This is a genomic window from Rhodococcoides fascians A44A, assembly GCF_000760735.1.
GTDB classification, from domain to species: domain Bacteria; phylum Actinomycetota; class Actinomycetes; order Mycobacteriales; family Mycobacteriaceae; genus Rhodococcoides; species Rhodococcoides fascians_E.
In genome coordinates this window covers 2,378,498-2,435,693 of record NZ_JMEX01000008.1, presented here as the reverse complement: position 1 = coordinate 2,435,693, position 57,196 = coordinate 2,378,498, and the positions used below count along the sequence as shown (strand labels likewise).

53 protein-coding genes, 1 pseudogene and 1 riboswitch (2 of these 55 cut by a window edge) are annotated in these 57,196 nt (G+C 64.7%); of the genes and pseudogenes, 10 read left to right on the top strand and 44 right to left on the bottom strand.

Annotation, left to right across the window (positions count from 1 at the left end; genetic code table 11):
* The 3 genes in view from BH95_RS23705 to BH95_RS23695 are tightly spaced (each overlapping or abutting the next) and all read right to left on the bottom strand, a layout consistent with a single transcriptional unit that may run on beyond the window.
* On the bottom strand, positions 1–721 hold the 5' portion of the coding sequence (locus BH95_RS23705) for an ABC transporter permease (protein ID WP_026347574.1). 17 nt of this gene lie to the left of the window's left edge; 721 of the gene's 738 nt are visible here — the first part of the coding sequence; the start codon lies at positions 719–721; the stop codon falls past the left edge of the window.
* Positions 718–1,917: an ATP-binding cassette domain-containing protein gene (locus tag BH95_RS23700; protein WP_019663895.1), complete on the bottom strand. Its 1,200-nt coding sequence runs from the start codon at positions 1,915–1,917 to the stop codon at positions 718–720. The genes BH95_RS23705 and BH95_RS23700 overlap by 4 nt, the downstream gene beginning before the upstream one ends.
* Positions 1,914–2,558 carry an ABC transporter permease gene (locus BH95_RS23695; protein WP_019663896.1) on the bottom strand — a complete coding sequence of 215 codons (645 nt, stop codon included), beginning with the start codon at positions 2,556–2,558 and terminating at the stop codon, positions 1,914–1,916. The genes BH95_RS23700 and BH95_RS23695 overlap by 4 nt, the downstream gene beginning before the upstream one ends.
* Before the next feature lie 458 nt (positions 2,559–3,016).
* On the opposite strand from BH95_RS23695, the gene BH95_RS28840 reads away from it, so the two are divergent.
* From BH95_RS28840 to BH95_RS23675, 4 genes are all read left to right on the top strand, one after another.
* Complete coding sequence (locus BH95_RS28840) at positions 3,017–3,628, top strand: hypothetical protein (RefSeq protein WP_157773151.1); 612 nt, start codon at positions 3,017–3,019, stop codon at positions 3,626–3,628.
* A gap of 22 nt (positions 3,629–3,650) precedes the next feature.
* Positions 3,651–4,343: an SGNH/GDSL hydrolase family protein gene (locus BH95_RS23685; RefSeq protein WP_037184554.1), complete on the top strand. Its 693-nt coding sequence runs from the start codon at positions 3,651–3,653 to the stop codon at positions 4,341–4,343.
* Positions 4,344–4,380: 37 nt separating this feature from the next.
* The gene (locus tag BH95_RS23680) at positions 4,381–4,821 is read left to right on the top strand and encodes a hypothetical protein (RefSeq protein ID WP_019663900.1); all 441 of its coding nucleotides are present in this window, start codon (positions 4,381–4,383) and stop codon (positions 4,819–4,821) included.
* Positions 4,822–4,892: 71 nt separating this feature from the next.
* Entirely contained in the window at positions 4,893–6,107 is a 1,215-nt protein-coding gene (locus BH95_RS23675; RefSeq protein WP_037184552.1) for an acyl-CoA dehydrogenase, read from the top strand.
* 54 nt (positions 6,108–6,161) lie between these two features.
* On the opposite strand, the gene BH95_RS27900 is transcribed toward BH95_RS23675, so the two are convergent.
* From BH95_RS27900 to BH95_RS23605, 14 genes are all read right to left on the bottom strand, one after another.
* The gene (locus BH95_RS27900) at positions 6,162–7,244 is read right to left on the bottom strand and encodes a peptidase C39 family protein (RefSeq protein ID WP_052060144.1); all 1,083 of its coding nucleotides are present in this window, start codon (positions 7,242–7,244) and stop codon (positions 6,162–6,164) included.
* Entirely contained in the window at positions 7,241–7,861 is a 621-nt protein-coding gene (locus BH95_RS23665; protein ID WP_020110707.1) for an RraA family protein, read from the bottom strand. The genes BH95_RS27900 and BH95_RS23665 overlap by 4 nt, the downstream gene beginning before the upstream one ends.
* Positions 7,858–9,201 (bottom strand): M20/M25/M40 family metallo-hydrolase, encoded by a 1,344-nt coding sequence (locus tag BH95_RS23660; RefSeq protein ID WP_037184549.1) that lies wholly within the window; start codon positions 9,199–9,201, stop codon positions 7,858–7,860. Before BH95_RS23660 ends, BH95_RS23665 begins: the two co-directional genes overlap by 4 nt.
* Complete coding sequence (locus BH95_RS23655) at positions 9,198–10,160, bottom strand: PhnD/SsuA/transferrin family substrate-binding protein (RefSeq protein WP_020110705.1); 963 nt, start codon at positions 10,158–10,160, stop codon at positions 9,198–9,200. Before BH95_RS23655 ends, BH95_RS23660 begins: the two co-directional genes overlap by 4 nt.
* Complete coding sequence (locus tag BH95_RS23650) at positions 10,157–11,044, bottom strand: ABC transporter permease (RefSeq protein ID WP_020110704.1); 888 nt, start codon at positions 11,042–11,044, stop codon at positions 10,157–10,159. Before BH95_RS23650 ends, BH95_RS23655 begins: the two co-directional genes overlap by 4 nt.
* Positions 11,045–12,052, bottom strand: coding sequence for an ABC transporter permease (locus BH95_RS23645; protein WP_230620960.1), 1,008 nt, complete (start codon positions 12,050–12,052; stop codon positions 11,045–11,047).
* Entirely contained in the window at positions 12,045–13,637 is a 1,593-nt protein-coding gene (locus BH95_RS23640) for a peptide ABC transporter substrate-binding protein (RefSeq protein WP_037184546.1), read from the bottom strand. The genes BH95_RS23645 and BH95_RS23640 overlap by 8 nt, the downstream gene beginning before the upstream one ends.
* Positions 13,638–13,696: 59 nt before the next feature.
* Positions 13,697–15,310, bottom strand: coding sequence for a dipeptide ABC transporter ATP-binding protein (locus BH95_RS23635; RefSeq protein WP_052060143.1), 1,614 nt, complete (start codon positions 15,308–15,310; stop codon positions 13,697–13,699).
* A gap of 8 nt (positions 15,311–15,318) precedes the next feature.
* A riboswitch (SAM riboswitch) is annotated at positions 15,319–15,431 on the bottom strand.
* A gap of 189 nt (positions 15,432–15,620) precedes the next feature.
* Positions 15,621–17,156 (bottom strand): copper resistance CopC/CopD family protein, encoded by a 1,536-nt coding sequence (locus BH95_RS23630; RefSeq protein ID WP_037184543.1) that lies wholly within the window; start codon positions 17,154–17,156, stop codon positions 15,621–15,623.
* On the bottom strand, positions 17,140–17,835 hold the full coding sequence (locus BH95_RS23625) for a YcnI family copper-binding membrane protein (RefSeq protein ID WP_037184540.1): 696 nt from the start codon (positions 17,833–17,835) through the stop codon (positions 17,140–17,142). The genes BH95_RS23630 and BH95_RS23625 overlap by 17 nt, the downstream gene beginning before the upstream one ends.
* 14 nt (positions 17,836–17,849) lie before the next feature.
* A complete protein-coding gene (locus BH95_RS23620) occupies positions 17,850–18,746 on the bottom strand; it encodes a MetQ/NlpA family ABC transporter substrate-binding protein (protein ID WP_037184537.1) in 897 nt (298 codons plus the stop codon).
* A complete protein-coding gene (locus BH95_RS23615) occupies positions 18,743–19,573 on the bottom strand; it encodes an ABC transporter permease (protein WP_019663905.1) in 831 nt (276 codons plus the stop codon). Before BH95_RS23615 ends, BH95_RS23620 begins: the two co-directional genes overlap by 4 nt.
* Positions 19,554–20,399: an ABC transporter ATP-binding protein gene (locus BH95_RS23610; protein WP_019663906.1), complete on the bottom strand. Its 846-nt coding sequence runs from the start codon at positions 20,397–20,399 to the stop codon at positions 19,554–19,556. The genes BH95_RS23615 and BH95_RS23610 overlap by 20 nt, the downstream gene beginning before the upstream one ends.
* 29 nt (positions 20,400–20,428) lie before the next feature.
* Positions 20,429–21,526, bottom strand: a complete 1,098-nt coding sequence (locus BH95_RS23605; RefSeq protein ID WP_033189100.1) for an ABC transporter substrate-binding protein — start codon at positions 21,524–21,526, stop codon at positions 20,429–20,431.
* Between the two features lie 248 nt (positions 21,527–21,774).
* Here BH95_RS23605 and BH95_RS23600 point away from each other — a divergent pair, with 248 nt between their 5' ends.
* A complete protein-coding gene (locus tag BH95_RS23600; RefSeq protein ID WP_037184534.1) occupies positions 21,775–22,863 on the top strand; it encodes an acyl-CoA dehydrogenase family protein in 1,089 nt (362 codons plus the stop codon).
* Here BH95_RS23600 and BH95_RS23595 read toward each other — a convergent pair.
* From BH95_RS23595 to BH95_RS23560, 8 genes are read right to left on the bottom strand one after another with little or no spacing between them, the layout of a single operon-like run.
* Complete coding sequence (locus BH95_RS23595; protein ID WP_037184531.1) at positions 22,860–23,915, bottom strand: LLM class flavin-dependent oxidoreductase; 1,056 nt, start codon at positions 23,913–23,915, stop codon at positions 22,860–22,862. The genes BH95_RS23600 and BH95_RS23595 overlap by 4 nt on opposite strands.
* A 34-nt stretch (positions 23,916–23,949) precedes the next feature.
* A complete protein-coding gene (locus tag BH95_RS23590; RefSeq protein ID WP_037184528.1) occupies positions 23,950–24,948 on the bottom strand; it encodes an aldo/keto reductase in 999 nt (332 codons plus the stop codon).
* 35 nt (positions 24,949–24,983) lie between these two features.
* Entirely contained in the window at positions 24,984–26,228 is a 1,245-nt protein-coding gene (locus BH95_RS23585; protein WP_037184524.1) for an NtaA/DmoA family FMN-dependent monooxygenase, read from the bottom strand.
* Entirely contained in the window at positions 26,225–27,154 is a 930-nt protein-coding gene (locus BH95_RS23580) for a TauD/TfdA dioxygenase family protein (protein ID WP_037184521.1), read from the bottom strand. Before BH95_RS23580 ends, BH95_RS23585 begins: the two co-directional genes overlap by 4 nt.
* Positions 27,151–28,824: an ABC transporter ATP-binding protein gene (locus BH95_RS23575; protein WP_037184518.1), complete on the bottom strand. Its 1,674-nt coding sequence runs from the start codon at positions 28,822–28,824 to the stop codon at positions 27,151–27,153. Before BH95_RS23575 ends, BH95_RS23580 begins: the two co-directional genes overlap by 4 nt.
* A gap of 1 nt (position 28,825) precedes the next feature.
* Positions 28,826–29,689 carry an ABC transporter permease gene (locus BH95_RS23570; protein WP_020110689.1) on the bottom strand — a complete coding sequence of 288 codons (864 nt, stop codon included), beginning with the start codon at positions 29,687–29,689 and terminating at the stop codon, positions 28,826–28,828.
* Entirely contained in the window at positions 29,686–30,633 is a 948-nt protein-coding gene (locus tag BH95_RS23565) for an ABC transporter permease (RefSeq protein ID WP_037184515.1), read from the bottom strand. The genes BH95_RS23570 and BH95_RS23565 overlap by 4 nt, the downstream gene beginning before the upstream one ends.
* Positions 30,634–30,646: 13 nt before the next feature.
* On the bottom strand, positions 30,647–32,299 hold the full coding sequence (locus BH95_RS23560) for an ABC transporter substrate-binding protein (RefSeq protein WP_037184512.1): 1,653 nt from the start codon (positions 32,297–32,299) through the stop codon (positions 30,647–30,649).
* A gap of 265 nt (positions 32,300–32,564) precedes the next feature.
* On the opposite strand from BH95_RS23560, the gene BH95_RS23555 reads away from it, so the two are divergent.
* A complete protein-coding gene (locus BH95_RS23555; protein ID WP_033189093.1) occupies positions 32,565–33,710 on the top strand; it encodes a PLP-dependent cysteine synthase family protein in 1,146 nt (381 codons plus the stop codon).
* 114 nt (positions 33,711–33,824) lie between these two features.
* Positions 33,825–34,208, top strand: coding sequence for an STAS domain-containing protein (locus BH95_RS23550; protein ID WP_019663918.1), 384 nt, complete (start codon positions 33,825–33,827; stop codon positions 34,206–34,208).
* 119 nt (positions 34,209–34,327) lie between these two features.
* Here the strand turns inward: BH95_RS23550 and rho are convergent.
* The 6 genes and pseudogenes from rho to BH95_RS23520 all read right to left on the bottom strand — a co-directional run.
* A pseudogene (gene rho, locus BH95_RS23545) lies at positions 34,328–35,443 on the bottom strand (transcription termination factor Rho); the annotation flags it as partial.
* 178 nt (positions 35,444–35,621) lie between these two features.
* A complete protein-coding gene (locus tag BH95_RS23540) occupies positions 35,622–37,061 on the bottom strand; it encodes an amidohydrolase family protein (protein ID WP_037184506.1) in 1,440 nt (479 codons plus the stop codon).
* Positions 37,062–37,137: 76 nt separating this feature from the next.
* Positions 37,138–37,542 carry a hypothetical protein gene (locus tag BH95_RS23535; protein ID WP_230593838.1) on the bottom strand — a complete coding sequence of 135 codons (405 nt, stop codon included), beginning with the start codon at positions 37,540–37,542 and terminating at the stop codon, positions 37,138–37,140.
* 78 nt (positions 37,543–37,620) lie between these two features.
* Complete coding sequence (locus BH95_RS23530) at positions 37,621–38,613, bottom strand: alpha/beta hydrolase (RefSeq protein ID WP_033189090.1); 993 nt, start codon at positions 38,611–38,613, stop codon at positions 37,621–37,623.
* Positions 38,614–38,775: 162 nt separating this feature from the next.
* Entirely contained in the window at positions 38,776–40,101 is a 1,326-nt protein-coding gene (locus BH95_RS23525; RefSeq protein WP_244165112.1) for a PQQ-binding-like beta-propeller repeat protein, read from the bottom strand.
* Complete coding sequence (locus BH95_RS23520) at positions 40,098–41,477, bottom strand: hypothetical protein (RefSeq protein WP_037184500.1); 1,380 nt, start codon at positions 41,475–41,477, stop codon at positions 40,098–40,100. Before BH95_RS23520 ends, BH95_RS23525 begins: the two co-directional genes overlap by 4 nt.
* Before the next feature lie 52 nt (positions 41,478–41,529).
* Between BH95_RS23520 and BH95_RS23515 the strand changes: the two genes are divergently transcribed.
* Positions 41,530–41,874: a hypothetical protein gene (locus BH95_RS23515; protein WP_020110679.1), complete on the top strand. Its 345-nt coding sequence runs from the start codon at positions 41,530–41,532 to the stop codon at positions 41,872–41,874.
* A gap of 52 nt (positions 41,875–41,926) precedes the next feature.
* Here BH95_RS23515 and BH95_RS23510 read toward each other — a convergent pair whose 3' ends face one another.
* Positions 41,927–42,631 (bottom strand): hypothetical protein, encoded by a 705-nt coding sequence (locus BH95_RS23510; protein WP_037184497.1) that lies wholly within the window; start codon positions 42,629–42,631, stop codon positions 41,927–41,929.
* A 26-nt stretch (positions 42,632–42,657) separates the two neighbouring features.
* Positions 42,658–43,575, bottom strand: a complete 918-nt coding sequence (locus tag BH95_RS23505) for an SMI1/KNR4 family protein (RefSeq protein WP_037184494.1) — start codon at positions 43,573–43,575, stop codon at positions 42,658–42,660.
* Positions 43,576–43,800: 225 nt separating this feature from the next.
* On the opposite strand from BH95_RS23505, the gene BH95_RS23500 reads away from it, so the two are divergent.
* Positions 43,801–45,339, top strand: a complete 1,539-nt coding sequence (locus BH95_RS23500; protein WP_037184491.1) for an HNH endonuclease signature motif containing protein — start codon at positions 43,801–43,803, stop codon at positions 45,337–45,339.
* Positions 45,340–45,526: 187 nt separating this feature from the next.
* Here the strand turns inward: BH95_RS23500 and BH95_RS23495 are convergent, their stop codons facing one another.
* The 3 genes from BH95_RS23495 to BH95_RS23485 all read right to left on the bottom strand — a co-directional run bounded on the left by BH95_RS23495 (position 45,527) and on the right by BH95_RS23485 (position 47,415).
* Positions 45,527–45,982, bottom strand: coding sequence for a hypothetical protein (locus BH95_RS23495; RefSeq protein WP_033189085.1), 456 nt, complete (start codon positions 45,980–45,982; stop codon positions 45,527–45,529).
* Positions 45,983–46,024: 42 nt separating this feature from the next.
* On the bottom strand, positions 46,025–46,489 hold the full coding sequence (locus BH95_RS23490; protein WP_244165111.1) for a hypothetical protein: 465 nt from the start codon (positions 46,487–46,489) through the stop codon (positions 46,025–46,027).
* 74 nt (positions 46,490–46,563) lie between these two features.
* On the bottom strand, positions 46,564–47,415 hold the full coding sequence (locus BH95_RS23485; RefSeq protein ID WP_037184486.1) for a helix-turn-helix domain-containing protein: 852 nt from the start codon (positions 47,413–47,415) through the stop codon (positions 46,564–46,566).
* A gap of 49 nt (positions 47,416–47,464) precedes the next feature.
* On the opposite strand from BH95_RS23485, the gene BH95_RS23480 reads away from it, so the two are divergent.
* Positions 47,465–47,869 carry a DUF6157 family protein gene (locus BH95_RS23480; RefSeq protein ID WP_230620956.1) on the top strand — a complete coding sequence of 135 codons (405 nt, stop codon included), beginning with the start codon at positions 47,465–47,467 and terminating at the stop codon, positions 47,867–47,869.
* A 139-nt stretch (positions 47,870–48,008) separates the two neighbouring features.
* Here BH95_RS23480 and BH95_RS23475 read toward each other — a convergent pair whose 3' ends face one another.
* From BH95_RS23475 to BH95_RS23440, 8 genes are all read right to left on the bottom strand, one after another.
* Positions 48,009–48,437 (bottom strand): hypothetical protein, encoded by a 429-nt coding sequence (locus BH95_RS23475; protein ID WP_037184483.1) that lies wholly within the window; start codon positions 48,435–48,437, stop codon positions 48,009–48,011.
* Entirely contained in the window at positions 48,434–49,867 is a 1,434-nt protein-coding gene (locus BH95_RS23470; RefSeq protein ID WP_037184480.1) for an alpha/beta hydrolase, read from the bottom strand. Before BH95_RS23470 ends, BH95_RS23475 begins: the two co-directional genes overlap by 4 nt.
* Complete coding sequence (locus BH95_RS23465; RefSeq protein WP_033189079.1) at positions 49,864–50,163, bottom strand: type VII secretion target; 300 nt, start codon at positions 50,161–50,163, stop codon at positions 49,864–49,866. Before BH95_RS23465 ends, BH95_RS23470 begins: the two co-directional genes overlap by 4 nt.
* Positions 50,164–50,277: 114 nt before the next feature.
* Entirely contained in the window at positions 50,278–50,406 is a 129-nt protein-coding gene (locus tag BH95_RS29840) for a hypothetical protein (RefSeq protein ID WP_279615091.1), read from the bottom strand.
* Between the two features lie 122 nt (positions 50,407–50,528).
* Positions 50,529–51,197 carry a hypothetical protein gene (locus BH95_RS23455; protein WP_037184476.1) on the bottom strand — a complete coding sequence of 223 codons (669 nt, stop codon included), beginning with the start codon at positions 51,195–51,197 and terminating at the stop codon, positions 50,529–50,531.
* A complete protein-coding gene (locus tag BH95_RS23450; protein WP_442981370.1) occupies positions 51,194–52,954 on the bottom strand; it encodes a polysaccharide biosynthesis tyrosine autokinase in 1,761 nt (586 codons plus the stop codon). Before BH95_RS23450 ends, BH95_RS23455 begins: the two co-directional genes overlap by 4 nt.
* 77 nt (positions 52,955–53,031) lie before the next feature.
* Positions 53,032–53,907: a cyclopropane mycolic acid synthase family methyltransferase gene (locus BH95_RS23445; RefSeq protein WP_037184470.1), complete on the bottom strand. Its 876-nt coding sequence runs from the start codon at positions 53,905–53,907 to the stop codon at positions 53,032–53,034.
* Positions 53,907–57,196: the final stretch of a non-ribosomal peptide synthetase gene (locus BH95_RS23440; RefSeq protein ID WP_244165109.1), read on the bottom strand. The gene runs 6,628 nt beyond the window's last position; only the last 3,290 of its 9,918 coding nucleotides appear in the window; the start codon falls outside the window, past its right edge; the stop codon is at positions 53,907–53,909. Before BH95_RS23440 ends, BH95_RS23445 begins: the two co-directional genes overlap by 1 nt.

Sequence of the window (57,196 nt, the reverse complement as noted above, 5' to 3'; positions counted from 1 at the left end):
GGGTTGCGAACAGTTCGACGAGGCGTCCCAGCCAGTCGATCGTCAGCGCCAGCAGCGCGACGAGGATGGCGCCGGAGATGAGCAGCTTCGGGAGGAACAGCGTCACGCCGGTCGTGATGAGGGTGCCGAGGCTGGTGGCGCCGATGAACGTGCTCAGCGTCGCGGTGCCGACCAGGATGACCAGCGCGGTCCGCACTCCGTTGAGAATGACGGGAACGGCCAACGGCAGCTCCACCTGGACGAGTGTGCGGATACCGGAGTACCCGATGCCTCGGGCGGCTTCGATGGTTCGCTTGTCCACCTGGTCGATGCCGACGATGGTGTTCTGGAGGATCGGCAGGATGGCGTACACGACCAGGCCGACGACGGCCGTCCGGAAGCCGGTGCCGAGCCACATCGTCAGCAACACGATCAGTCCGACGGCGGGTGCGGCCTGGCCGATGTTGGCGAAGTTGATCGCAAACGGTTTGAACGGCTTGACCTTCTCGCGGGTCAGCAGGATGCCGAGCGGGATCGCGATGACGACGACGAACACGGTTGCCGTCAAGGTCAATTGGATGTGGTCGAGGATCGTGGTCTTCAGGGTCGACCAGCCGAGCGATGCTTCTTCGGTCGGAGTGAGCGTCGTCGATCGGTACCAGAGGAAGTAGCCGACGCCCAGAACGATGATGAGCAGCGGCTCGAACCACACGTCTATCGGTGTGCGGCGCAGTCGATTCATGTGGCCGACCCCTCCGCGTGCTGGGTGTAGGAGACGTGCCCGTCGCCCTCGCGGGCTTCGTCGAGTTGTCCACGGACGACCGACATGACGGTCTTGATGGTCAGCGACCCTGTGACGACGCCGCGGCCGTCGGTGACGACGACTCCGCCCTGGCTGGCGGCGAGCATGACGTCGAGTGCGTCGTTGAGCGTCGACGACGGTGCGACGACGGGTAGGCGCGGGTCGATGTAGTCGGAGACCGTGTCCTTGGTGGCGACTTCGTCGAGCGATGGCCAGGACCGTGGTTTGCCGTGCTCGTCGACGACGACGATCCAGGTCACGCCTGCGGCGCGTGCGCGGCCGATGACTTCCTGCGAGGAGTCGCCGACGCGTGCGGTGACGACGGGCTCGTGTTCGACGTCCTTGACCCTCGAGAGCGTCAGGTGGGCAAGCGTCGCGCCGGAGCCGATGAACTCTTCGACGAAGGCGTTGGCGGGCTTGGCGAGAATTTCCTCGGGGGTGGCGTACTGCTCGATCTTTCCGCCTTCGGAGAGGATGAGCACCTTGTCACCGAGTTTGGTGGCTTCCTCGAAGTCGTGGGTGACGATCACGATGGTCTTGGCGACTTCGTGCTGGATCGCGATGAGGCTGTCCTGCAGGCGGACTCGGGTGATGGGGTCGACGGCACTGAAGGGCTCGTCCATCAGCAGAACCGGTGGGTCCGCCGCGAGTGCACGTGCGACGCCGACGCGCTGTTGCTGTCCGCCGGACATGTCCTTGGGGAGTCGGTCTCGGAAGGTGTCCGCGTCGAGGCCGACGAGGTCGAGGAGGTATTCGGTGCGCTCGGCGATGCGTTTCTTGTCCCAGCCCAGCACTCGGGGGATGGCGCCGATGTTCTTCTGCACCGACCAGTGGGGGAAGAGTCCGCCTGCCTGGATGACGTATCCGATGGACTGACGCAGCTTGTCGGGATCCTCGCCGGTGACGTCGCGGTCGCCGATGAAGAGCCTGCCCTCGGTGGGCTCGATCAGCCGGTTGATCATCTTGAGGGTCGTCGTCTTGCCGCAGCCGGACGGCCCGACGAAGGCGACGATGTGTCCGGCTTCGATCTCGAGGTCGATCTTCTGGACGGCGGGCTTGGTCTGGCCACGATACTGCTTGACGACGCCGTCGAGCCGAATCGAAGCACCCGAGACGGTGCGGTCGGTGTCGGTCATGACAATCCCTTCGAGATGGTGAGGCGCCCGAGAAGGACGAGCAGGGCGTCGAACACCAATGCGATGACGACGATGAGAACGGTTCCGGTGACTGCCATTTCGACGGAGTTGGTTCCGCCGAGCCTGGACAGTCCGTTGAAGATGAGCGATCCGAGGCCGGGTCCGAGGACGTAGGCGACGATCGCGGCGACGCCGACGACCATCTGGGTGGACACGCGGATGCCGGTGAGAATCACGGGCCACGCGATCGGTAGCGATACGGAGACGAGAATTCGCCAGCGGGACAGTCCGATTCCACGGGCGGATTCGATGGTCGCGTCGGGTACCGATCGCAGTCCGACGATGGCGTTTCCGATCACGGGCATCGCGGCGAAGAACGCGAGCATGATGAACGACGGCACCACGCCGAGCCCGAACGGGACGATGAGCAGTGCCAGCAACGCGAGCGACGGGATGGTCAGTGCCACTCGACTGCTCGTCAATGTCAGAGCCGAGAACAACGGGAGTCGGTGTACCGCGACCGCGACGACAATCGCGACGAGACTGCCGACGAGAACAGTTTGAAATGCCAGTGACGCATGCTGATACGTCAGAAAGGAGAGGAACTGCCCCCGCCCCTGAAGATAGTTCCACAAATCCACGCGTATCTCCCTTTTGCAGCCGCGTATTTCACCGAACACAGTGCTGCCGGTTTCAGTTCGGGGACGTTACCGGCATTTCCCCGCCTTCGCGGGGTTTTACCCCTCCGGCGGGTGTAAGGTCGGTGCGCCGCGAAAACGGGATCGTGGCCCGTTCACCTGCAGGGATTCCGACCTCGGGGACGCTTCGCGGAACGCCGGTCGCACTTAAAATCAGCTCGAGCAGAATTGCCCGCTCCCGTGGCCACCGGACCGTCGAGCGGTCGGGTTCATCGAAGAAAACGAGCGGCTCGACGAGATCGAGTGCGGCTCGCGGGCGTGCCGAAGGTTTGCGGACACGCGCGGTCGACAGGGGCCCCACGCTGGGGCGATGCCTCGGGTACCGTTATCGGACCGGGAAGTTCGGTAATGAATTGTCAACTACTCCCGATGAACCAGACACATTCCGAGCCAGGAGGGACATGCCGAACCGCAGCCGAGCACCCAGGCACGCTGCTGCCCTGGTGAGCGCGGCTGTCTCGGTGGGGGCTGCGGCCCTGCTGCTCGCCGGGTGTACCGCCGACGCCGAGGCTCCGATGCCGGTGAGTTCCGCGGCACCCACCACGACCACGGCCGCGGACAGCACGTCCACCAGTTCGGTATCGCCGCCTGCACCTGCCGCCGAGGCGACGACGCCCCTGCTCGTGCCACCGAGTGTCATTGCCTCGGCGTCCGAGCCGCCGCCGTACGAGCCACCGTCGTACGAGCCACCGTCGTACGACCCGGCGACGCAACCGCAGGACGTCACCTACGATCCGCCGCCGGTCGCCTCGTTCGATCCGCCCGAGCCTGTGATGCCGCCTCCGAACCCGATCGACTCGCGAGGATTCCCGCTGGGCACGACGTGTGGGCCGGTGTCCTGCACCTCTCCCGACGGTCTGATCTTCGTCAATCCCGAAGCGGTCCCCAATTTGAGCGACCGGGGCTTCGACCTGTGTGATCACACGTACTGTCCGCCTCCGGGACTGCAGATCGTTCCGGATCAGCTGCCGTCGACGGGCAGCTCGGGCGGGACTCCGACGTCACCTCGCTGAGCGCGTACGGCACAATTCGGGCGTGCTGAAGACGCGGCGGTATCGCCTTCTCCTCGCCGGCGGAGTTCTGCTGGTGATCGTCGCGGGGTTGCTCCTCGGCCCACTCAGGAAGCCTGCGCTGTACGTATGGAATGCCGAGTGCTTCGGCTGGAGTACCTCCGACCGTGGGGTTCGCATCGCCGCTCTCGGGGATTCCATCGCGGAGGGAAACTCGGCCGTCGGGTGGGGAATCCACGGTGACACCTCGTGGTATTCCCATCTGGTGTGCGGGGCGGACGCACGCGGCGCCGATGGTATCAATGCAGGTCGACGAGGGCAGACGACGGCTCAGATCCGGGCCCGTATCGACGAAGTCCTGGACGCGAAACCCCAGGTGCTGGTCGTGGGCGGTGGCACGAACGATCAGGCCCGCGGGGTGCCGCTCGAGCAGACCATGGACAATCTTCGTTTCATCCTGGACAAGGCGCGCGATATCGAGACGGTTGTACTGACGACGGTGCCGCGGTCGAGATCGGCGACGGACGATCGTCTCGACAGGGCGATCAGAACCCTTGCGGCTCAGCGTGGGATCCCTCTCGTCGATTTCGCGTCGACGTTGACACGACCGGGCGCGACGTTCGACGGAATCCATCCGACGGCCGATTCGGCCAGGTTCATGGCGGATCAGGTGGCCGATGCCGCCGGTCTTCGCGTAAGAATCGCGTCGAGCGAATAGCTCACCCGAATCGTCTCGATAGTCCACTATTGACGCCATGAACTCGGACCACGGCATGTCGACTCTCCCTGATGTGGAGAGCGCGCAGTCGATCACGGCCGTCCTGTTGTCCGCCGGCGGGGAGTCCGACGGGTGGGCCGGGGAGGTGCTCGAGGCACTGTGCCGCACCCATGCGCGTGCGCATCTGCATTTCATCCTTCCTCCACCGTCGAACATCTCCATTCAGTTGTGCAATTCGATGTCGGCGGCGTTCGGCGCGTTCACCGGTCCGTTGCCGGATTACTCGTCTGCGGAGACCGTGATCGAGAACCTTGCCGAGCAGTTGGCACCGACGGGGCGCGGATGGTCGTGGGCCCCGAGTCCGTCGGTGATCGGTAAGTCGGCGACTGCTCGCTCGAAGCCTCGTACGGTGCTCGGAGCTCGTCGTCGGCCGCTGTACGCACTGTGGTTCCGGGCGTTGAATTATCGGCCCATCTGACCGTTCACGGCTTTCGTTCACACTGATCCAATACGTGGTCGATCCGGCTGTGGTGCGCCACCATAGCGGTCATGACGACGGTAATCACACGTAGCGCTCCACCCGCTCTCGATTCCGACGAGTTGCGTTCCATCATCGAGGAAATCGCAGCCGACGCGAAACGTCGACGCGACGGCGAGGACGGACCGCCGTTCGTGGCCATCGCCCTGATCCGTGAGCACCGATTGGGTGCGGTGCGCCTTCCGGTGGAGGAGGGTGGAGCCGGATACACGCTCCGAGAACTGTTCACACTGTTGATTCGTCTGGCGGAGGCCGACCCCGATGTTCCGCACATCATCCGGATTCATCTCGGTTTCGTCGAGGAACGTCGACGCACACCCGATCGTGTGTCCGGGGAGTTCTGGCTCGACAAGGTGCGTGACGGACTGCTCATCGGCGGCGCGAACAGTGAACTGACCTCTCGCGCAGTCGGTGTCTACACCTACGACACCACGCTGACGCCGGACGGAGACGGTTATCGCCTGGACGGCACCAAGTTCTACAGCACCGGAAGCCTCTTCTCCGACTACCTGCGTGTGTCCGCGAACGATTCGGAAGGAAAACAGGTTTCGGCTGTGGTCCCTGCCCACCGCGCGGGCATCGAGCACGTGAACGACTGGGACGGAATCGGTCAGCGCCACACCGGTAGCGGCACGACGCGGTTCGTCAACGTGAGAGTCGAGAAGTCGGAGTTGTTGCCGTTCCAGTGGTCCGAGCACTCGGTGCGTCCGCGGCAGGCGTTCCCTCAGCTGCTGCTGCATGCCGTCGGTGCGGGAATTCTGCGCTCCGTCGTGTCCGACGCGTCGGAACTGGTGCGTGGACGCGCTCGCTCCTACACCTTCGCGGCAGCGGAGGAGCCGCGCCACGACCCGCAACTGTTGCAGATCATCGGATCACTGTCGGCCGCAGCGTATGCCGCGGAGGCGATCGTGTTGACGGCGTCGGATGCACAGGACATCGCGTCGGCGGCGTTCCTGGCGTCCGGAGAACCGGACGAGAAGCTCGAGCACGACGCAGCCCTCGCCGCAGCGAAAGCCAAGATTTCCGTCGAGGGTCTGGCATTGAACGCCGCAACCGAGCTGTTCGGCGTCGGCGGCGCGTCCGCGACCCGGCAGAGCGCGCACTTGGATCGGCACTGGCGCAATCTCCGTACCTTGTTCTCGCACAACCCAACCGTGTACAAGGCACGGACCGTCGGGGACTTCGTGGTCAACGACGCCGCACTACCGTCGGTCGGTTTCTTCTGATCGCTCGACAGGCTGGAGATGCATGGGCTGTGCACCTCCACCCTGTCGACGGGGTTACCGATCGAAGGCGAGGATGGCGCGGTAACGAGGCGATCCCCACCACGCGAGCTCGTCGAGTGTCTCGACCGGAACCGGGTGGTTGTGCAGGTCCACCCAGGTTTCGCCGACCTCGACGGCGGTCGAGGAATCCTGCACCAGGAAAGCCCCGTCGTGGAAGCCGTGGACGACGATCCAGTGCGGTCCATGCCTGCCGCGCTGGTAGTAAGAGTCGATCAGCGGTATCAGAATCTTGCCCGACTCGGCCAGCTCACGGATGAAGTCCGCAGAGATGTCCTGCACGACGGTCTCGACTCCGAGCTCGGCTGCTTCGTCGGCGAACTGACCGGAGACGAAACGTCGCAGCTCGCGGTCCTCCTTCGAGCGAGAGGTGTCGGTCCGCTCGGGGTCTTCGTCGGTCAGGTACAGCGTCGGGACGTACCCTCGCCTCGCCGCAGCAACCGCAAGCCCGTAGGGCATGGTGCCGCCGCTCGCGGTCCCTTCGCGCCACAGGCCCAGCTCACGGGTGCGATCGAGGCCCTCCCCCGCACCGAGCAAGTCGAACGTCACCATCAACGACACAGGCCCACAGGTGAATCCTGTGGTCTGACGGTAGTACGGCGGCTCGACGGGATCGGCCAAGGCGACACGCCACTTCACCAATCCGACCGGAACGGCACCGTAATCTGTTATGTCATCGGCGAGTTCGTCGACGACGGGCCGTACCGGGTTGATCGGCTCCCGCAAGGACTCGTAGCCGAGTGCCTTCACCTGCGCGACCAGCGGACTTTCCTGTGGTAGTTGCCATTTGACAGCCACCGCAGTACGCGTGAATGCGTACTCCTCCAAGGCTGCCACCAGTTCGGCGAGCACCGGCTCACCCAGCCAGGCGCCCACCACCTTCACGTACGCTGCGTGCGGACGGTTGACGACGAGCAACAAACCCTGAAGTGCGCCGTCGGCGATCGCGGTGACGGTGTGCGCTTCCTGAACACCGCCGTAGATCTCGGCCTCGGCCACGAACTCGGCAGGCAATCCGTCGATTTTCGCCAGGGCTTCGACCGGCCGTGTGTCGAGCAAGGTCACCTCGATCTGCGTCATCGGACCACCGCCGTGAACTCCTCGGTGATACGTGCTTTGACAGCGGGCTCACGTGCTTCGCGCTCGGCGAGATCGGCGACGACGGCAGGTGCCTCGTCCTGGGTCAGGACGGCGATACCGTCACTGTCACCGAAGACGATGTCGCCGGTGGCGATCACTGCGCCGCCCGCGTCTACGGGCTGTCCGACCGATCCTTCGCCGCCGATTCGGCGCGTGGTGCGCGGACTGACCGACCGGTAGTAGACAGGCAGTCCCGACGCTGCGATCTCGTCGAAGTCGGTGATCGCGCCGTTGATGACGATGCCGTTCGCTCCCGACACGGCGATGCGGTGCGCGACGATGCCGCCGATCGAAGCACGACTTCCCGAACCCGGTTGCGAGACGACGAGAACGGTACCCGGGGTGAGCTGATCGAGCGCCTCCTTCAGGGCCGAGGCGTCGTATTCGCCGATCTGGACCGTCAGCGCGACACCCGTGAGCCTGATCGGACGCGAGATGGGATGGAGCTCGGTGACGAACCCGTGGTCACGGTGATGCCCGAGGGTGGATGTTCCCACCGTCGTGAGGTGCCGGAAGGTTGTCTCGTCGATCTCCGGTCGTCGTGTCTGGGTGCTCATTCCCTCTCTCCTTCAGTTGATTCCACCACTAGAAACTTCTTCAGCGACTGTTCGAGGGCTGCGGTGGTGAGTCGGATCGATTCGACGTCGACGCGTTCGTCGTCACCGTGGAATCGGCTACGGAACGACGCCATGTCGACCTCCCGGGAGTACAGACCGAATCCGTAGACGATCGAGCCGGCGGCCCGTAGGTGGCGTCCGTCGGTACCACCGGGCATGATCATCGGAACAAGATGCGCGCCTGGGTAGAACTGCCTCATTGCGTCCTCGATGACGGAGTAGAACTCCGTTCGAGGGGGCGAGCTGCTCGCGGCACCGGTGAACTCCTCGATCACGTCGATGGACGACAAGAGTTCGTCCAGAACAGTTTTGAGGTGACGTTCGACGTCGTTCTCGTCCTGGCCTGGCAACAGGCGGATGTCGAGTCCGACGGTGGCGCGACCTGGTATGACGTTGCGCTTGTCCCCAGCATCGACGATGTTCGGCGAGACGGTCATATGCGTCATCGCGTGGCCGTAGCCCTTCAGATCCCCGAGTTCGCTCAGCGCGTCGTTCAGAGTCGTCGGATCGAGCAGTCGTGCGCGCAGTTGCGGAGAGAAGTCGGAGGCCTCGACGAAGGACTGCCAGTGCTCGAGAACCACAGCTTGGCCCGGTTCGTTCAGTAATCTGGTGACGGCCTCCGCGGCAATACCCGCCGCGTTGCGCGCTCCCCATGGCGTCGATCCGTGGCCGGGTCTCCCGTGGATCTCCAACCGACGCGGCGCCCCGCCTTTCTCTCCTACTGTCAGCGTGACGCCGGGCGAATCCTGCTCACTCAACACGATTCCGCCGTTCTCGGTGAGCGAGTACGTCGCCGCGATGAGTTCGGGCCGGTTCTTGGTGATCCAACCGGCTCCCCACGTACCGCCGGCTTCCTCGTCGGCCGTCGCCGCGAAGACCAGATCGCCGCGTAGCCGAATCTTGCTCTGCGCGAACAATTTGAACACCACCGCCATCGAGGCGACGAGTCCGAGCATGTCGATTGCGCCTCTGCCCCAGACGGTCCCGTCGATCAACTCACCGCCGAAGGGATCGTGGGTCCACCCCGACGGGTCGGCCGGAACCACGTCGAGGTGGCCGACCAGCGCCACCGACGGAGCTCGAGGATCGGTTCCTCGTAGCCTGCCGATCAGGCTCGCACGACCTGGCGCAGGTTCGACCACCTCGAAGTCGACGCCGATGTCCCCGAAGAACTGCTGCAGCACCGCGACGTTGCGGGTCTCCTGACCCGACTCCACGGTGCCGTCGTTGACGCAGGCACTGCGAATCAGCGCCTGCAGCAGTTCGACTGTCTCGCTCACGACGCCACCACCGCGTCGATATCGGTCGGAAACAGGGCGTCGACGTCAGCGGGCGTGTCCAGCAGGCCCTGCTCGTACTGCTCGGTGAGAAAGTCGGAGATCATGGTTCTGTTCTGCTCCAATCCGTAGGGCATCCAATCGCGGCCGAACACCCGCTCGGTGGTGCGGAGTTCGTCGACCAACCACGGGGTGACGTCGGCGAGTTTGTTGTGACGCAGGATGCTGAGACGCTTCGAGTCCTCGATGGCGCGTACGACGGCCAGGACGGTGTCCGGCGATTCGTCGAGCAGCGCCGTCCGCGCGGCCAGAACGTGAATGCCGGGCACGTACCCGACCCGCAGGTAGTACGCGGTTTCGGCCGCTCGGACATCCGGGAGCAGCGGGCGCAGCAGCGAGTCCGCAGCATCGAAACCCGGCGGCATGAACGGGGTCATCACAGCGTCCAGGCTCTTGTCCGACAAGCCGCCGACCAGCGTGTCACCGTGGTCGAGGTGCTGCACGTGCGGGCCGGGGCGTGTGGGCCCGATCCTGTCGTGGGCTGGGTGGGCTGGGGTCAAAGGGCCTACGCGCCAGTCGATGTCCTCCAGAGCTACGCCTTCGTCCCGTACCAATGCGCGGGTCCAGGTGTTACCACTGTCCGGCCATCCGGTCAGGCCCACGGTGGCCCCGCGCAACTGTGTGAGCGAGTGCAACGGCGAGTCGCTGCGAGTGATGATGCATCGATGTCGAAACCCTTGCATGACGAACACCGGTAGTGCGGTCACCGAGTGGTCCCCGCGGGCTCGGTGTTGGACGTACTGGCTGAACGAGGTCTCGGCAACGTCGATTCGTGGTTCGGCGTAGATGTTCGGGGTGCTGTCCCGACGTTCGAAGTGCAGGTCGACTCCTTCGGCCGTGACGTCTCCCAGCGCGAGTGGCAGCAGGTGGTCCCAGTGCCGCGCGACGAATGTCAGCGTCATGCCGCCCCTCGATCCGAGGTTGTCGCCTGTCTGATGGACTCACCCAGCACGACGAATCCGGCCACCGCGAGAGTCAGCACTCCAGCGGGGTACACCAGCAGGTGCGGTGCGGCCTGGAAGTAGTTCTGTGCTGCCGACAATTGCAGACCCCACGACTGCGCCGGAGGTTGCAGGCCGATTCCGAGGTAGGTCAGCGTCGCCTCGGCGGAGATGACTGCGCCGATCTGCAGTGTCGCCAGGACTATGACCGGGCCGACGGTGTTGGGCACCACGTGGCTGACCAGTATGCGTAACGTCCCGAGACCGGACGATCTCGCAGCGACGATGAAGTGGCGGTTTCGGATTGACAACGCTTCCCCGCGGGTCACGCGCATGGCGGTGGGCCAGGCGAACACCGCGAGAACGACGCTCAACAACCAGACACTGCGCCCTTGAATGGAATTGAGTACGACGATCGCGCCGAGCAACAGTGGTAGCGCGAAGACGATCTCGGACAGTCGCGAGACGAAGGCGTCGACGAGCCCGCCGAAGTAACCGGCCGCAATCCCCAGGACCACAGCAACGACGGACGTCAGCAGGGTCACCGTCACTCCGACGACGATCGATGCACGAGCGCCGTGCACGACACTGGCGAACAGGTCGCACCCCTGCACGGTGAACCCGAACGGATGTCCGGTGGACCAGTCGGGAGCGCCCCTGCTCAGTGACAGTTCGCACACACGCGGGTCCCCGTGACCGAAGAGTCCGGCGATCGGGCCGGGGAGTACTGCGATGAGGAGGAAGAAGGCAACGATCGGAGCGCCGATCCAGAAGCCGGGGCTGCGTTTCAGGCTCGTCCACACTCGTCCGGTCTCGATGTCTTCCCCGGGTGGAAGTTGGATCATCTACTTGTCCTGTCGAATACGTGGGTCGAGCAGGTGATGCGCGATCTCGACGACGATGTTGACCGCGACTGCGACCAGCACCAATGCCGACACGATCCCGACCACCACGGTTCCCTGTTGTGAGCTGATTCCGGTGAACAGTTCGCCGCCGACACCGGGGAGATTGAAGATGCCCTCGACCACCACCGATCCGCCCAGTAGGCCACCGAGATCGAGACCCAGGTAGGTCACTACGGGCACGAGGGCATTGCGCAGGATGTGCCGCACCGTCAGTCGTCTGGTCGAGATGCCCTTGGCACGAGCAGTTCTGACGAAATCCGCCGACCGCGTCGACAACACACTCGACCGAGTCAGACGAGCAACCGGCCCGAATCCCAGTGTGGCCAGGCAGATTGCAGGCAGCAGGTACGACGTCGGCCAGCCCTCGGAAATTCCGGCCACCGGGAGGATGCCCCAGGACACCCCGACGATCGACTGCACGAAGAAGGCCAACACGAACGTGGGAACCGCGAGCGTCAGTACCGTCGCCGCCAGTACCGCTTTGTCCAGCAGACCGCCAGGTCGCAGCGCGGCGAGCGTGCCCGCGGTGACACCGACGATCAGTTCCAGGACCCACGCTGTCAGAGCAAGTTTGATCGTTACCGGCCAGGCACGCGCGAGAATGGTTCCGACGTCCTCACCGCCGACGGTGGTACCGAAGTCTCCGCGAGCGATACCCGAGACATAGCTCCAGTACTGCACCAGCAGTGGATCGTCGAGATGGTATTTGGCGCGGATGGCCGACTCGACGGCGTCGGTCAGTACTGCGTCGCCGATCAGTGCTTGCACCGGATCACCAGGGAGGGCGAACACCGCGACGAACACTATGAGTGACGTGCCGATCAGAATCAGCAGGGCCTGGCCTAGCCGCGCCGCAATCCGTCGTGCAGTTCGTGTCTTCGTGGCGCCCGCGGTGGAGGCGGACCGAGGCTGTTCTCGGTCCGCCACCGCGAGTGCCTGCTCAGGCAACGGTCACCGTGGTGAACGGGCTCTTGTTGAACGGATCCTCGGTGTAGCCCTCTACGTTGTCCGCGACTGCGACCGCCCGCCCGGCACTCCACAGCGGAATGTTCGGAAGCTCGTCGAGCAGGATGTCCTTGGCCTGGTCGTAGAACTGGGTCGATTCCTCGTTGGTCGCCGCCGCCGCGTGATCCAGCAATGCGTCGAATTCGGGGTTCGAATAGCCGTTGTAGTTGGTGCCGCCTCCGGTCCGGTATGCATTGCCCAGCAACGCGAACGGCGACGGGTAGGCAACAGGGGTGTTGAGCGACACCGGGTTGGGGACTTGCCTGCCCCGAAGTGCAGCATGGGTGTTCTCCGACGGAATGAATTCCAGTGTCACATCGGTCAGACCCAGCACCGTCGCCCACTGGTTGAGGACGGCCTCACTCCACTCGTCGCGTCCGGTGCCGGTCACGACCGTGATCTTCACCTGGCCGTCGATACCGCCTGCTTCGTCCCACAGCTGCTTCGCGCGTTCAGGGTCGTAGTCGAGGTTGGTCGAGTCGGTGTCGGCACGGTAGCCGTTCCCGGACGGCGCACTGAAATCGGTCAATGGCTGGGTCGACGAGTCGAGGAGCGCGTCGATGATGCCCTGACGGTCGATCGCCAGCGACAGTGCTCGGCGGATTCGCGGATCCGCGTAGGCCGGGTTCCAGGTCGGCACCCCGAGGTAGGTGAAGTTGGAGCTGGCTGACTGGACGAACTTGTCGCCGAGGGTTGCCTTTGCGCTTTCCACGTCCTGCTGCAGCAGTGCGGTCACGTCGACTGCACCGGCCTGGAAATCGCGGTAGGCGACGTCGTATCCGGTGTAGATCTTGAAGGTGACGCCGCCGTTCTCGGCTTTCTCACCGCCATACTCGTCGTAGCGGACGGTTTTGATCTCCGGTCCACCTGTCCACGGCTCGCTGATCTCGTAGGGGCCGTTGCCGATCGGCTTCGTCGCGAAGGCTTCGAGATCATCCAGCGCTGCTGCCGGCAGAGGATAGAACGCCGGTTGGCCGATCTGGTACAGGAACTGGCTCTGTGGTTTGGTCAACGTGACGGTGAGGCTCAGCGGCCCGGTGACCTCGACGCCGGACAGGGAGTCGGCGGTCGGTGCGCCTTCGTCGGGGTTGAGCGCGTCGTAGCCTTCGATGCCTGCGAGCTGCGAGCTGCCGACCCAGGCGTTGGCTGGGTCTGCTGTGGTGTTCCATCCTCGCGAGAAGGACTCGGCGTCGACGACCTCGCCGTTCTGGAAGGTCCATCCGTCCTTCAGCGTGATGTCCCAGACCTTCTGATCCTCGGTCTCGATCGAGTCGGCAACGAGGTTGACCGGTTCCCCGGTGTCGCTGTCGTACTTCACGAGTCCGGAGAACAAGGTCTCGGAGACCGACAGTGCGAAGTACCCGCCTGAGTTCCCGGGCACGATGGATGTCGGTTTCTGCGTCGCGACGCGGAGGATGTTGTCCGACGGCTCGCCGGACGCCTCACTGGACGAACCTCCGCCGCAGGCGGTCAGTACTACTGCTGCGACAGCGAGCAGAGCACTGCCGATCAGGGGTGTGCGTTTCATCTGTTCTTTCCATTCGACTTGCCCGAACCTGGTCAGGTTCGGTTGTGCACCGTTGTGTTTCAGACTTCGATCGGCACGCGAAGACCCGGAACGGCACCGAGCAGTTCTCGGGTGTAATCGTGTTGCGGGTTGTCGAACACCGTTGTTGTCGAGCCGTATTCGACGATCTTCCCTTTGGTCATCACGGCCACGTCGTCGGCGATCCGGCGCACGACGCCGAGGTCGTGCGAGATGAACAGGTACGTCAACCCCAGATCTGTCTGCAGTGTCTGCAGCAGGTCGAGCACCTGCGCCTGGACCAGGACGTCGAGCGCGGAAACCGGTTCGTCGCAGACGATCAGCTCGGGTTCGGCGGCGAGCGCACGGGCGATGGCGACGCGTTGGCGTTGCCCACCGGAGAGTTCACTCGGTCGCCTGCGCAACGTGGCCGCCGCAAGTCCCACAAGGTCGAGCAGCTCGGCTGCACGGGCCTTGCGGGAGGATCGATCACCGATACCGAACGCAGACAGGGGCTCTCTCAAGATTCGGTCGACGGTGTACGTGGGGTCGAGCGAGGCGTACGGGTCCTGAAAGATCGGCTGGACGCGCCTGCGAAACGCACGAAGTTCGCGCCCCTTCAACGACGCGACATCGGTGCCTTCGAAGAATACGCGGCCCGCACTCGGGGTGTTCAGACCGAGGCACGACCACGCTGTCGTGCTCTTTCCCGAGCCGGATTCCCCGACGAGTGCCAGCGTCTTGCCTCGCTCGAGAACGAAGGACACGTCGTCCACCGCGGGTACTCCGCCGAAGCTCTTGGACAGGTTTCTCACTTCGAGCACGATCGACGCCTCAGCCGGGGTCGCGGCTTCTCGAACCGGCCGCGCCGAGGGGACGGATGCCAGTAGCGCCCGGGTGTAGTCGTGTTCGGGTTGGCCGAATACCGCAGCTGCAGTGCCGGATTCGACGACACGGCCGTGACGCATCACGACGATTCGATCGGCGCGTTCGGCGGCGAGCGCAAGGTCGTGCGTGACGAGAAGAATCGCGGCACCGGAACCGGCGACGACCTCGGCCAGGTTGTCGAGGATGCGCCGTTGCACGGTGACGTCGAGCGCTGAAGTGGGCTCGTCGGCAATCAACAGTGCGGGCGAATTCACCGACGCCATGGCGATCAACGCGCGCTGACGCATACCGCCCGAGAATTGGTGCGGATACTTCCGGCGCTCGGCACCGGGAAGGCCTGCACGAGTGAAGGCCGACGCAGTCTCGTCGTGCACCTCTGCGCGCGGCAGGCGCCTGTGCGCCCGCACGGCCTCGTCGACCTGGTGTCCAATTCGTAGCACCGGATCCAGGTTGGACATCGGGTCCTGGGGCACGAGGCCGATGCGGCGTCCTCTGATCGTTCGCCAGTCGTTCTCTTTCCAGCTCGTGGTGTCCGAACCGTCCACACGAATGGTGCCGGAGGTGACGGACGCGGAACTGGGGAGCAGCCCGAGGATGGCCGATACGAGAGTGGACTTGCCGGACCCCGATTCTCCGACCACAGCGACCACTTCGCTCGGTCCGATCTGCAGGTCCACGCCGTCGACGGCGACGTGCTTGTTCTTGCCCGATCCGAACTCGACGACCAACCCGGCGATGTCGACGATGGAATTCGACTCGGGTACTGCACTTTCCGACACTGGCTGCATCCTTCGCTTCTCAACGCTTGCTCGCTTCGGTTTGAAGCGAGCCAGGTTTTGCTCGGAAGCACCCCGCCGCTGAACGAGGGTTGCTGTCCACCAGCCGAGCCATACGGTGGATCTCTGAACCGAGTTCGAAGATAGCGACTTACTGATGAGTTGTTTAATTTACATACCTATGACTATTGCCACTATCCAGTAACCACGGACGAGGTGGACCCGTCGTGACCTGCGCAAACGACCCACCGGCCGAACCATCTCATTTCGGACATCGGCTCACGTCGGAATCAGACTGAACGAATATATTGACAAACTCGGGTTACATCGCGTCGTAGAAGAACGATGCGACTTTGGGGCCGTCCAGGCCTGAGAATCGGATGGAAACCTTCCACTCCCCCGGCGCTGGGACGACCAGGTGCTCGCTGCGCCAGATGGTTCGGTCACCGTCGTGCACAGGTTCGGTGAGTTCGACGGGCAATCGGGCGACGTTGGCGTCCACCGAGGACAGGTCGGCGCTGACGCCGACGTCGGAAGCCCCCGCACCTTCGTACGTGACGGTGAGCTGCTGGGGTCCTCGCCTGATCGAGTCGATTCCGATGTCGAGGACATCCGAAGAACCGAAGTCGAGGGTGGTGGCGATGTTCGTCGTGTACACGTCCTTGGCCGGCGTGTGCGAGGACAGGATCGAGGTCAGGGCCAGAACCGTCACGGCCACTGCGGTTTCCACGAGAAGGGTCCGGCGTCGGAATCGTCGGTACGCCAGATGTCCGAGGCCGACGACGAACGCGACTGCGAGAACTTTGGCCAGCAACACTGCTCCGTACGACGTCCTCCACAGCGCCGGCAGCGGCTGGACCTGCAGCAGCGACAGACCGAGGCCCGCAACGACCACGAGTCCGACGTGCACCGTCGCGATGCGGTGCCATCGCTGCAGTCGGGGTGCCGCACGCAGTACGAGCAGCATCACCGCGAGGCCGCCCAGCCACACCGTCATGCCGTAGACGTGCAGGAGCGTCGCCAGGAACGCCCACGGCCATCCTCCGGCAGAGCCGCCGTGGCCGCTGAGAGTCACGGCGAGAATCGCCGCGCCGGCGTACACGAGACCGAACACGATCGGGGTGCGACCGATTCCGGCCGCAACCATCGACAATCCCACTGCCACAAGCAAGGCCGAACCGTGCGGCGTGACGAGCACAGTACCGAGTCCGGCGGTCGAGATCTCTCGTGCTCCCCCGGATTGTTGCGCGACGAGTACGAACAGTCTGCCTGCCAGTCCGAGAGCCACTGCGAGAGCACCGATTCGGTACACCACCCGAAAACGGGTCGTACCCACCGCTGATCTCCACACGAGCAACGAGGACAGCAGAACACCCGCAGTGGCCACCAAGCCCAAATAGGCAAGGGTTTTGGCCGGGTAGTTCAGGTATTGTTCGACGCCACCGCCGGACTCCCCTGCGTCGAATTTTCCCTGCTGAGTCACCGATCCGACGGTGAACTGGATCGACAACGACACCACGTGTGTGTCGGCCGAGACGACGCGAGCCGTGGCCAGGTACGCACCGTCCTGGACGGTGACGGCGGGGACGAGGACGATTCGGCGTCGACCGTCGTCCACGCGTACGTCGGAGAAGTCGAATGTCTTTCCGTCCCCGTCGATCAGCTGCGCCGACCCCTCGATGAGGGTGACGGGTTCGTTCAGCTGCAGAGTCAGCTCGCTCGGGGCGTCGTCGACGTGCGTTCCGGTGGTCGGAGTCGTCGAGATCAGACTTGCGTGTGCGGACGCGGTCCCGCTGCCGAGCAGTAGCCCGGCGGCGAGCACCACGAGCACGATGCCGAGGTCACGAACTCGCGCCATGACCCCGCCGCACCACCAGTCCCAACCCGGCGATCGCGGCTACGGCGAGCACCAGGCTCACCACCGAGACGGTCGGCCACACCCAGGTGGTGCCATCGGTTTCGGTGTCCTCGTGCCGGGCCGACGCGGTGTCCCCGTGTCCGTCGCCGTGGCTGTGCGCGTCCGACGCCGCCACCAACGCGACCTCGGGTGCGGGGTGCTCGGGTTCGCTGGCGTCGTCGACGGCGACCTCGTTCCAGGACACGACCGAGCCGTCCGAGTAGGCCTGGTCCGACGGCAGTGCGATGGAGTCGACGTCGTCCGGCCACGGTCCGCCGGAGAACGAGAAGTCACGGAATTCGTCGACGCCGTATCCGCCTGCGGGGTCGGTGACCGTCCAGCTGATCCTGGCGACGCGGCCGGTGTCGCCACCTTCACGCTCCACGGTCGCCGTCCACCCGGGGACGGGAAGGGTGCGCGCCGACGTCAGGTCGACGCCGTCCGGCAGCGTCACTGTCAGCCCGACGGTCGATGCCGTGGCCGATTCTCCCGGCACGATCAGTCGGACGATGCCGTAGCCGCCCTGGGGAACCGGATCACCGTCTGTCCGTACGTGTGCTGCCGCGGGTGCCGCGAACGCGAGGAGTGCCACCGCTGCCGTCGTCGTGACGGCACCTGCCCGGCGCAAGGAATGGGTCATCGTCTTCTCTCTCGTCAGTTGGTGTGTGCGGCAGTCACAGGGATGTTCGCGCCGTGGTATTTCGATTCGAGGAACTGTGCGGTTTCGGGGCTTTCGAGCGCGTGCGTCAGTTCGAGCACCCGTTCGTCGCCTGCGAGACGGGACGGGGCGACGACGACGTGTGCGTACGGATTCTCGGGTCCTGGTTCGACGGCGAGTGCGTCGGTCGCCGGGTCGAGTCCGATGGACTCTGCCTGCTTCGGGGTCAGGACGACGGCGTCGTAGTTGTCGTACAACCCGTCGACGAATTCGCCGTACTCGAGCGGTAGCAGGGACAGGTGCCGCAGCGAGTCCACCACGTTCGCTTCCGTGACGGTCAGGTCCTGCACGGTGGTGCCGCCGAAGGGTCGGTCCAGCTGCGTCAGTCCGGCGCTCTGCAGCAAGTAGAGTCCGCGGGCGAAGCCGGTCGCGGTGTTCGGCAGGACCACCTTGGAGCCGTGCGGCAGGCTACTACCGGTGACCTGGTCCTCGACGAGGTCGACGTTCAGCCAGTCGGCGGTGTCGGCGAGGTCCTTCCATTTCGACGAGTACAGCCCGTAGGGAACGACATTGACCTTGGATACGATGCTCAGCGCGTCCAGGCCGTTCTCCTGCTGGTCCGCCTCGAACGCCGGAATGTGCTGGTAGTACGACAGATCTCCCTCCCCGGCCGCCACCTTGGAATTGGAGTGCTCGTCGGCATCGATCAGTTGGAGCCGAAGGTCGGGTAGCAGAGTGTCGGCCGCGTACTGCAGGATCTCGCGGTCGTTACCGACACCGACGTACACCGTCAGTGTGTCGGTGCCGGCCGAACCGTCGTCGATCCGAATGTTCGAACCGCACGCGACCAGCAGCGGAATGACGAGTGCTACCAGTGTTGTTCGGTATCTCATCTACTCGTGAGTCCTCGTTGCCATCCGGTCACCTTCCACTCGACGCCGGTCATGACGGCGTTGACCAGAATGCCGATCAGGCCGAGAGTGAGGATGCCTGCGTACATCTGCGGAGTTTGGTAGCGGAGTGCCGCGTTGTTGATGTAGATGCCGATGCCTTGTGCACCGCCGACGAGTTCGGCCGCGACGAGCGCCGTAAACGCGTTCGCAGCGGCCAACCTGATGCCGGGGAAGATGCCGGGAATGGCGGCGGGCAGCACGACCTGGGTGAAGATGTACACCCGTCCTGCACCGAGCGTGCGTGCTGCATTCAGCAGGATCCGTTCGACGCTCGACACTGCGCCGACGGCGGTGATGAAGATCGGCCAGAAGCACGCCCAGAAGACGATGGCGATCTTCGATTCCTCACCGATGCCGAGGAAGACGACGAACACCGGCAGCAACGCCAGCAGCGACAGGTTGCGGAAGAACAGCAGCACCGGCTCGGTGAGCTTCTGGAAGATCTTCACCGAGCCGACGAGGATGCCGAGCGCGATACCCCCTACCAACGCGAACGCGAACCCGACGAGTGCGCGCTGCACGCTCGGCCAGATCTCCGACGTCAGGGTGCCGTCGACCAGGCCGTCGACGAACGCCGAGAACACGTCGAGCGGCTTGGACAGGTAGAGGTCGGAGACGTAACCGAAATCGACGACAGCCCACCAGACGACGAGAAATCCGACCAGTCCGATCGCGCCGTAGACGAACCGGTCGTACTTGTCGAGGAAGGGATTTCTTCCTTTGGGAGGCGTCGTCACCTCCTCCTGCTCATCGAGCGCCGAGGACATTGTTCACCTCGTCTTCCAGGACTCGGGCGACGCGGGAGCGAACGTGCACGAACTCCTCGGAGCTGCGGATCGCATTGTCGCGGTGGCGTGGCAGATCGACGTCGATGATGTCCTTCACCCGGCCGGGAGATTTGGTCATGACGGCGATGCGGTCGGACAGGAAGACCGCCTCGTCGATCGAGTGGGTCACGAACAGGACCGTCTTCTTCTTCTCGCCCGACTCCCAGATGCGCAGTAGCTCGCCCTGCAGGAATTCACGGGTTTGCGCGTCGAGGGCCGCGAACGGTTCGTCGAACACGAGTATCTCCGGTTCGTACGCGAGCACGCGGGCGATCGCGACGCGCTGACGCATACCTCCGGACAGCTGGTGGGGCAGCCGGTCGGCGGCGGATTCGAGCCCGACGGTCTTCAGTACTTCCGCGGCACGCGCCCTTCTCTCGGCCTTGGGCACACCGCGGATCTTCAGGCCGACCTCGACGTTCTTCTGCGCGGTCAGCCACGGGAACAGTGCGTATCCCTGGAAGACGACGCCCACGTTCTTGTCGACGCCGTCGACGCGCTTGCCGTCGATCAGGACGGCGCCACCGTTGTAGGACTCCAGGCCGGCAAGGATGTTGAGGTACGTCGACTTTCCGCATCCACTCGGTCCGAGCAGGGACACGAATTCGCCGCTCTCGATCCGTAGGTCGAAACCGTCGAGCACGGTCGTGGTCCCACGCCGTGTCCCCGGCGTGGGGTACAGCTTGACCACCCGCTTGGCTTCGATCTTGGCGTGTGTCGTGTTGTTCGTCGCGCTGCGTGCGCCGTCGAGCAGTTGTTGACTCATGGCAGTTCACCTGTTCCGATCCGTGGTGGTCATTCTTCGAGTCCCTCGATGTCGACCAAGTGGGTCTTGAAGATTCCGTCGTTCTGTTCCTCGGTGACGATTTCGGTGTTGAAGTCCTGGGACTCGATCAGGTCGGCCGACGTGGCGTACGGGTTGAACGCGTTGGTGGCGATGTCCTCGGGCTTCAGGTGCTCCGAGCCCGGCAGCGGTGTTCCGACTTCTTCGACCAGGTCCCACCACAGTTGCAGGCTTGCTTTGTCGAGCAATGCATTCGGTGCGTAATGCCAGTTGGTGGTCTGCTCGACGGGGTAGCCGGTGGTCTTGCCTGCGATCTCGGCGGACTCCTTGGGGTGTGCGTTGGCCCAGTTCGCCGTGCGGGCGATGACACCGACGAATGCGCGTGCAGCGTCGGGGTTTTCCTTCAACCATTTGTTGCTGGCCACGTACGGGGCTTGGCCACCGAGCGGACCCCAGTCCTCGTAGGAGGTGAACGCCTGGGTGAACTTGTCCGGCTGGCTGAGCAGAACTCCGATGAGCGGTGGGTGGAAGACACCGAGGTCCACTTCTCCGCGCTCGATGGCCGGTGCGATCAACTCGTTCTTGAGTTCGAGGAAGTTGACCTTGTCCAGGTCCACACCGTTCTTCAGCAGGTACCGCTTCAGGACGAGGTCGGTGCAGCTGTTGAAACCCGAGAGCCCGACGGTTTTGCCCTCGATCGCTTTCAGGTTGTCTCGCGTGATGTCCGAGCCCGCCTGGGTGAAGTACGACATGTGCGGTTCTTCGGGCAGATCGAGCATGCTCGACGCGATGGCCGTGAACTCGAATCCTTTGACCTTGCCGTCGATGTCGTTGTTGAACATGCCGGTGGCGATGTCGATGGCGCCCTGGTCGAGGAGTTGCACGGCAGGGACGGCCGTTGCGGGGCCGACGTATTCGGGCTTGACTCCGGCGTCGTCCCAGTAGCCGAGTTCGTCGGCGATGCGAACGAGGGACAGCGCAGTGGGTGAGTTGGCGAACCGGAAGGTGACGGCTCCGTCGTCGGCGGAGCTGGTGCATCCGGCCAATAGTGGCGCGGCGACGAGTGCGGCGATGATCGGCACCAATTTCTGGATGGAACGGATTCTCATGCCGATGTCCGCTGATGTGTTGTGGAGCTGCTCAAGACATTTCCTCTCGTGCACGTATGTCGGATTGGAGGAACCATAGACAACTGTGCATCCCGACCACCATGAATAGATTCATCGTGATTGCAGGTCGAAATTCGGATGAAGTAATTCTGTACGGTTTTCTGAAATCCCGAAGATTCGAATTGTCATTCGGAACCTTCGACTGAATTACTTTGGCTGTAGTACGCATTCGATTCGAAAGGTTGTCGATGACCACCGCCACCGAAGTAACAACAGACCCGAGAACCCATCCGGTATATCGTGAGTTCGCCCGCCTCGTCGAGGAGGTCATCGCGCCTCGTGCGGTGGAGATCGACCGCACCGAGGTGCCGAGATCGCACATCGAGGCGTTGCGGGAGGTCGGGTACTACCGGTGGTTCGTTCCGGCCGAATACGGAGGTCTCGATGTTCCACGGGAGGTGCAGAACGCAGCGGAGGAACTTCTCTTCGGCGCGGACCCGTCGACGGCCACCATCGTCACCCAACACGGTGCACCCGTCGTACCGGCCATCAAGGCCGGGACGCCCGAGACACTCGCCCTGCTACCGCAATTGGCGACCGGAGCGCTGATCGGTGGAGCCGGGATGGGTCACGTCCGATCCTGGCCGCAGCGCCGAGGAACGATAGCCCGCAAGGTGCCCGGCGGATATCGCATCGATGGGGTGATCGGCTGGCACTCCGGCTGGGGACTCACCGACGTGGTCTGGCTCGGCGCTGTCGACGAGGCCCGCGAGGACTACGTGTTCGGTATCGCGCCGCTCGACCAGCCCGGCGTCTCCGGCCGAGTGTCGAGACTGACGGCCGTGTTCGGCTCGCGGACTGCCACACTGACGTTCGAGGATGTATTTCTGCCGGACGAGTTCGTGTCCGAGGTAGTTCCGGTCGCGGAGTGGAAAGCGCGCGACGGAGTGCTCGGCCTGGACGCGCGACGGGCGCTTCAGCTCGATCCGACGGTCGACCCCGCCACCGTGACGACGTATCCGCCGGTGGGTCCCTACGGTCTCGCCAGGGCTGCACTCGACGACGCGGCGGCACTGTTCCCCGACGACCGATCGTTGGCCGCCATCTCCGACGAATTGGAGCTCGCGTACGCGACTCCGCTACCGGATCCGCACTGGCGCGTGGTCCTCGACGAGATCGCCGTCCGAGCCACGACCGCGGGTGTTGTGGCACGCGGTGGCGTCGGGCTGCTCGAGGACGACATCGCGCAAGTACGAGCCCGCGCAGCTCAGTTCCTCCAGGTACGCGGGCTCGCCCCGGCCGTCCGGGCGGCTCATTTCCAGCGTTACACCCGCTAGCCCCTTGTGAGTAGTGGCAGCAGCTGGTCGCCGATGCGCGCGACCTCTCGGGCGTAGGGGGTGTCGGACAGCACGAAGTGGCTGACGCCAAGGTCCGCGTAGCGCTCCAGGGCCGCCGCGACTTCTGCTGCCGTTCCGACGAGCCAGGTGGTTCCGGCTCCGCCTCCGCCGTGCCTCCCGGGCGCGGTGTAGAGGTTGGTGTCGAGAACATCGCCTCGTTCCGCGAGGTCCAGAAGCCGCTGCTGTCCGGTGGCGTCCCGAGGATTGGCCGGGCGCAGCGGATCTTTCCGGCCCGCCATCTGCGCCACCTTGGCTTCCGCGTCCCGCCACGCTTCCTCGGCGGTGTCACGGATCAGAGTGGTGACGCGAATACCGAACTGCAGTGGTTCGTGTTCTCGTCCCACTTTGTCGCTCAGCACCTTCAGGCGGTCGATGCGTTCGGCGACGCCGTCGAGCGGCTCACCCCAGAAGAGTTGAACGTCGGCCTCGGCGGCCGAGACTTCCTCCGCGGCCGCCGACGCGCCACCGAAGTACAGCCGGGGTCGGCCGCCGTCGGGCAGCCGGGGAACGACGGTCGAGTTCTCCACCTGCCAGAACTCGCCGTCGATGCTGACGTTCTCCTCGGCCCACAACGTGCGCACGATCTTCAGGAATTCCCGCGTGCGGTCGTACCGTCGTGACTTGTCGAATTCTCCGTCGCCGTAGGCTCCCAGATCGTCGGTGCCACTGACGATGTTGACGAACACCCGACCTCGGGTCAGCGAGTAGAGCGTCGCTGCTGCGCTCGCGAAGTGAGCGGGCTGCCAGTACCCGGGCCGGATCGCGATGAGCGGGGTGAAGTTCTCGGTCCGCGCCGCGAGAGCGGTGGCGACGGTGAAGGTGTCCGGCCTCCCCCATCCCGTTCCGATCAATGCTCCTCCCCAGCCGTGCTTTTCGGCGAGGAGAGCCTGCTCGACGGAGAATTCGAGCGTCCCCCAGCCGTCGACGGTGTCGTCGCCTCGGTGGCCTGGTGAGGTCGTGTTGGGGATGTACCAGAGGAATTCGCGGCTCACGTGAAGGTTCTCCGTTTCGTCGTGCGCGTGGGTGTCAGGAAGGAAGGGGCGCTTCGGTGCCCAGGTTCTCCGGCTGAATCGAGCGATGCCCCGCCACCTGATCGGCCAGCTTCGCGAGCCTGGCTTCCTGATCCGCCGTCAACGTGACCGCCAGCGCACCCGCGTTCTCGCGGACGTACTCGGCGTGCCGCGTTCCAGGAATGGGCACGACGTCGTCGCCGCGTCCGAGAATCCACGCCAACGCCACCTGCGACGGTTTCACACCGAGATCGGCTGCGACCGCGACCACCTCGTCGGCGAGGGCTTTGTTGGTCTGGAAGTTCTCGTCGGCGAAGCGGGGGTGGTCCACCAACCTGCCCTTGATGTCCTCTTTGGTGTGCACTGCGCCGGTCAACCACGCGCGTCCCAGCGGGGAGAAGGGCACCAGCGCGATGCCCAGTTCTCGCGCGACGGGCACGGTGGATGTCTCGATGTCCCGGCTGAACAGTGACCACTCGCTCTGAATCGCTGCGATCGGGTGTACGGCGTGAGCGCGGCGGATGGTGTTCGGTCCTGCCTCGGACAGTCCGATGTGGCTGATCTTGCCGGCGTCGACGAGTTCCTTCAGCGCGCCGACGGTGTCCTCGATGGGGACCGTCGGATCCACGCGGTGGAGGTAGTAGAGGTCGACGTGGTCGACTTCCAGACGTCGCAGTGACGCGTCGATGGCGGTCCGGACATACTCGGGGCTGCCGTCGATTTTCGCGTTCGGATTGGTCTCCCGGTCGAGTGGGTTGCCGAACTTGGTTGCGAGGACCACCTTGTCGCGTCGACCCTGCAGCGCTTTGCCGAGCAGGATCTCGCTGTGTTCGGGTCCGTACACGTCGGCGGTGTCGAAGAACGTGATGCCGGAGTCCAGTGCCGCATCCACGACGTCGGTGGCGGCACGTAGGTCCTCGGGGCCGGAGCCGGTGCGGAAGCTCATGAAGCCGACGCCTGTCGGCGAGACCACTGGTCCGTCGGTGCCGAGCTGTCGTGTAGATGTGTCCGTCATGTCTTCTCCTTGTTTGTTGTCGATCGGTCGCGATGTCAGCCTGTGTGTTGTGCGAAGTTGTCTCGCAGCGTGGTTCCGGAGTATTCGCGGCGGTGTACTCCGCGTTCCCACAGCAACGGAACGATGTGGTCGGCGAACTGCGGCAACGACTCCACGAATACCGTGAACCCGTCGGCCGCTCCGCGCTCCGTCCACCCGATCAGGTCGTCGGTGATGGACTCCGGGGTGCCGAAGACCCGGCGATGACCGCCTCCGCCGAGGACGATGAATCGGCGGAGCGTGAGGTCGCGGTTGCTGCGGGCGAAATCGGCTCCGCCCTGGGCGAAGCCGATCGATCGTGTGTTGTCGGTGACCGCCACCTGGGGTGGTACCGGTCCGTCGAGGTCGATCTCGTCCGGGTCGAGGTCGAATCTGGAGGCGAAGCGGTGCAGCGCATCCGTTCCGTCGAGTGCGTTCTCGGCGTCGTGCAGCAGGCGATCCACCTCGTTCGTGGTACTTCCGACGGAGAAGAAGATGCCGGGCAGAACGAGGACGCCCTCGGATCCACCGCGGGTGTTACGGGTCTCCTTGTTCAGTCGCTCGCGGTAGTCCCGGGACGCGTCTTCCGTGAGGCCCACCGAGAACACCGCGTCGGCGAATCGAGCTGCGGTCTCGATTCCTCGATCGGACCCACCCGCCTGGAACAGCACCGGTCTGCCCTGCCGGGAACGCGGTAGTTGCAACGGGCCTGCGACGGAGAAGAATTCGCCGACGTGGTCGATGGGCTCTCGTCGGAGATTCTCCAGGTCCCAGTCCTCGGTGACCTCGTCGCGCCACGAATCCCAGAGCGCCAGAACCACCTCGGTGAATTCGTCGGCCCGACGGTACCGTTCCTCCCGCGGCGGTGGTTCGCCGCCGCCGAAATTCCGCGCGACGGTCGGGTCCATCGTGGTGATGATGTTCCACCCGGCTCGGCCGTGGGAGATGTGGTCGAGCGACAGAATCGACCGAGCCAGCGCGTACGGCGTCGAGTAGGTCGTCGACGCCGTCGCGACGAGACCGACGTGCTCGGTCTCCCGGGCAAGCGCCGGCAGCACTGTCAGCGGATCCAGGTACGCGAAGCCGCGCCCGCCGGGCGGAATGCCCTGCGAGTCGGCGAAGAACACCGCGTCGAGCCTCGCCTGCTCGGCGAGTCGAGCCGAGCGGACGAAGTCGTCGATGTCGACGAACGGATGCGTCGCGCCCGGCCCTTGCAGAGCGCCCGGGATGAGATTGGTGGTGAAGCGCAGGTACCGGCTCATGCGCCGTGGAACGGCTCTCCCGAGACTGCCTCGGACTGTCGTCCGTCGACACCCACCGGTACGTCCCCTTCGAGCGTGACGCGGTAGAGCACTCGGTCGTGACCGAGGTGCCCGGCGTCGGCGATCGCGAGGTGAGCGGTTGCGCGGTTGTCCCAGAACGCGACACTGCCGGGCTTCCACTGGAATCGGACCGTGTACTCGGTCTTCGACGCCTCGGCCCACAGCAACTCGAGCAGCCGCTCGCTCTGGTCCGGGGTGAATCCGCGGATTTCGCGTGCGCCGCGAGTGAATCCGGGGCTGACGAACAGCGCACGCTCGCCGGTCAGTGGGTGGACTCGAACAGCCGGGTGGTAGGCGACGAGGTTGGCTTCGTTGATCTTTCGGTCGCGCTGGCTGCCGGCGGCTGCTCGTGCCTGGAACTGGTGCTTGATGTCGAGTGTGTCGACGAAGTTCCGCAGTTCCTTCGGTAGGTTCTCGTACGCGGCGACGAGGTTGGCCCAGGCGGTGTCACCGCCGTAGGGCGGGAGGATGTCCGCCCGCAGGATCGACGCTGCCGGCGGGTTGATCAGGGCGGTGACGTCGGTGTGCCAGCTGTGGTCGTAGGACGTGCGTTTGCGGCCCAGGTTTTTGTCGTAGCGCCTGCTGTCGATCGGCAGGATCTCCGGGAATCCTTCCGGCGGGTTCTCCTCGTGCGGATGAGCCGGGGTGACCTTGCCGAACTTGCGGGCGAACGCGACCTGCTCGGCGTGCCCGATCTGCTGGTCGCGGAAGAACACGACCTTGTACTGGTTCAAGGCGCCCTGGATCTCGGCGACGGTGGCGTCGTCGAGGTCGTCACGGAGGTCGACGCCGGTGATCTGAGCGCCGATGTAACCGGCGACGGGAACGACGTCCAGGCCTACGGCTGTGTCCGGTGAAGCGGTCATGCTGTGTCTCCTTTTTCGTTGGGCTCCCAGGTGGGGATCGATCGGACGAGCTTTCGGGTGTACTCGCTGGCGGGCGCCGAGAACACGTCCTCGGTGCGGCCTGCTTCCTGGACGACTCCGCGGTGCAGGACGGTGACCGTGTCCGACAGCTGGCGTACGACGGACAGGTCGTGCGAGATGAACAGGTAGCTGACGCCGAGCCTGACCTGTAGCTCGATCAACACCTGCAGGATCTGTGCCTGCACGGTGACGTCGAGCGCGGACGTCGGTTCGTCGAGCACCAGTACTTTCGGGCTCAGGCTCAGTGCCCGGGCGATGGCGACTCGTTGTCGTTGGCCTCCGGACAGCGCGCGTATTCTTCGGCGCAGGAACGTCTGGTCCAGTCCGACGAGATCGAGTACTTCGACCGCGCGTTCCCTCCGCTCGGTTCGTGAACCGATCTTGTACCGCACGAGCGGTTCCGCCACGAGTTGCTCCACGGAATACGTCGGGTCGAGCGAGTGGAAAGGGTTCTGGTACACCAGCTGCAGGTACCTGCGGGCATCACGCAGTCCACGTGTACCGAGGTGGGAGATGTCCTGTCCGGCCACGACTATCTGTCCGGCGTCCGGTTCCTCCAGTCGCAGGACGAGCCTGGCCAGGGTCGACTTGCCGGAACCCGATTCGCCGACGAGTGCGTGCGTCCGGCCTGCCGGGATCTCGAAGGACACACCGTCGAGAGCTTGAATGCGGTGCCGACCGACGTCGAAGGCCTTGTGGATGTCGACGACCGACAGGGCGGGTTCGGTATCAGGCTGGGCGCGTTCGGCCTTCGCCACTGCGAATCGATCGGGGTCGATGCTGGGAATGTCGCCGATCAGGTTCCGTGCGTACGTGGACTTCGGATCGGCCAGGACCTCCGCCGACGTTCCGGACTCTTCGACTCTGCCTCGGTTCAGCACCACGACGGTGTCCGCGCGCTCGGCGGCGAGTGACAGATCGTGGGTGATGAGCAGAACCGACAGGTCCCGCTCGGTTTTCAACCGATCGATCAGGTCCAGGATCGTCTTCTGGATGGTGACGTCGAGCGCCGACGTCGGTTCGTCCGCGACGATCAACGCAGGTCGCTGCGAGATCGCGATACCGATGAGCACGCGCTGCAGTTGACCGCCGGACAGTTGGTGCGGGTACGAGTGCAGCGCCCGCTCCGGCGTCGGGATCCCCACCGAATCCAGCAGTGCGACAGCCTGATCGTGGAAGTTCCTCGGCTGTGCGTATTCCGGGAGGCCGGAGGATCGGAACGCCTCGAATATCTGGCGATCGATCCGCCGGACCGGATTGAGCGACGCCGTGGGATCCTGCGGCACGAACCCGATGCGCCGTCCGCGGATTCGTCGAAAGTCGCGCTCCCGCAGCCGCAGGATGTCCCGCTCTCCGAACTCGACCGTCCCACCGACGGCAACGCGGTCGCCGAGAAGTTTCAGAACGGCGCCGACGACCGTCGACTTGCCGGATCCCGATTCGCCGACGATCGCCACCGTGCTTCCGGCTCGAACGTCGAACGAGACACCCGAGACCGTCGGGTGATTCAGGTTGCCGTCGTACGCTACCGCGAGATCACGGACGGCCAGCAGTGGTGCCGGGTCCGAGATCGAGTGGGCGTTCTCGCGCAGTTCCGCCGTTGCCGTCATGTCACCTGTCCTTGTTTCCGATGGACTTGCTGAGTTGCTGGAGAGCGAGCACCGACGCCACCATCACGACGCCCGGGGCGTAGACGAACCAGGGGTACCGGTAGAAGAAGTCCTTCCCCTCGGCCACCAACAGTCCCCAGTCCGGGCTGGGTGGCGGGTTGCCGTAGCCGAGAAACGCGAGGGCGGACACGTTGATGATGGCGAGCCCGAACTGCAGGACTGCCAGCGCCAGCACCGATCGATACACGTTCGGGAGTACGTGTTGGAACAGGACCGTCAGCGTGCCTCCGCCGATCAGCTTCGAGGATTCGACGAAGGCCGAGTTCTTCACTCGGAGCGTTTCGGAACGGATGAGCCGGGCGAACACGGCGATCGACGAGATACCCACGGCGATGGCGGCATTGACGCTCGCGAACCCGAGTGAGACGACGACGATGACGGCCAGCAGGAAGCCGGGGATCGCGAGCAAGGTGTCGATCACGCGGCCGAGGACGGCGTCGACGCCGCGCCCGAAGAATCCGGCGACGAGCCCGACGATGCTGCCCGCGACCGATCCGATGGCCACCGCGAGCAATGCGGTGAGTACGGCCGACCGAGTGCCGTGGATGACGCGGGTAAGAATGTCGCGGCCCAGTTGGTCGGTGCCGAACAGGTGGCTCCAGGACGGCGGCAGGAACTTGTCCGCGGTGGTCCCGAGGTATGGGTCCTGGCTGGTGAACAGGCCGGGTGCGATCGCCCATGCCGCGATCAGCAGGACGAACAGCAGCGCGGCGACGGTGTAGCCGTTGCGTGCCTTGGTGGCGGATCCGAGCACGGCAACCGCTCCCGTGACGGTGGCGGTGCGTGGGCGGTCGAGGATGCTCATGCCGTCACCGTCCGACGCAGGCGCGGGTCCAGGACAGGATACACGAGGTCGACGACGAGGTTGATCGCGAGGAACAGCACCGCCGCGAGTACCACGGCCGCCTGCAACACCGGCACGTCCTGCTCGCCGACGGCTTTCTCGACGACGCTGCCGACGCCGTTTCGGCCGAAGATCGCTTCGGTGATGATCGACCCGCCCAACAGATCGCCGACGATGATCGCGGTGATCGTCAAGGTCGGCAGCGCCGCGTTGGGCAGCAGGTGCCTGGTCAGCAATTCGAATCTGCCGATTCCCTTGGAGACGGCGACGGTGGCGTACTGCTCGGACCGCGCGGTGTCCAGCGCGCTGATGAACACCTGTGCGATCGGCGCCGACGCCGGGATGGCGAGGGTGACGGCCGGGTAGATCAGCGAGTCCACGCTGCGGAAGTCGCTGAGTACGAACAGTCCGAGCTGGAAGGAGAACACGTTGATGACGACGAGCCCGATCAGGAAGTTGGGCAGCGACAGGAACAGCGACGGGAATGCTCGAAGTACCCCGCCGCCGAATCTCGTCGGCAGGAAGAACGCGCCGACGGCGACGGCGGCTGCGAACACGATCGCGATGACGAACGCCGTGCCCGCGAGCTGCAGGGTGGACGGAACTCCCGACCACAACAGCGTCGACACCGGAAGGTTGGATGCATACGACAGGCCTAGATCACCGTGCAGCAGTCGTTCCAGCGCCACCCACAGCTGCTCCCAGGCCGGGCGGTCCAGTTTGAAGTAGACGAGCATCTCGGAGATTTCGTCGGCGGTGTATCCGTATTCGGGGTTGCTCAGCCTGCCGGACACGGGATCGCCCGGCAGCAACGTGACGATGACGAACACCACGATGTAGACGAGAAACACCGTCAGCAGAGCCTGCCCGATTCTCGAGAGCGCGTACCGCGTCGTGTGAGACAAGAGAATGAAGTCCTTACGTCGTTCGCCGGTTCGACTCGTCGATCCAGGCGTCGTAGAAGTTGATCAGCCCGAGACCGTCGACACTCAGGTCCTTCAGGTGGTTCGCGGCGCCCCAGGTCTGACGGAACTCGTGGATCGGTATGTACAGGGCGTTGTCGATCACGTATTCCTGCACCGCCTTGGACGCGTCGATGCGAGCGGGCTCCGATGTCGCCTGCACCAGCGTGGTGAGCAGGCCGTCGAGTTCCTCGCCCGGGGTCTTGAACTGATTGGCTTGCGAGCTGTGCCACCACCGCCACATCTCGCTCTGACTGCCTGCAAGCCAGTGGTTCTCGTACAGCGGCACGTCCGGCTGGGCCGTCACGGTGTTGTAGTTGGAGAAGTCGGTGCCCTTGATCTCGAGCCGAACCCCGATCCGGCGCCAGTGCTGGGCGACCAACTGCAGGTCGGCCTCGGAGGTGGTGATGAACACCGAGGGGTAGATCAGCAGGCTGAGCTGCTCGCCGTCCTTGACGCGGTATCCGTCGCTGTTGCGGTCCGTCCACCCCGCCTCGTCGAGCAGACGGTTCGACAGGTCGGGGTCGTACGCGAATCTGTCGCGCAGATCCAATGTCCCTGGCACGATCTCGTTGAACGTCGACTTCGCTTCGGTCCATGCGCCACTCGGGTAGTTGGTGGCGATGATGTCGGCGCGGTCGACGCCGTGGGTGAGCGCTCTACGCACTCGGATGTCGTCGAGATGTGCTGCGGTCAGGCGGAGTTGAAGACCCCAGACGCTGCCGAAGAACGTCGGTGCGATGAGGGTGAATCCGTCGGTGACGAACGGCTCCTCGGTCGGTTGGACGTAGTGGATGATGTCCACCTGGCCTGCCTGGAGCGATCCTCCGCGCAGCGAGGGTTCGATCACCTGCTGCACGGTGATCTTCTCGAGGTAGGCCGGGCCGTCGTGCGCGGTATCACTGCGCGGCCAGGAGTAGTCCTCTCGGCGGCGTAGCACCACCTCCTTGCTCGGGAGCCATGATTCGACGACGAACGGCCCGGTGCCGAAGATCTTGCTCAGATCGGACTGATCGGCGAGGCCGGCGTCGATCGTCGCGGGGGCAAGAATTCCGACGGTCGTCCACGCCCCGAGTTTCTGGATGAAGTCACCGAACGGTTCGGTCAGGCGGATCGTCACGTCGTACTCACCCGTCGCCTCCGCTACGTCGTAACTGGGCGGGAAGTACGCGGCTCTCGGGACTCCTCGCCCCTTGTCTCCCGTGCCCAACAGGTTCAGGTTCGACGCCACCGCGGCGGCGTCGAGCTTCTCGCCGTTGGAGAAGGTGACGCCCTGCCTGATGGTCAGGCCGAACTGGGTGCGGTCGTCGTTCTCGGTGAATCCTGTTGCCAGGTGCGGACGGAACACGCCGTCGGCGTCGTAGTAGAACAGCCTCTCCACCACTTGGTTCCACACCTGCGCCACATGCCAGGATCCGGTGCTCTGCTGCTGGTACCCGTCGATCAACTTCTCGTTGAGGTACGTGACGGTACCGCCGGGTGTCGGGGAACCCGATGCCGCAGCACTCCCGGTCGGAGTGGTGGCGCCGCCGCATGCAGCCAGAAACCCGGTACCGACCAGCGCAGCCCCGAAACCGAGGAAGCGGCGTCGATCGAATTCGTGAGTCATGTGAGGAATTTCTGGCCCTTTCAGGATGATTCGTGGCATCGCCGGGGGAACGCACTCAGTGTGGGGTCCGTCGCCGCGAATACCAACGAAGTTCATCTACCGAAATGGTCAATTACAACTTAACGATGCGAATTCGGGCCTCCTACCTGCACGTTCGCCGCGACCGTCCGAAGGCAAGGGATGAAATCATGGTGAGCGTTACACGCTCTGGAATCATGCTGAGTGGAACTCGTGAATTCCGTGATCGAAGGGGTTACGTTGTGCGATGGCCGTTGTCGCAGCGTCGACCAGCTCGGCCTCGAACGTCATGGAGGTGGACGACATCACGGATCTCGTAGCGGACCAGGTGATCACGACAGCACCGTCGGAATCCGTCCTGGGCCTCATCGGAAACACACCTCTGGTGGACCTGGGAAGACTGGGATCCAGCACCGAGGCAACACTTCTGGGCAAGGTCGAGTTCGTCAATCCCGGAGGATCGGCCAAGGACAGAATCGCGGCGTCGATGATCGAACATGCCGAGCGCGAGGGTGCGTTGACCCCCGATTCTGTGATCATCGACGCGACGTCGGGCAACACCGGCGCCGGTCTTGCGATGATCGCGGCCGCCAAGGGGTACCGAACCATCCTGGTGGTGGCGGACAAGGTGTCGCCGGAGAAGATTTCGGTTCTTCGTGCGTTCGGTGCGGAGATCGTCCTGACCAGCGCCCAGTATCCGCTCGGCCATCCTCGAAACGCCCGTACCATCGTGACGCGTCTGGTGGAGCAGGTGCCGAATGCGTGGACCTCGGCGCAGTACGACAACCCTGCCAATCCCGCCGCGCACTTCCGCGGGACGGGCCCGGAACTGTGGGAGCAGACGGAAGGCCGGATCACCCACTTCGTGGCCAACATCGGAACCGGTGGAACCATCAGTGGCACAGGGCGTTACCTGAAGGAAGTATCCGACGGCCGGGTCCAGATCATCGGAGCCGATCCCGTCGGATCGGCCTATTCGGGCGAGGTCACTCCGTACTACGTGGAGGGTGCGGGCCGCGCGATGCCCGACGGCGACTGGCCGACCACGTACGACACCGACATCGTCGACCGCATCATCCGGATCGACGACGCCGCCAGCTTCCGCAGCGCTCGGGCGCTGGCCCGCAACCATGGGCTGCTCGTCGGGATATCCTCGGGAACGGTGGCGGCTGCGACGGTCGAGTTGGCGCGCGATCTGCGGGCGACGGACACGGTCGTCTCGTTGCTCATCGACTCGGGTCGGGGATACCTGGGCAAGCTGTTCGACGACGCGTGGCTGACCGAGCGGGGACTGCCGACTCCCGCCGACGAGGGGTACTCCGACGTCGTCGACGTGCGAGACGAGGGTCGGGAACTGGCCGCCGACCTGGCCCATTTGGCGCCCACCTACTGACGTTATCGTTTCGTTATCACTCGGTGATGGCACCGTGATGGAACGATTTACGGCTACGAGACCTTCTGCTGCGAGAGTTGACCTCGACGAACTCACGACGCGAAGGCAGAGAACATGATCACTGCAGCACATCCACTGTCCGTCGACCTTGCTTCCGACCCACAGGAGCACGCTCCTCGGTTCACGATCGACACCGAGTCCTACTCCTCCGACTTCGCGGTGCTCCGAGCCACCGGCGAGCTGGACATGACCGCACGCTTGCCCTTGATGGACAGCATCGAGGAGCTCACTTCCGAGCACTCGGACGTCCGCGTCGACCTGTCGGCTGTCACGTTCATCTACTCCGGAGCCGCCAGCGTCATCGTCGACGCGGTCACGGCATCCACCGCCGAGGTTCGCATCTTCGCGCCGACCAGGCCCGTGCGCATGATCCTCGACGTCCTCGGCGCCGGCCACCTCATCGTCGACAGCCTCGACCCGCAGGAGTCGCAGCGATGACAGGCAACGACGACACCGGGCCCGAGGAACGCGACGAGCAACCGAGTACAACGCCGGGTACATCGTTTCTGCAGATGTTCCTGGAAGCGAAGAACTCTCCGGGGCAGAACTGACCGCATCTAGCGAGCAGTGACTGCACGCGTGAGAAATTCGTGGTTGGACCGGGTTTTCGCGAGTTGCGTGACCAGTAGTTCGATTGCCTGCTGCGAGTCGAGGCCGCTGAGCAGGTGTCGGACTTTCTGTACGGCCGAGTATTCCTCGGCCGACATCAGTAGTTCGTCTTTCCTGGTTCCCGACGGGTTGACGTCGATGGCTGGGAAGATTCTTCGTTCGGCGATCTTGCGATCGAGTTTGAGGTCGGCGTTACCGGTGCCCTTGAATTCCTCGAAAATGACTGTGTCACCTTGGGAGCCGGTTTCGACGAGGGCTGTTGCGATGATGGTGAGCGAGCCACCGTTCTCGATGTTGCGGGCGGCACCGAGGAAACGTTTCGGCGGATAGAGCGCTGTGGAGTCGATTCCTCCGGAGAGAATCCGGCCCGACGCGGGCGAGGAGTTGTTGTGGGCGCGCCCGAGCCGGGTGATGGAATCCAGCAGCACCACAACGTCTTCACCGCTTTCGACGAGACGCTTGGCTCGCTCGATTGCCAGTTCGGCGACGGCCGTGTGGTCCGTCGGCGGCCTGTCGAACGTCGACGCGATCACTTCGCCCTTCACCGACCGCATCATGTCGGTCACTTCTTCCGGGCGTTCGTCGACGAGGACCACCATGAGATGGCACTCGGGATGGTTGAGCGCGATGGCGGCGGCGATGTCCTTGACCATTGTGGTCTTACCCGCTTTCGGCGGTGACTGGACAAGCGCGCGTTGACCTTTGCCGATGGGCATCACGAGGTCGACGATGCGGGTGGACAGGCGGTTGGGAGTGGTTTCGAGCCGCAGGCGCTGGTTGGGGTACAGCGGGGTCAAAGCCTCGAACTTCGGGCGCTTCTCCCCAGCGTCTCGGCCGTTGATGTCGTCGACGCGAACGAGTGCGTCGAACTTCTGGCGTGTTTTCTCCGGTGCACGTGCGGCGCCGGTGACGAGATCGCCTGTACGTAACCCTTTCTGGCGCAGGATGTTCGACGGTATCTGAACGTCGATGGGTCCTGGCAGGTAGCCGGTGGTCCGTAGAATGGCTGTGTTGCCGTGGATGTCGACGATGCCGGAGACCGGGCGTAATTCCGATTCCGACACCGCATTCGATACAGGTGTGGCGTGTGCTGTGGTCATGAGTCTCTACTTCCGAGATTCGCGCGAAACGCGATGTGAGCGGGAAACTAGAATTTCCCCCGATAGGTCCTCGACGCGGACCGTATCGGTCGGCGGAGAACTACCGCCAAGCTACATCAGCACTCCGGGTTCCACAACCCCCTCAGAAACCTGCCCGGTCACGCAGGGTGCGAATCGCCTGGTCGGACTCGGACAGAAGTGCCTCGGTGTCGACCCTGACCAATTCGTGGTCACGCTTGTGGACGACCCCGTCGATCATGACGAACGACACGTTCGACGGCCGGGCCGCTCGGACTACGAGGCTGGTCGCGTCGTACATCGGGGCGGTGTTCAGGGCATCGGCGTCCACCAAGATGATGTCCGCCGGTCGACCCACTGCCAGTACACCGGCTGAGTCGCCGAATCCGATGGACCGTGCGCCTGTGGCCGTGGCCCAGTCGAGGACGCTCGCGTCGGTGACGGTGCCCTGTTTCGTCTGCATTCCGCCGGGGAGGTCGGCCGTCAGCTTCATCACCTCGAACATGTCGGCGGTGCCGGACAGTACCGTGTTGTCCACCGAAAGCCCCAGCGTCACTCCCGAATCCAGAAGGGCCGCAATGGGAGGGAGCCCGTAGCCCACCTGCAGCTCCGTCCACGGGCTGATCGACACCGCCGTTCGTGTCCGTGCGATGGTCTCGAGATCGGCCGGTGTCGCGGCGGTCAGGTGAACCAGCTGCACGTCGGGTCCCAGCCCTCCCCTGGCGTCCAGCTTGGCGATCCCGCCGAGCGCCGCGGCGGCAGCGTCGGACGCCATGTGCGTCGTGATGGGAAGTCCGAGGGAACGTGCGACGTCCCATTCTTGCTGCCACACAGCATCTTCGGACCGATCAGGGCCGCGCGCGCAGATACCGAGGGAGATGAGCCCGTCCGGGAAATCGGATGACCAGGAGCGTAGATGGTCCAGATCCATCGGCTGATCGGCGCCGAGATCCTGCGGGTATCCGTAGGCGAATCGCCCGCGCACTCCGGACTCGGTCATGGCCTGAGCCTCGGCTTCGGCGTGCTCGGGGCTTCGGACGTTGTGGGCCCAGTTGTGGACAGTGGTGATTCCCGCCGACACGGCTTCGGCCAGTGCCAGCCGAACTCCGAGGGCACTGTCCGACGGAGTGAACAACGGCGAGATCGACGCCATGGACGGTGCGAATCCGCCCTTCGACGTCTGCCCGAAGCCTCGGGCGATGGAGTTCCACATGTGCCAATGCGTGTCGACCAGCCCGGGCATGACGATCGATCCGGATGCGTCGATCTCGTCGGCGCCGTCCTGCTGCAGCCCCGCGCCGATCTGCGCGATGCGCCCGGATTCGATCAGGATGTCTACATTGTTCAACTCACCGACGTTCGACTCTCCGACGCTCGAATCTCCGACGCTCGGGTCCATCGTCAGGACCGCGCGTGCGTTGCGGATCAACACCGCACCGGACTTCGCTTGATCGGTCTGCGTCTCGTTCGTCTGTGCCCGCGCGCAGGAGGCCAGGGCTGTCGATCCGCCGACCGCGGCCGCCAGCCCACCCAGTAGTGCTGTTCTCCGCGAAACTCCCGACATGATCGCCCTCTCTAGGTATGAATGTCCTTACAAATCAATATGGACATATCCACCAGAAAGTGCCCGTAAACCCGTCTCACCGCTCGGCCCGACGCCTCCCTCGCACCATCGCGTCGACTCCGCCGACGGCGAGCAGTATTCCGAGCAGCGTCAATCCTGTGTACGCACGGGGCGCCCAGATGTCGAGAACGAGGTACTGCCAGAGCGTCCACCCGACGGCGACGATGCCGACGACGCCGGCGAAGACACGTGCACCGGGGATGTCGACGATCACGGCCGCCGCACACACCAGGGGTGCGATTCCGAGGGCTACGAGCACGAAGGCACCTGCGTATCGGTAGTCCCAGGTGTGCCATTCGGGGAGCATGTCGACGCTCAGGCCCAGGGTGCCGCCGTCGGGATCGGAGACCAGGGCGATGCCGTTGAACAGCCCTGCTGCGCCGAGCATCAGCAGCACCGCTGCGGTGACGAACTTCTTCACACCTTCACCTTGCCGCATTCGGGCACAAAATTGCCCCCGACCCATGACGGGTCGGGGGCAATCCCGAGTCGAGGGAAATCAGATTCCCATGCCCTTGGCGAGCACCGGCCACGAGTCCTTCAGAGCCTGCTCCCAGTACGGCCAGTAGTGCGTGCCGACCGGCGGGAACTGGTACGTCGCCGGGATTCCGATGGAGTCCAGCTTGTTCTTCAGGTTGTGCGAGCAGAAGTTGGTGGCGCCTTCGATGACGATGCCGAGACCGAGGTTGATGACACCCTGAGGTCCGTTGCCCTCGGTGTAGTAGCGGATGTCCTCGGGCTGGGGGTTGCCGTTGCCGCTGGAGATGTACAGCTCGGTGCCGCGGAGCTTCTCGGCGTTGACGACCGGGTCGTTCTCGACCCACGCCGGGTCGTTGTCCGGGCCGTACATGTTGATGGTGTTGCCACCCTTCCATGTCTCGACGGAGAACTTCACGAACTGGCGGCCGATGGGATCGGCGATCTGTGCGCATCCGCTGTACGCGGCGACGGCGCCGTACAGGCCGGGCTTGGCTTCGGCGAGCTGCAGAACCGAGGTACCGGAGGTGGAGACACCGGCGATCGAGTTCTTGCCGGTGGAGCCCAGGGTCTCGTCGAGCAGGGGAGGCAGTTCCTCGGTGAGGAAGGTCTGCCACTTGTTGACGCCGAGGACCGGGTCTTCCTGCTTCCAGTCCGCGTAGTAGCTGCCCTTGCCGCCGATGGGGAGCACGAGGTTGACGTGCTTGTCGGAGAAGAACTCGAGCGCGTCGGTCTGCTGCTGCCAGCTCGCCGATCCTTCGCCTGCGTCGAGGCCGCTGAGCAGGTAGGCGTTGGGGGCGGGCGTGGACTCGTCCAGAGGGCGCTGAACCTCGACGGTGATGTCTTTGTTCATCGCGGCGGAGTAGACCTGAAGGTTCCAGTTCCGCCCGTCCTTGTCGATCGACGAGACTGCAGGCGCCTTCGCGGGCTCGGCCGTCGCGACGCCGCCGAGTGCGGTCATTGCCAGAGTGCCTGCCGCGATGAGTGCAGCGGCGCGTAGTGAAGAAAGCTTCATCTCGAAGTCGATTCCAGTTCCCGGCCGGTCCTGAGCCGTGTTAGTTCGTCCCCCGCACGCATGCGGCCTTCGTGTCCCTCGACACTTTATGTCTTCCGGAGCCCGCTGTTCGTTACTGGGTCGAATCAGACGAAATTCTTGACCTGATCGTGTCTGAAGTCCTCAGCGGATCAAATTCAACCTCGACTCGTTGACGACCAGCACCCCGGCGCCGGTTTCCTGGAGTGCGACTTGTTCGGATCGCCCTCCGGTGTTACCGAGCAGGCCGTCGAGCGACACCGATGCCCGACGGTGTCCTGTGGCGGGATCGATGACGAGAATGTCCTGCCATCCGATGGTGTAGGCGGATCCGTCGTACGCGGCGGTCGGCAGTACGGACTGTTGTTCGACGTCCGGTTCCCACAAGATCGCGCCGGTGCGCAGGTCACGGGCCGGGCCGTACATCCACATGACGACGCCGTCGATGATCGCGAGGTCGGAGACAGGGCTCTCCTCGTCGAATTCCCACAGCTGAGCACCGGTACGGGGATCGTAGGCTTTGCCGTCGAACAGGACGGGGTCTCCCGCACGGGAGTTGTCGACGGACAGGCGCTGCCACACCTCCTCGTTCGCAGTGGCGATCACGTTCGATGCCGAGTCGACCAGATCGGTACGGAATTCGAACAGGTCCGAACAGCGTCTGCCGATCACGAAGAACGCGTCGCCGTCGCGCAGCTCACGGCTCCGCGCGCAGTCGGGAGAGTCGAAGGTGTCCAAGGCTGCGCCGGTGCCGGCGTCGAACACCGCGGTTCCCGAGGTGAACCTGGCGACACCGACACCGCCACCGACACCGCCAGCGAACTGCACGATGTCGCCGAACGTCGTGGAGTCGACCCAGGTGTTGTCGTAGGTGGTCGTCCAGTTCTCGTCGAGATCCGACAACGATCCACTGTGGACGCGGACGGTGTAGCCGTCCGGGTCCCCTTCGACGACGTAGACGTCGGTGCCGTCGGTCCCGACGCCGTGTATGTTCCATCGGGTCCCGTAACGCGTGAGCTCACCGTCGCCCGGGTCGATGGTGACGACGTCCGAGTGGCTGCGGCACAGTATCTTTCCGTCGAACAGTGCCGTCGAGCATCGTCCAGTCCCGTCGGCAGGCGTCGTCCACCGAACAGCGCCGGACGCCGCGTCGATTCCGACGAACTCTGCGCGCTCGAATTTCTTCGAGTCCTGATTGGTGAGGCCGGCTTCGGCAACGAGCACGTCCCCGGCGTCGACGACACCGCCGAACACTTCACCGTACCTACCGCCTACGGGGTCCTCGAACGTCGCGAACTCGTTTTCGAGTACATCGGAGGCGTCGACGGTCCAGACAGCGCCAGGGGCGGTTGCCGTGGCCACCGAGGGCACATCGGACTCGTTCGTGGACGTCGAGACCAGGTACACGGCCGCACCGACCGCCACCACCGCGACCACAGCTGTTGCGGCCAACCTTCGGTGCGCGTTCACAGGACATCCAACCCGTCGGCAGTCGCGATGGCGATGAGTGCGTCTGCGGTGAGCGGCTCGTCGGGTTTCTCGGCGTGCGACCGGACGTCCACCTGCGTACCCGACGGGTAGGTGACGGTCACGACGCGCGTCGATCCCCCAGCCGGGCCCGATTCCGGCGCAGGCGAATAGGAGTAGCCGTTCTCGTCGACCTCGAGTACCGCTCCGCTGTCCAGAGTTTCGGTTCTCATCGGCCGGTCGGCGTAGGACGGGTCGTAGACGTCGGGGACCACGGGGAGTTCGGCCCCGCCGGTGATCGTGACGGTCAGGTCCGCACCCGTGTTCTGTACATCGACGTGCGTGCACACTGCCGACGTACTGAAATCGACGAGCATCAGGCTGTCCAGTGCGGGGCTGAAGGACTCACCGATGTCGAGGTCTCCCAGCGCGTCGTTCAGCTCACCGGCTGTATCGCCGTCGATGGGCGGTCCGTCGTATTCGAAACCGAAGGAATCGGAGCACCCACGGGTCGGCTCGGGCGTGTCCGCGGGGACCGGTGCACTCACACGCAGTTCCGGTTGCTCCGCGATCTTTTCGAGCTCGGCGACGGTCAGCACGATGTCGCGATCACCGGTCCTGGTCGACGGAAAATTGGGCGCGTCCGACGCTGTCGCGGTCACCTGCGTTCCGTCCGGATAGTAGGCCTCGACGGTGCGAAAGTTCGTTCTGTCCGGCCCGTACTGGTACCAGGATTCGTTCACGTCCACCACCGATCCGTCCGCGGAAACACTTCTCTCATCGACCTGACCTGCCACACACGACGGCACCGAACCGTCGCCTTTCCGGACCGAGACCGCGAGCAGTCCCGACGTGTCGCCTCGTGCCATGTCGGCTGTCGCTGAGGCGAATCCTGGAGGCCGCGGTCCACCCGGATCAGCGGGAGACTGGGGAATCGGTTGGAAGATCAGAGAAGTGCGGCGGCTGCCGAACTGGACCTCGACCCTGTCCGGCAAGGCGGCAGCAACGGCGTCGGTCATCATCACCGCTCGCCGGCCGTCGTACCAGGGGTACTGCGGGTTGTCGTAGGTGTCGACGCTGGTCGAGATCTGGCCCCGGATCGCGGACTCGGCAGGAGGTTCCACGGTGTCGCAACCTGGTATGGGCGCGTCCGCGTCGACCTCGGGTTCGAGGTAGGTCGTGTCCGTTGGTTCGGGCACGGGGGTGGGCTCTCGGGTGGGCTCTCGGGTAAACGACGACGGGGCGGCCTCGGACTGCACCGTGTTCGGCGGAGACACCCGGTCGACGACGGCCGCAACGCACACCCCGAGTGCCACGAGGGACACGATCGTCAATGCGTCGGCCCAGATGCCTGCGCGGCGCGAGTCCAGTCTTCTCACCGGTCGAAAGTACCGGGTGCACGGCTGTCGGTTCCCAGGCAGGATCACGGGTATGAACACATTTCAGCGAGTCGCTGCTCGGTTCAATGCGCTTGTACGTCCGCTGTTGAACGCGCCGGTCGTCGGCAGATTCGTCTCGGGCACGATCACCGAGGTCACCTACACGGGCCGCAGATCCGGCAAGCAGTTCAGCGTCCTGGTGGGCTACCGTCGCCGCGGCGACGAGGTGATCATCGGCGTCGCGATGCCGGACAAGAAGAACTGGTGGCGGAACTTCTACCCCGACGGCGGCCCCATCTCCATCGACCTCGACGGCATCACCCGGACCGGCCACGCCGTCACCCGCAAGGACGGGTCTTCCGTCTCTGTGAAGGTGACACTCGATCCGCGCGCATGATCGCGTCGAGGGTCCAGCCTCTTGATCAGGCGCGGCTGGACCCTCCGCTGACCTACTTCTCGAACAGTGCATCCGGCAGTGCGGTGTCGACGCTCAGAATGTCGAGATCCCGCGCAGATCCCTCGGTTTCGAGGTAAACGCAGATCCCGGTCTGGACGTCCAGTCGCACGATCGACGGTGGTCCGGGTATCCATTCGTCTTCGACGAACTCTCCCGAGAGCATCGGGCAACAGTCGCATCGTGGGTCGTACGCGGCGGTCGGGGTGGCGATCGCTTCCCACGCGGTGCGGCCGTGATGGGTCACCACCCTCGACTGCGACAGATCGACCGTCGGGCCGGAGGTCGTGTCGTGGGCGGATCTGGCCAGTTCGACGGGGTTGAGCATCGCGACCCAGAGGTAGTCGTCGAACATCGGGTCGTCCCACTCCACCGACGGGCCGTGCGTCTCGGGCGGCACGCTCTCGACGAGACCGTCGGCGTCGTACACCGGAACCACTGTGGACGGCCAACGTCCCTGCACCGGAAGCCATGGACCGTTGTTGCTCCGCGTCATGGCACCGTCGAACGGCCTACTCGCCTTGTGCACGACGACGCGACCGCCGTTCACTTCCACCCGCATCGCCCCTGGCCGACGGATCCACGCGTGGACACCGGTGTCGAATCGGTCTGGCGAACGTGTGAATTCGACGCTCGTCCACCGCCACGGCGACGACTGCGCGAGGCGGCGGAACTGCAGAATGGACGGGTTCTCGATCACCAGTTCATCCTCGCAGGCCCCGCCACCTATTTTTCGTACGTCCAGTCCAACTGACCGTCGACGACGCTGGGGACCCAAGCACCTGCGAACTTTCGGCCGGTCTCGAGTGCGTCGGCGAGGTCGGTGAGCATGGCGCTCAACGAGATCCATTGGGGGCCCTGATCGTCCGCGCCGACCTTGTCGAATCCGGTGACACAACCATGAAGCGGCCCTGGCCTGGAGTCGATGAACAGAAAGTTTCCGTCCACTCCGGCGAACGGCAGGAATTCTGGGAGCCATGTCCCCACTCGATCCCCGGCGTCGGATTCCTCGGGCACATCCTCTTCGAACTCCCCCCATACCTCCAGCTCGACCTGCCATTCGTCGATCACCTGCTCGAGACCGAACAGATCATGCGACGGCAGCAGTGGGAACCATGCGTCCGACGCGAGTCCGTCGACGTGACCGAAGAGCTGCTTCAGCTCCTCCGGCCAGGTCGTCTGGGTCCGGGCTTCGGCGTCGTCGATGAGGTGCTGAGGCGCACCTGCGGACGGCACCTTCGTGTGGTGCGTAGTCAACCAGCGAGAGATTCGACCCCACTGCTGCGCGACGTCACCTGCCGGTGTCGAGAATTCCGTAGGCTCCCGCGGGGCAACAGAAGCCACGGGAGCAATCGTGGCAGCATATTTCGCGGACCGCTCCTGTACGTAGTCGATTGCGGCCTGCACCCTGCGGCCGAGCTCGTCGTCGCTCAGCGAGGTGTCACCGAACGGCACGGTATTGCCGGGCTGGTCGTCTATGACGACGTTGCCGTACGTTCCGACGATCGTCCCGTCCGAGGCACGTGCCATCGCGCGTCCTTCCGCGACGATCATCCGGATTGCAGTCTCGCGATCGGGTGCGTGTCCACTCGACAGTTGCGACCGCTTGGTCGTCGGGTTGAACACCGAGACATGCCATTCCACGGCTTCTCCTCACTTCGATTGCGACGAGCCTATCGCACCTCGAGTCATCGCACTGATGTTCGAAAACTTGTCGGTGGCACCGGGTAGTCTTCTCACATGCTTTCAGGGGGAGATTCAGAAGCAATGGCTCAGTCAACGATTGTCACTGACACACAACCACATTGGCGAGCATCCGGTGACGGTGTTCCTGTAATCGGCCCCTCGTCCCTGCGCGAGGTCGTCGAGATGATCGAGAAGGGCACGGAGGACGTCGGTCGCATGCAGACAGCCGGGCTTCACAATGCGGATCGACGCGCTCTACTGGTGCGCATGGAAGTGGTTCGTCAAAAGTTGTTCGCGTACAGCCACACCTGGATCGCAGATCTCGTCGACCAGCGAGGCTTGGACGACATCTACGGGTCGGTTCCCGAAGCCCTGTCCGTGTTGTTGCGATCCTCCGGAACGCGAGCGGGGCAACGTATCCGCTTGGCCATGGAGTTCGGTGAGCGCACATCCGTCACGGGTGAGCGTTTGGAACCGTTGTCACCGAACACCCTTCGCGGCGCGGAGGACGGGCTGATCAACGAGGAGCATCAACAGATCATCAGAAAGTTCTTCTGGCGTCTGGGATCGAAGGTCGACATCGAGACGCGGGAGAAAGCGGAGGCTCAGCTGGCGGAACTGGCACGCCAGCTCAGCCCCGACCACCTGAAGGCAGCTGCCTCGCGCTTGTACGACCTGATCGACCCCGACGGTGATGACGAAGACCCCGCGCGGGTCGCGGATCGATGCTACGTCCAGTTCGACGAACAAGGGTCTGACGGCTTGTCCCGCGGGAAGATGGTCGTCGACTCTGAACTGCGTGCGTACATCGAGGCCGTCTTCGACAAATGGGCGAAACCCGGACAGGCCAATCCAGCAGATCCCCCACCGGTCGTCGACTCACCTGATGACGCGGACGGTTGTGACGATCGACCTGATCAGTCGAGCGTTCCGAAAGACGCCACGGGCGACGGCCAGCCCGCCGAGGGCGAACCGGTCGATGAAGAGGCGGCAGCGCGGGCGCGTCGAGATCTTCGAGGCAGGGGGCGACGGCAGCACGACGCGATGAAGATGGTGTTCCGGCAGATACTCGCGTCCGGAAAGTTGGGGATGCACAGGGGACTTCCCGTGACAGCCGTGTTGACGATGAGTGTGAAGGATCTCGAAGCCGCTTCGGGCCATGCGGTGACCGCAACCGGGTCCCTGGTGGAAATGCGGGATGCCATTCGGATGGCGTCACACGCCTATCAGTGCTTGGTCATCTTCGACAACGACGAACGTCCGCTTCAACTTCGGCGCGCCAAGCGATTGGCGTCGGCGGACCAACGAATCGTGTTGATAGCAGCCGATCGTGGATGCAGCTTCCCCGGCTGCACCCGCCCTGCAACGTGGAGCCAGGTCCACCACATCGAAGAGTGGGCGGCCGGTGGAAACACCGACATCGAGGACCTTACTTTCGGATGCGATCGGCATCATCCCTTGGTCGGCCCGAAGGACACCGACTGGGCCACGACCAAGGCCGGCCCCGACCACCCCTATCCAGGCCGCACGCTATGGCATTCCCCGACAACGCTCGACCCACTTCGACGTGGGCTACTCAATCACTATCACCACCCCGACGAGTACATCCGACCCATCCCGGAACTCCCCCTGTTCGGTCCCGTCGACTCCATCGATACTGAAACGAGCGACCCCGAAACCAACGACCCAGAACCAGGCAACCCAGGGGCCGCCCGAGAATAGGTCGACGCCCGAGCCCACGGTGGCGGGTGACACCACCCCACCGTGGGCAGGTAGCAGACCCACAGCGGCACAGAACTTGACATGTGCCGCCTACAGTCATGCCCTGAGCCCGCTGCCTGTGCCGTACACCGCTGACCGATGCGTCATGATTCGATTCCGAGTTGCGACGACCACTTCGGCCGAGCTCTCAATCGGCGAAATTAACTCGGTCCGACACAGAAGCAACTGGTCTACGGAAATGTGGCTGTAGTGCGGCAACGATGGCGGCGAAGACTGCGGCAGGTAACGCTCCCATCAACATCAGCACCCAGAACCCGGTCCAATTGAGCAAGCCGAAGATGGCCATGAATCCCAATGCAACTGCTGCACAGAGTGATACGTTCCGGTTCAGGGCGACACCCGCAATTACAGGTGGAGCCGCCAGCAAGATGCCGAGGAGCGCAACGGGCACCAACCCCACTGCGTCGAGAATGGAATCCGTACAAGTAAATCCGGATCTCCCGTAGAACGGGCTCAGTTCACCAATCTTCCCGCACGACATCGAGATTGTCGCAACCGGAGACAGTCCGGAGACGATGGCGTACGCCATCGCCAGCGCGGCGAGCGCGAACCACGTCCCGCGGAACAGTACTCGACTCCTCATAGTGCGAGACTAATCGAGACCGACGATGACACCCAGCTCTTCTCAGCTCGGTGCGCTCACTTCGACGTGCGCTGGCCAGATGTGCATCTCGACATGCACTCGGGCGTCCTCGTCCGGGGCTGTGTAGGTATCGAAGTACTTCGCGCGACCACGAACGAACACTCGGATGCGGTAATCGCCTTCAGGCAGTGTGAACGGTGCGACGACTTCTCCGGTGGATCCGTCGAGGAAGACCTCCGGGTCCTCGCAGGCGTAAGCGACCTCTTGGGTTTCTTCCCATAGCGCACGCTCGGCGTCGGTCAGTGCGGGTGCTGCTGGTCCAATTCTCACCGTTACGTGGACTTTGCCGCGCCCACCTGCGTGGATCACCACCAGACCTCGGCCTCCCTTCACCAGATCGGGCGGTGTCGGAAAGCGTTCGGTAGGGACTCCATCCCTGTTGCCGATCGAGTCCAGGATGAGAGCCCCGGCCATCAGGTCGATGTCCACATCGATTACTTCGCGCACCTCCCCGACGTTACCGACGAGCATCAGAGCAGTACCTCGAGGATGCCGTCATAGGGGCAGCCCTGAGATATCGACTAGCCCTCGGCCTCGCCACCAGAAGGCATTGCCCGTAGGTACTGCCCCGGCGTGATGCCTGCGACGCCTTTGAAGTCGCGGATGAGATGTGCCTGGTCGGTGTAGTCGAGTGCTGCGGCGATGGCGCTGACGTCGGCGTCGGGGAGTGAGAGTCTGCGCACGACTTCTTGGAGGCGGATGCGTCGGACTATTGCTTTGGGCCCCATGCCCAGTGTCTCCTTCAGTGCACGTTGTATTGCGCGTTCGCTGACGCCGAGTCGGTGTGCGAGGGCGGGTCCGGTTCTCGATCGAACGCTCTCTGCCAGGTCGTCTACCACCGCGTTCGCGAGTAGCCGGGACTCGGTGATCGGGTGCTTCTGCAGCAGATCCTCGATCAATCGGTCTGCTCGTTCGGCGCGGTCCGATGGGGATGTTTCGGCCGCGATGGTCGTTAGATGTCGGGTGAGGACGGCGTCCAGCTCAGCGGTGACGGGTTGCTCCTGCTCCACATTCGACGGGTCGAGGTCGGACAGCACGGCCAGTCCTGCCGGGCGCAAACGGATCCCGAAGACCCTGCCTGTGCCGCGGATCGTCCTCGACCATGCCCGGCGTTGGACGTTGGTCAACATGAAAGGTGCGGGGACCGAGCCGGATTCGATGCTCAGCGTCACGGCGGGGAATTCGAGCACCTGCTGATCGATGTCCGTTCCGTCCGGCAGGTTCCACTCGACGCTCCAGTACGTGTCGACGACGTCGCGCACGGACTGCGCAGGCGTGAACCACCGCGCGTCGAACAAGGACAGGTTGGCCGGACCGAGCACGCCGGATCGTTCGGTCACGTCGATCGGTCGATCCAACGGGTGTCGAACCATGTCGCAATTGTGCAATACGCTGTCGCTGCCGGTGGGTGACGATGTCGCCATGAGCACCGATTACCGCAATGTCTTCATCGAGGCAGCCCCGGACTGCCCGGCCACCGAAGGCGAGGAGCCGCCCGCCGGGCGCGGGAATGCCACGGTCGCGAGGCTGCAGTACGAACTGCTCTCGCGGGCGCCGTACGAGATGAGCTCGGACGACGTGCTGTTCGCCGTACACGCCGCGAGAACCGGCGTTCCGCCGAGCGAGATGGACGAAGCGAGGGCAGCGTTCTTCGCCAAGGATCAGGCGTGCCTGCGTGCCTCCCCGCTCGGCAAGCGCTACGGGTGGGGCACGCACCACGACGGTGAGGGTCGCGTCGCACTCTATGGACTGGGCACAGCCGAGTACGAACGCCTGGCCCGCGACCCGAACCTGGGGCACAAGGCCGCCATGAAATCACGACGGTAAACAGCGCCTGGGGGGCTGTGGAGAAGCATGTTCGCGGAGCCTCGAGGGTGGAGCGTGCTGTCGGGACTTAGCACCCCTACTGACGACTCCGCACGCCTGCTCTGACGCGAACAGGCGTGCGGGGTCGGTAAAAGGGGTGTCAGGTTCCTGCCTGCGCCAGTCCTTCGTACGGGAAGGGTGGCGAGGACACTGCGAGGCTGAGTCGCTCGTCGTCGGTGAGCCTGCCGATCAGTCGATAGCCGTCGGGTGAGGTTGCACGGACGGATCCGAAGTCGTCGGCAGATCGGTCGTCGACGCTCCATCCCCAGTCCGCCCAGGCGTGCGCGAGGACGGACAGCGCGTCCCGCCCGGTGCATCCGAGTACCCAGTACGCGGCCGAGAAGCGATGTGGCCCATCGATGGTGGTGTTGTCGTCGTAGGCGGGCTCGAACTTGCCGAGGGCGAGCTGTGATTCCGGGAAACTGGGGTGCTTGCGGTTCAACTGCACGTCCGACGGCAGTGCGCGTCGAGACTTCTCGAGTGCGTCCAGTGCGCGGTCTCGTGCGTCGGTGCCGAATAGCGTTGTCATGCAGCACCCTTGCCTGCGATGATTCGGCCGATGGTGTCGAGGGCGGGGTTTCCGCGGTCGAAGTAGTTGCTTCCGTCGAAACGCGCGGTGCCCTCGACCGGGCTGGTGGCGTCGAGCGATCCAGGAAGCGACGTGTCGGCCGCGGCCACGACGACGTCTCCGTCACCCAACGAAGCCCGCTCGACGACGACACTGCCGTACCCGTGACCGAGGACGGTGTGGTGCGCGGCGTCGCCTTCGTGGGCCGCACGCAGACCTTCCTGAAACCGTTCCAGCCGCGGGGCACCGGCGTCGGCGAAGCTGTCCGAGGTGGCGTCGAGCAGGGTGGGAGGGGCGTTGTATCCGAGCCACGCGATGACCGAGTTGCGTGCGCCGCTGACCATGTTGGCGGAGTCGAGCAGGTTCTCCGCTCGTGAGAGGTCTCGTCCGATGGAGGCGAGCACCGTGGATGCTCCCGGCACGTAGGTGGCGACGTTCTGGGCGGTGTCGGGGTTGTTCAATGCCAGTGCGCCTCGGCCGTGTTCGTCGATGTTCAACAGGTAGGTGGGCGCTCCGGCTCGGCTGAGTTCGGCTTGGACGGTGTCGTATCCGGCGAGGGCTGTCTCGGCGGCGTCGCGGTCGTCGAGCCATCGGGCGTAGTCGCGCAGGGCTGCCGCGTCGTCGTGGTTCTCACTGGGCAGGTTGCGATCCTGCAGCCAATCGCCATGGCGCGCTTCGACTTCGGCGACACGGTCTCGCGCGTCGGACACGAGGGTGTGCAGAAGGACGGTGTTGTATCGGGATTTATCGTCGGCGGGCAGTCCGTCGCGGTTGCCGATGGTCGGGTCCCACACCGCCAGGCCGTCTCGCTCGTAGGGGGTGAGCCTGCTCCACAGCTCGGCCAGGTCGTGGGGTTCGTCGGGCAGGATCGACCGGATCTCCGGGATGTAGGGCTGTGGCTCGGCGACGGGCTGGAGGCCGAGGACCACGTCGACTGCGCGCTGCAGTTTGGTGGCGTAGGTGTAATCGGTGTCCACTGCGCTGCTGAGCATGGATTGCAGTTGGGTTTCGATGCCCTGCGCACGCTGCTGCAGATCGGGGTCGGCGACGCGCACGCTGCCGTCGTCGAGGACGTCGAATCCACCGGCGAGCGCGGTGTCGACGACCGCGAGAACGGACTGGCGGACGGCGGCGATCTCCCGAGCGGCGGCGTCGAACACCGCGGTGTAGGCGTCGATGGCGTCGACGATGCGGGTGTCGGCGACCTGGTCGACGAGGACCCGGGCGGTGTCGGCGGCGTCGCCTTCCCACCGTTCGAGGGTGTCGCGTGCAGCGCGGGCGACGCTGCGGAGGGACTCGTCGAACACGAGGTTGATCTGTGCCAGATCGTCCCCGACACAGGTCAGGGTGGCCGGATTCCAGGCTCGCAGTTGCGAGACGGTGACGGTCATGCCTGCTCGCCGAGGAACTTGTGCAGTTGCTCGCGGAACGCAGCTTCGGTGCGGTCGTAGCTGGTGGCACTCGATCCGGCGGCCTCGGCGATCTGACGGATGCGTTCGGCGGCCGTGCGGTAGGCGGCGAGAACTGTCTCGGCGGAGTTGCCCGCTACAGCCCCGAACGCCGAGTGAGGCATGGCCTCGACCCCCACCCGGAGCGGCGGCGACGGGTCGAGTGATGCCACAGCGTCGGCTGTCCTCGTCAGTGACGACGACAGCGCACGCAACGAGTCGGGATCGACCTGAAGCATCCGTACCCCCTCGGTTCGGCGGCCGTGCCTCAGGCCGCCATCCGCATCAAACGCCTTCTATTCCTGTTCGACGCAGCGGGGAGTGAAACGGTTCCCTCGATTTCCGAGATGAAGCTACAACTTGCCTGTCATGGCTGCGGCAGCGAGAGCTATCAGCACTGCAGTCCACAGGCCGACGACCACGGCAACGTGGAGGGGACGATTCTCACCGGGTGGGCGAGGGGGCGCCGTACGTGATGGCATGAGGACGATTGTGCAGGAACATGCCCTTGGATTGGTTTCGAGAACAAAAAAATACTTCGGTTGAATGCATGAGCTTGGTCATACCGAGCGTCACGTTCCACGCAATGTCACAGGCAACCTGTCTAGCTTCCGATCGGCCGAAATCCTGCTCCTGTGCCGCCGCGTGTGTTCAACCGCGCCAGAGATTCGGCTGCGGATGCGTAGACCGTCGGGCTCAGGACGGGGACGGTGTCGGCATGGCTGGCGATGCCGACGAGTGTGGTTCCGCTGACCAGAGCTCCGCCCGAGTCGGCCCAGAACGTGGGCGTTCCCGTGACGATGTCGGTGTCCGGTCGGACGTCCAGGACGGTGCCGCATGTGGTTGCGGTGGCCGCGCCGATCTTGCAGACAGCCCGGCCGGGCAATGTGGGTCCGATGTCGGTGACGGTGATCCCGCCGCGCGAGGACACGGGTATCACCTTGGCCGGGTCGAGTTCGACGACACCGTAATCCGGACCCCAGTGGCCCGAGACGGTGACGCCGACCGGTCCGGCACCGGGGTTGTCGACGAGCGTGACCGGCAGGCCAGGCGACAGCACGCAGTGTCCGGCGGTCAGTCCGACGAGTCGTCCGGCCGCGTCGTATCCGACGGCCGCGAACGAGCACGCCGTGAGGTCTTCGATGCCTCCGGTCGTGATGTATCCGGTGCCCGGCCCCACGAGAGCAGCGGGGGCAGCGGGGGCCGGCGATGCCACCGCAATGCTCGCGACGAACGAGAACACGGCGGCTGCGCCGAGCCGCGTCCCTTTCATTCCTTGTATCGCCTCGACGGTGCAACGCCGTTGTCGAGCGCCCCCGGCTTGCGCACGGAGGTCGCCGGAGGCCGCGGGGTTCCCGGAGGCGTTCCGGGCGGCGTGGCCGTCGGGGGACGCGGTGTCGACGTGCGAGACGGCCCGGCCTCGTACGACGTCGGCGCAGCAGGCGGTTGTCCCGTTCCGTACGGCGATGCGGGCGGCGTGACCGGCGGCGGGGTCACCGGGGGCTGTGCGGCCGGATGCGCGACCGGTGGTGATACCTGAGGCGGCGCGACCGGTGGTGACGCCTGAGGCGGCGCAGCCTGCGATGCGGAAGCCTGCGGTGGGGAAGCCTGGCTGCCGTCCCATGCTGTGACGCTCGATCCCGGTGTCACCGGATTGGGGGTCTGACGAGGGATCGACGAGTCCGTCTCGTAGTAGTACGAGTAGTTGTCGCCGCCCTTGCGTCCGGCGGGCATCATCGTGAACACGGCGCCGAGGATGTGCGCGCCGATGGTTTCGAGGTTGCCGACGGCTCGGGCCACCTCGTTCTCGGTGGTGTGGCCGTAGCGTGCGACGACCAAGGCGCCGTCGCTGTGGGTGGTCAGCAGTGCGGAGTCGGTGACCGGAAGCAGCGGGGCACCGTCGACGATGATGTAGTCGAATCGGCCGCGGAGTTCGTCGATGACGCGCCTGGATGCTTCGGAGCCGAGGAGCTCCGAGGGGTTCGGCGGCAGCGGTCCGGAGGCGAGTACTTCGAGGCCTTCGTATTTGGTGGGCTGCATGACGTCGGACAGGTCGGCCTGGTTGGCCAGGACGGTGGACAGGCCGACGGATCCGATCAGTCCGAGGTACTTGGAGACGCGCGGACGCCGCAGGTCACCTTCGACGAGTGCGACGTGGTGGCCGGCCTCGGCGAGAGCCAGGGCGAGGTTGACGGCGACGGTCGTCTTTCCTTCGGCCGGAACGGCACTCGTGACGACGATGACGCGCGGCGGGTGGTCGACTTCGAGGAACTGGAGGTTGGTGCGCAGCTCGCGGTAGGACTCGGCGCTCGGCGAGTGTGCCGCGCCGAATTCGACGACGGCGTTCTCCTTGAGGTTCTTGTCGAACGGCAGGCTTCCGACGAGAGGGGTCTTGGACGCTGCTTCGAGCTTGGTGCGGGTCTTGATGGTGTTGTCGAGTCGGTCGCGCAGTACTGCGAGTGCAATGCCGAGCAGCAGGCCGACGGCGGCACCGAGGGCGAGGTTGCGGGTCGTCTTGGGGCTGACGGGGGCCGACGATTCCTGGGCCTGCTCCACCAGTCGCACTCCGGCGGCGGGGGTTCCGCCGTCTTCCGGCGTCTCGAGTTCACGGACCAAGGTGGTGAGCTGCGTTGCGAGGGAGTTGGCGATGTCGCGTGCCAGGCCGGGCGAGGTGTCGACGACACAGATGTCGAGCAGCACGGTGTCCGGCGTGGACGTGGGTGTCACCTTCGCTGCCAGCGCTGCGGGCGAGATGTTCAGGCCCAGTTCGTCGACGGTGCGCGCGGCGAGCGTCTCACCGGTGACGAGCTCGGAGTACGACGCGACGCGCTGCTGCGAGAACAGGTTGCCCTGGTAGGTCTCGCTGACGGTCGATCCTCCCGACGTCGAGACGAACACTCGACTGCACGACTGGTAAGTCGGGGTGGTCAGTAGCGACACCGCAAGTGCACCCAGCACTGCGACGGCCACGGTGACCACGATGACCATCCATCTAGTTCGCAGTATCTGTAGGTAGTCCTGGATTTCCACTTGGGGCTCCCTCATCTTTTCCAGCAACGCTAGTGTTCATGTTTTCATGCTTGTCGGACTTCTCGCGCGCTAGTTCATCAGGACTCGCCCGGCGTCAGGGTGAACTGCACGACATCTATGCGTCCGTCCTTGAATCTGGACGAACATCCGGTCAGGTAATGGATGTATCGCTCGTAAACTTCGGTCGAAGACAACGCAATTGCGGCTTCTCGCTGGTCGACCAAGCGATCGGTCCATTCGTCGAGCGTTCTCGCGTAGTGCGGCCCGAGTGCGTGCTCACGTTCGAGCCGTAAGCCCGCTTCGGACGCTTTGGCGACCACCATGTCGGATTGTGCGAGCTGTCCGCCGGGGAAGATCTCCCGCATGATGAAGCGTACGAAGTGTGCGTCCTCGCGGGTGAACACGACGCCGCTTGCCAGCACTTCGGCGATCGGCCGCATGACGATGGTGTGCAACAACATTCGGCCGTCGGGTGGCAGCACGGCTCGGCACTTGTCGAAGAACGCGGAGTAACGCTGGCGCCGGAAGTGCTCGAACGCTCCGACGCTGACGATGCGGTCGACGGTTCGACCGGCGGGTGGGCTGAACTCCTCCCACCCCTGCAGACGGATCTCGACGCCGTCGAGGTGCGCGACGACGGCACTGGCACGGTCGAATTGGTTGCGGCTCAGTGTCAGTCCGATGACGTCGACGCCGTACTTCTCGGCGGCACGCTTGGCGAGTGCACCCCATCCGCATCCGATGTCCAGCAACGTCATTCCAGGCTGCAGATCCAACTTGCCGAGCGCCAGGTCGATCTTGGCGGTCTGGGCCTCTTCGAGCGTCATATCCTCGCGTTCGAAGTACGCGCAGCTGTAGGTCATGCTCGTATCGAGGAACAGGGCGAAGAATTCGTCCGACAGATCGTAGTGCGCTTGGACGTTGTCCACATAGGGCTGCAGATTGGTGGTCATCACGCCACACCTTCCTTCGGCAGAAGCAGGCCGAGTTCTCGGCCGAGTGCGTGGGCGCCTGCTTCACCCAGCATGTTCTCGTGTTCGGCGTCGACCCGCACTACCGAGACCGGGCCGTCGACGAACTCGTCCCACTGCTCCGCGCCGCGCGATCCGCGTGCTGCGAAGTAGAGAACGTCCCCCTTGAACACCTGCGGCCGGTACGCGGCGACCCACTGCGGCGCGTCGGCGACGGGTGCGTACATGCGACGCAGGTTCTCGACGGTCAGGAAGGCGAGTTCGCCGCGGCCGTGGACCAATCCGTCTCGGATCTCGTCGAACGATTCGCCGTCCACGCCGAGCTGATCGGCGAGGTCGGCGATGCTGAACGGTGCGCTGTCGGTGGGTGCGGTCAGGGTCGCGTCGACCAGCGTCAGCTGCGCCACTTCCTCGCCCATGGACTGCAGCTGAACGGCGGCAGCGTGGGCAATCACGCCGCCGAGCGACCATCCGAGCAGGTGGTACGGGCCGTCCGGTTGCACGGCGCGGATCTCCGCGACGTAGCGCGCCGCGAAATCCTCGATGGTCGACGGCGCATCCTCCCCGCCTGCGATGCCGGGAACCTGCAGTCCGAAGAGCGGCCTGTCGGTCTCGCTCAGCAACGAGAGGTAACTCCACGCGATCCCGATGGCGGGGTGGATGCAGAACAGCGGCTCACCGGGGCCGTCGGTGCGGATCGGGAGCAGCACGTCGAACGCGCCGCCGTGGTCACGGGCGCCGGTCCGGAGCTGCGCGGCCACACCGGCGACGGTGGGGTGAGTCAGCATGGCCGTCACCGGGACGGTCAGCCCCAGCCGATCTCCGAGAGCGTCGACCACTTGCACCACCGACAGCGAATGCCCACCGAGATCGAAGAAGTTGTCGCCGACGCCGAATCGGTCGGCCGGTAGATCCAGCACGTCGGAAAACACTTGGTGGACTGCATGTTCGAGCGGTGTCGTCGGCGCGAGCTTCGGATCCGACGCCGGTGCCGGCTCCGGCAGGCGTGCCGTGTCGACTTTGCCGGACAGCGTGGTCGGGAGGGTGTCGACGCGGGTGACCGTGCTGGGAACCATGTAGGCGGGCAGGGTGCGGGCGAGGAACTCGCGCACCGAGCGCGGCCGCGCCGGTCCGACGATGTAGGCGGCAAGCGATCCGCTGCCGTTCAATTCACTGCCGTCGGATCCCCTGCCGTCCGCTCCGCTGCGCCCGATTGCCGACGCCTGTTCCACTCCCGGGTGTTGCAGGAGCGCGGACTCGATTTCGCTGAGTTCCACTCGGTGACCACGGATCTTGATCTGCGAATCGGCGCGGCCCAGGTATTCGAGTGAGCCTCCGACCCATCGGACCAGGTCGCCTGTGCGATAGAGACGTCCGGTTCCGAACGGGTTGGCCACGAAGCTGCTCGACGTCCACCCCGGCTTACGCAGGTATCCCTCGGCGAGGCCGTCGCCTGCCAGGTAGAGCTCGCCGACGATGCCCTCCCCCACCGGTCGCAGCCGGGAGTCGAGGACGGCGGTGGTGAATCCGCGGGTAGGTCGGCCGATGGTCACCGGACCGGCCGGGGGCGCAGCGTCCGTGCACGTGCTCATGACGGTACCTTCGGTGGGCCCGTAGGCGTTGTACACGCGGCGACCTGTCGACCACCGTTGCAGCAGAGCGGCATTGGTGGCTTCACCGGCCATGATGACGACCTCGACCGACGGAGTGGCGTGCGGGTCGGTGATCTGCAGGACCGTCGGGGTAAGGCACACGTGGGTCACCTGGTGCTGCGCGATCAGGGTTTCCAGTGCGCGTCCGGCGTACACGTCGGGCCGGCCCACCACGACGGTTCCGCCGGAGCCGAACGCGAGCAGCAGTTCGAAGACGGATGCGTCGAAGGCGAGCGATGCGAACTGCAGCACGCGTGAATCGGGCGTCACGTCGAACAGTTCACGCTGGCTTTCGACCAGGTCCGCGATGCCTCGGTGCGTGACGCGCACACCCTTGGGCGTTCCGGTGGAACCAGAGGTGTAGATGACGTACGCGGTGCTGTCCGCGGGAACGGTCCGAGCAGTGAAGCTCTCGTCCGACTCGGTGCCCACCGTCAGCCATGTCGGCTGGGCGAGGCCGGAATCGATCGCTGCGATGCCGGTGATCGGTGCGGCGTCGGACAGGATTTCGCGGATCCGGTGGGTCGGCAGCGTCGTGTCGATCGGGAGGTATCCGGCACCGGACTTCGCAACGGCCCAGAGAGCGATCACGGATTCGGCCGACCGCGGCAGGGAAACGGCAACGAGCGATCCTGGCTCCACGCCACGGCAAACCAGGTTCTGCGCCAGGGCATTCGAACGCTCGTCGAGCTCACGGTAGGTCAGCTCCTCGTCACCGTCGAGGATGGCCCTGTTGTCCGGCCATCGACGCGCCGCCTCGGTGAACACTGTGGCCAGCGTGTACTGCTCGGCAGACCCGTCGGTGCTGACGATCGCGGACGAGTGGGCTGCGGCGAATTCGGCGCTTCCCAACCGGACGCTCGGATCGTGCGCGACGAGGGTGAGCACGGCCGCAAGCCTGTCCGCCAACGCAGCGGGCACCGACGGTCCGAAGCGAGTGGGCGAGTACGCCAGCCGCCCGGTCAGCCCGTCGACCGTTTCCTCGACGACCACTTCCAGGTCGAATTGCGTGCTCTCGATGTCGATGCGCCGGGGAGTCACGGAGGTGGAACCGAATTCCAATGTCGGCGCGCCGAGTTCACCCATTGCGAGCAACACCTGGAACAGCGGGTGCGTGTCGAGTGTGCGGGTGGGCGCCACGGCGTCGACCACCCACTCGAACGGAACGTCGGAGTTGGCGAAGGCGTCGAGGTCGCCATTGCGCACGTCGATCACGAATTCTTCGAACGTCGTCGACGGCTGCACGTCCGTTCGCAGTACGACGGTGCCGACGAACATGCCCACCAACTCGTCCAGTGCAGGGTGCGACCTGCCGGAGACCGGTGTACCGATGGCGATGTCCGACGAGCCGCTGGCCTCGGCCAGCACCGCTGCGAGGGCTGCGTGAACGACGACGAACACCGTCGCGCCCAGGCGATGCGCCAACCCGCGGAGGTCACCGAGAGTGTCTGCGTCGATACGGAATTCACCGGGAACGTACGCAGCGTCGGCGTCCAAGACCCCGGTCGGCAGATCGAGGTAGCCCGGCAACCCCGACAGCGCAGTGCGCCAGTAGTCGAGCTGTGGTGCGGCGACACTGGAGAGGACGTCCTGCTGCCACAGCCGGTAGTCGGCGTAAT

Bases quoted from the DNA above. Each gene is read 5' to 3' on its own strand.
- BH95_RS23700 (WP_019663895.1), bottom strand. From the start codon at position 1,917: ATGACCGACACCGACCGCACCGTCTCGGGTGCTTCGATTCGGCTCGAC.
- BH95_RS28840 (WP_157773151.1), top strand. From the start codon at position 3,017: ATGCCGAACCGCAGCCGAGCACCCAGGCACGCTGCTGCCCTGGTGAGC.
- BH95_RS23680 (WP_019663900.1), top strand. From the start codon at position 4,381: ATGAACTCGGACCACGGCATGTCGACTCTCCCTGATGTGGAGAGCGCG.
- BH95_RS23675 (WP_037184552.1), top strand. From the start codon at position 4,893: ATGACGACGGTAATCACACGTAGCGCTCCACCCGCTCTCGATTCCGAC.
- BH95_RS27900 (WP_052060144.1), bottom strand. From the start codon at position 7,244: ATGACGCAGATCGAGGTGACCTTGCTCGACACACGGCCGGTCGAAGCC.
- BH95_RS23665 (WP_020110707.1), bottom strand. From the start codon at position 7,861: ATGAGCACCCAGACACGACGACCGGAGATCGACGAGACAACCTTCCGG.
- BH95_RS23655 (WP_020110705.1), bottom strand. From the start codon at position 10,160: ATGACGCTGACATTCGTCGCGCGGCACTGGGACCACCTGCTGCCACTC.
- BH95_RS23650 (WP_020110704.1), bottom strand. From the start codon at position 11,044: ATGATCCAACTTCCACCCGGGGAAGACATCGAGACCGGACGAGTGTGG.
- BH95_RS23640 (WP_037184546.1), bottom strand. From the start codon at position 13,637: ATGAAACGCACACCCCTGATCGGCAGTGCTCTGCTCGCTGTCGCAGCA.
- BH95_RS23635 (WP_052060143.1), bottom strand. From the start codon at position 15,310: ATGCAGCCAGTGTCGGAAAGTGCAGTACCCGAGTCGAATTCCATCGTC.
- BH95_RS23630 (WP_037184543.1), bottom strand. From the start codon at position 17,156: ATGGCGCGAGTTCGTGACCTCGGCATCGTGCTCGTGGTGCTCGCCGCC.
- BH95_RS23625 (WP_037184540.1), bottom strand. From the start codon at position 17,835: ATGACCCATTCCTTGCGCCGGGCAGGTGCCGTCACGACGACGGCAGCG.
- BH95_RS23620 (WP_037184537.1), bottom strand. From the start codon at position 18,746: ATGAGATACCGAACAACACTGGTAGCACTCGTCATTCCGCTGCTGGTC.
- BH95_RS23615 (WP_019663905.1), bottom strand. From the start codon at position 19,573: ATGTCCTCGGCGCTCGATGAGCAGGAGGAGGTGACGACGCCTCCCAAA.
- BH95_RS23610 (WP_019663906.1), bottom strand. From the start codon at position 20,399: ATGAGTCAACAACTGCTCGACGGCGCACGCAGCGCGACGAACAACACG.
- BH95_RS23605 (WP_033189100.1), bottom strand. From the start codon at position 21,526: ATGAGAATCCGTTCCATCCAGAAATTGGTGCCGATCATCGCCGCACTC.
- BH95_RS23600 (WP_037184534.1), top strand. From the start codon at position 21,775: ATGACCACCGCCACCGAAGTAACAACAGACCCGAGAACCCATCCGGTA.
- BH95_RS23590 (WP_037184528.1), bottom strand. From the start codon at position 24,948: ATGACGGACACATCTACACGACAGCTCGGCACCGACGGACCAGTGGTC.
- BH95_RS23585 (WP_037184524.1), bottom strand. From the start codon at position 26,228: ATGAGCCGGTACCTGCGCTTCACCACCAATCTCATCCCGGGCGCTCTG.
- BH95_RS23580 (WP_037184521.1), bottom strand. From the start codon at position 27,154: ATGACCGCTTCACCGGACACAGCCGTAGGCCTGGACGTCGTTCCCGTC.
- BH95_RS23575 (WP_037184518.1), bottom strand. From the start codon at position 28,824: ATGACGGCAACGGCGGAACTGCGCGAGAACGCCCACTCGATCTCGGAC.
- BH95_RS23570 (WP_020110689.1), bottom strand. From the start codon at position 29,689: ATGAGCATCCTCGACCGCCCACGCACCGCCACCGTCACGGGAGCGGTT.
- BH95_RS23560 (WP_037184512.1), bottom strand. From the start codon at position 32,299: ATGACTCACGAATTCGATCGACGCCGCTTCCTCGGTTTCGGGGCTGCG.
- BH95_RS23555 (WP_033189093.1), top strand. From the start codon at position 32,565: ATGGCCGTTGTCGCAGCGTCGACCAGCTCGGCCTCGAACGTCATGGAG.
- BH95_RS23550 (WP_019663918.1), top strand. From the start codon at position 33,825: ATGATCACTGCAGCACATCCACTGTCCGTCGACCTTGCTTCCGACCCA.
- BH95_RS23540 (WP_037184506.1), bottom strand. From the start codon at position 37,061: ATGTCGGGAGTTTCGCGGAGAACAGCACTACTGGGTGGGCTGGCGGCC.
- BH95_RS23530 (WP_033189090.1), bottom strand. From the start codon at position 38,613: ATGAAGCTTTCTTCACTACGCGCCGCTGCACTCATCGCGGCAGGCACT.
- BH95_RS23515 (WP_020110679.1), top strand. From the start codon at position 41,530: ATGAACACATTTCAGCGAGTCGCTGCTCGGTTCAATGCGCTTGTACGT.
- BH95_RS23500 (WP_037184491.1), top strand. From the start codon at position 43,801: ATGATCGAGAAGGGCACGGAGGACGTCGGTCGCATGCAGACAGCCGGG.
- BH95_RS23495 (WP_033189085.1), bottom strand. From the start codon at position 45,982: ATGAGGAGTCGAGTACTGTTCCGCGGGACGTGGTTCGCGCTCGCCGCG.
- BH95_RS23485 (WP_037184486.1), bottom strand. From the start codon at position 47,415: ATGGTTCGACACCCGTTGGATCGACCGATCGACGTGACCGAACGATCC.
- BH95_RS23480 (WP_230620956.1), top strand. From the start codon at position 47,465: ATGAGCACCGATTACCGCAATGTCTTCATCGAGGCAGCCCCGGACTGC.
- BH95_RS23475 (WP_037184483.1), bottom strand. From the start codon at position 48,437: ATGACAACGCTATTCGGCACCGACGCACGAGACCGCGCACTGGACGCA.
- BH95_RS23470 (WP_037184480.1), bottom strand. From the start codon at position 49,867: ATGACCGTCACCGTCTCGCAACTGCGAGCCTGGAATCCGGCCACCCTG.
- BH95_RS23465 (WP_033189079.1), bottom strand. From the start codon at position 50,163: ATGCTTCAGGTCGATCCCGACTCGTTGCGTGCGCTGTCGTCGTCACTG.
- BH95_RS29840 (WP_279615091.1), bottom strand. From the start codon at position 50,406: ATGCCATCACGTACGGCGCCCCCTCGCCCACCCGGTGAGAATCGTCCC.
- BH95_RS23455 (WP_037184476.1), bottom strand. From the start codon at position 51,197: ATGAAAGGGACGCGGCTCGGCGCAGCCGCCGTGTTCTCGTTCGTCGCG.
- BH95_RS23445 (WP_037184470.1), bottom strand. From the start codon at position 53,907: ATGACCACCAATCTGCAGCCCTATGTGGACAACGTCCAAGCGCACTAC.